Genomic DNA, 55692 nt, shown 5'->3' with positions numbered 1-55692 from the left:
GGCAGGGTGCGTGAGGCCGGCCGCACGGCCGGCATCTCCCTCGGCGCGGGCACCGGCGGCGTGCCGACGGAGCGGACGACTGTGGAGTCGAGCCAGATGTCCCGGTCGATGGCGCCCCGCCGCATCTGCTGTGGCCCGGGCATGCGAGGCAATCATGTGATCGGTGGCCCGACCTCGTCAGGCAGGCTGAGGAGGTACCGGTCGGTTCGGTTGCCATCCGCCTCCAGTAGCTGTTTGTCATAGGTGAAACCCGACCGTCGCGCGACCGCTGCCGGCAGGGAGTTCTCCGGATCGACCCGGATCACTCCTTGAGTCGCTCCTTCGGCTGTGGCGTACTGGCAGATCAGGCGGACAGCACGGGTCACCAGTCCCTGACCTCGCCAGGCCGGGTAGAGCGCGTAGGAGATGTTGACTTGCCCGGGAGCCAAGCCCGCCACATCGGATGTCAGGTCGATGTACCCGGCCAAGGCTAACCGGATACGGATCCCGAACGCACGCAACGGTCCGCATGCGGCCCATTGCTCGATGCAGTGGCTGAAGTACGCCTCGGTGCCGGCCCGGGTCGCCGGTTCGCCGCTGCGCCACCGGACCAGGAGCTCGTCGTCGCCCGCCAGGTGCGCGTCGACATCGTCCAGGCGCAGAGGAGACAGGGCTACAACCCCGTCCGAAAGGTTCACATCATGCATGCCGCGACCATCGGCGCTGTGACAGCGAACCTTCAAGCACGTACGGAACACACACCGGGGCAGTCCGCGACTCGTGCATGATGATCGGAGGCGACACGGGTTCCGGGAGGGTGCGTGGACGAGGGCGACGGTGTGGAGCTGATCCGCCTGATCGACCCGGCCAGCAGTGTCCGGCTGCGCGTGCTGGGGCGGAACAGGCCCGGGGACACGCCGTACAACGACTACCTTGATGCCGAGCTCGTCATCATCAGCGCCTTTGCCGACGGGCGTCTCGGGCTGTGCTTGTCGCCCGAAGCCATGGACGACTGGGCAACGGCATTGGACGAGCTGTGCGACGGGCGGGACATCCGCTGGACCGCCAGGGGCGACACCGAGATCCGGATCGAGATCGACAGGCACTTCTCGGTGCCCCGTCCCATCGTCACCGTGGACGACAGTGGCGAGTCGGGTGTCTCGGTACGCGTCGTCCTGGATCCGGGGGACGGCTGGGACAGCGAGCTTCGTGAGCAGCTCGACCGGGTCCGCCAGGCGTGGCCCAACGAGGTGGTGGCAACGCCGAGGCCGAGGAACTACTGGCAGTGAGTTCAGGCGGCGCCGGCGGTCGGCACCGCGCCCCGGCGCGAGTAGCGGCGGGCTTCTCGGCTGCGGGCTGTTTCCGGGGATCTCCGCCTGTTCCGGCGGCTCACATGTTGATCATGTGCCCGGCCAGGCCGTGGACGGCTTCCTTGACGGCCTCGCCCAGGGTCGGGTGGGCGTGCACGTTGCGGGCGACTTCGTGCACGGTGAGATCCCATTGTTGGGCCAGGGTCAGCTCCGGCAGCAGTTCGGTGACGTCCGGACCGATCAGGTGGCCGCCGATGAGCTCGCCGTGCGTGGCATCGCTGATGAGTTTGACGAAGCCCGTGGTGTCGCCGAGGCCGTGGGACTTGCCGTTCGCGGTGAACGGGAACTTGGCGACCTTGACGTCGTGGCCGAGGTCGCGGGCCTGGGCCTCGGTGTAGCCGAAGCTGGCGATCTGGGGCCGGCAGTAGGTGGCCCGGGGGATCATCGCATAGTCGAGTTCCATGGTCTCGGCGGCGGCGATCGTCTCGGCGGCGACGACGCCCATGGCCTCGGCAGCGTGCGCGAGCATCAGCTTGGCGGTGACGTCGCCGATGGCGTAGAGGTGCGGGACGGAAGTGCGGCAGCGGCTGTCGATGTCGATCGCGCCGCGCCCGGTGAGCGCCACGCCCGTGCTCTCCAGGCCGTAGCCGGTGATGTTGGGGGCGAAGCCGATGGCCTGGAGGACCTTGTCGGTTTCGAGGATCTGTGGTGCACCGTCCTTGCCCGTGACGGTGACCCGGACCCGGGGGCCGGACTCGTCGATGGCGTCGACCCGGGTGGAGGTGAGGACTTCGATGCCCAGCTTGCGGTACTGGCGGGCCAGTTCGGCCGAGACCTCGGCGTCCTCAAGGGGTGCCATGCGATCGAGGAACTCGACGACTGTGACCTCTACGCCGTAGTTGTGCAGCACGTAGGCGAACTCGATGCCGATGGCTCCGGCGCCCGCGATGATGATCGACTGCGGGAGGTCGTCGGCGAGGATCTGTTCCTCGTACGTCACCACGCGCGCGCTGCGTTTCGTACCGGGCAGCAGCTTGGGGGTGGCGCCGGTGGCGATGATGCAGTGCTCGAAGCCGATGGTCCGGGTATTGCCGTCGTAGCCGGTGACCTGGAGGGAATGGGGATCGAGGAAAGTGCCGCGGCCGTCCAGTTCGGTGATCTCGTTCTTCTTCATCAGGTAGTGGACGCCCTTCACCCGGCCGTCGGCGACCTTGCGGCTGCGGCGGAATGCATCGCCGTAGTCGAAGGAGACCTCGCCGTCGACCTTGATGCCGAAGGCCGCAGCCTCCCGGGTGAAGATATGGGCGAGTTCCGCGTTGCGCAGCAGGGCTTTGGTGGGGATGCAGCCCACGTTCAGGCAGACGCCGCCCCAGTATTTCTCCTCGACGACGGCGACGCTCCGGCCCAGCTGGGCGGCGCGAATGGCTGCGACGTAGCCGCCGGGACCGGCGCCGAGTACGACGACATCGAATCGGTCGTCCTGCTCGGTCATGAATTCTTCCTCTTTCATCTCATCTGCCGTTCCGTGAGGCCTTTGGGGTCAGGTGGCGCATTTGGTGATGAAGTCGGCAATGGTGTCATGCATCCGCGTCGGTCCCGGGTCTTCGAGTAGGTGGTGTCCGGCGTTGTTCAGCCTGACGGTCCCGGCCGGGACCGTCGTGGTCCGCCCACCCCGGGGACTTCGAGGATCGGCTGATCACCCCACGTGCCCTGTCACCCCGTTCATGGACCCTGCTGTCCATTTCCGGAGATCGCCTCGTCCGGCACCTGACCCCATACGGACCGCCCCGCTTGTGTGGCCCCCACACATCCCCTCCCCGGTCGCCCCTTCCCTAGCGTGTGCGTCGCATCGGCATCGTGGCCAAGGAGGCAGGAACATGCGGTACAGACGGAGTGCTGGGCGCCGGTGGCGGCTGCTGCCCGCCCTGCTCCTGGCAGTGGTGGCCGGGCTGCCGGCCACCGGCGCAAGCGCCGCGGCCGCCGGACAACCCGCGTATCTCACACTTGAGGCGAGCTACGGAGCGGGCACCGTCACCAACGGCTGGGAGCGTGTCGACCGCTATCTCGACACCACCAGCGGCTTCCGCGCCGAGGGCTATCCCTCGGACGGCCGCGGCGACCAGGACGGCAAGCGAGTCACCTACTTCGGTGGTGTCTCCCGTCCTTCCTCGGACCGCTTCCTCCTCTACTCCGCCCCCGGCTGGGACACCGGAGCCCGCACCACACCCGTCCTCCTCGTCCACGGCGCGAACGACACCGCGGACCGTGCCTGGGCCAACCCCGGCGAATCGGGCGGATACGGCTGCGGAACCCTGTCCTGCCCGTCCACCGGGCTGATGCAGTCCCTGTCCGCGAGCGGCCACCGCGTCTTCGCCGTCGGCTTCGCGCACAAGCAGGGCGACAACCTGATGCAGGCGCAGATCGTCGGCGACGCCATCGCCGTCATCAAGGCGAAGCTGGGCGTGAGCAAGGTCGACCTGGTCGGCTGGAGCAAGGGAGAGATGTCGACCCGCGCGTATGTGTCGTCCGTGAAGCCGAGCTGGGGGCGGGCATACGCCGACGACGTACGGAAGCTGATCACGCTCGGCGGTCCGAACGGCGGCTACGACTACCCTTACGCCCACGGCTGGGCCCACGACTTCTCCATCTGGCCCGAGTGCGGTGGAAAGATCAACGCCCCCTCCCCGCACTCCCGCATGACCTGCTACGGCCAGTACACCGCGCACCCCGAGTTCTCGATGACGCCCTCCGGCGGATACGACAACTATCCCGGCCAGCGCCAGATGCTGGCACGCTGGGACGGCACGTACGGAGTCGACGGCGCCGCACAGGACTGGTACACGACCTACTACGGCGGCCAGGGCTTCTACACCGCGGGCAGCGGCATCCAGGCCGCCATCGACGCCGGATCGCTGATCGCACCGCTGCACAGCGCCGGAGTACCCGCCTCCGTCACCACCTATCTGCTGGCCGGCGGCTCCCCCGACGTGGTCGGCATCTTCAACGAGAACCGCGGCCCCAGCGACGGCGTCGTCTTCGTCTCCAGTGCGCTCGACACCACCGGCATCCCCACGGTCGGCGGCAAAGCCACCATCGCGACCGCCAACCACCTCGAACTGGGCTGGCACAGCGCGGCCACCTCCCAGGTCGCCACCTGGCTCTCCTGAAGGACCTGACATGGCCTCACTCCGCACCCGACGCGTCTCCACCGGCCGGCTGACCGTCCAGATCCTCGATGTCCGGGACGAGGGCGAACCGGTCGTCTTCGTCCACGGCAACGTCTCCTCCTCCGTCTTCTGGCGCACCGCCCTGCTCGCCCTCCCCCAGCGCTACCGCCCCATCGCCGTGGACCTGCGCGGCTTCGGCGGCACGGACCCGCTGCCCATCGACGCGACACGCGGACTGCTCGACCACACCGACGATCTCGCCGCGCTGCTCACCGCCCTCGGAGTCGACCGGGCGCACCTGGTGGGCTGGTCCATGGGCGGAGGGGTGGTCATGCAGTACCTGCGGGACCACCCGGCCGCGGTGCGCTCACTGACCCTGGTCAGCCCCGTCTCCCCGTACGGCTTCGGCGGTACGGGCGGGCCGGAGGGCACCCTCAACTCCCCCGACGGGGCCGGCTCGGGCGGCGGCACGGCCAACCCCGGGTTCGTCCAGCTGCTCGCCAAGGGCGACCGCGGCGAGGACTCGCCGCTCTCGCCGCGCTCCGTCCTGGCGACCTGCTACGTCAAGCCGCCGATGCGACCCGAGCACGAGGACGAGTACGTCGAGTCGATGCTCACCACACGGACCGGTGACGACCACTACCCGGGCGACAGCGCTCCGTCCTCCGCCTGGCCGGGAACCGCACCAGGTACCCGAGGAGTGCTCAACTGCCTTGCACCGACGTACTTCCGCATCGGCGACCTGCACCTGATCGACCCCAAGCCACCGGTGTTGTGGATACGCGGCGAGGACGACGTCATCGTCTCCGACACCTCGATGTTCGACCTGGCACACCTGGGCGCGATCGGCGCGGTGCCGGGCTGGGACGGGACCCCCGCCCAGCCGATGGTGGCGCAGACCCGTCATGTCCTGGACCGGTACGCGGCGGCCGGCGGCTCGGTACGCGAGGTCGCCGTTCCCGGAGCGGGGCATTCGGTGCACCTGGAACGCCCCGAGGAGTTCGGCGCGGCACTGTTGGGGATCCTGTCCGCATAACGGTGCGCACCAGGCGTCCGGGAGCCGTCCGAAGCGGACCGTGGACGGGGCACCGTGGCGGCGTCGAGTGCACACTCGGCACCTGAATCGCACACCCGGCACCCCGGGGATGTCCGGGCCGCCCGGCGCCGTCACCAACCCGGTCACCGCCCTCCCCCGCCTCCCTCCGGGCTGTGCCCGTGCGGGAGGCGGGTTCGCGTAGGTACTGGTGATCATCCCTGCGACAGGGACTGTCAGTCGTCGGCGATCTGCAGGGCCAGCGCGAAGTGTTCACCGTTCGTCCCTGCCAGCAGGCTGTCGAACAGTGGGGTGAGCCCGTTCACGGCGCCGCAGCCGATGTCGTGGTTGGTCCACCAACTGGCCTCCGGTCCCAGCAGGGACACCACCCGGTCCGCCGCACGCCCGGCGGCCTCGGCGGGCAGGTGCCGGTGGCTCGGCCAGACCAGGTCGACAGCCGCGACCCGGGCCAGGAACGAGGCGGCACCATGCGTCTCCACCGGCTCCAGCGCCGCACAGATCTCCGGGACGGACGGCGGGGTGTATCCGGGCAGGAAGCGCCGCCAGGGCTCGTCCACCGCGACCGCGGTCAGCAGCGCACGGATCCGGGCCGCCAGCTCCGGCAAGTCGGGTTCCGGGTCGGTGAACCGCCCGGCCCCCACGTACACCCGCATCGGCGTGGACAGCTCCGCCATGCCCGCTTCCAGCTCCGCCAAGCCCCCCGAAGACGCCACAGCAGGATTCTGTCGTACGCCCCGCCCGGTCCTCGACCCGCCTCCGGGCCGGCCGGTGTCATCTGCCTGGTCCACGCGGTGGGCGTGTCGAAGGCACACCCCACGTAGCCTCTCTTCCGTGCCAGCCTCACGCCTGTATCGCGTCGCCGTCCTTGTGCTCGAAGGCGCGAAGCCGCTCGATGTCGGAATTCCCGCGCAGGTCTTCGCGACCCGCGCGAGCATGCCGTACGAGGTACGGGTGTGCGGACGGGCACCCGGCCTCGTGACCGGCGGCGACGGCCTGTCGTACGGCGTCGCCCACGGCCTCGACGCGCTCGAGTGGGCCGACATCGTCTTCGTCCCGGGCTACCGGTTCCCGGACCGCGACGATCCCCCGCAGGCCGTCCTCGACGCACTGATCGCCGCCCATGCCCGGGGCGCCCGGCTCGCCGCCATCTCGACGGGCGCCTTCGCACTCGCCGCCACGGGACTGCTCGACGGCAGGCGCGCCACGACGCACTGGCACTACACGCGGGCGCTGATGGCACGGCATCCGCTCGTTCAGGTCGACGAGAACGTCCTGTTCGTCGACGAGGGCAGCGTGCTGACGTCGGCGGGCGCCGCCTCGGGCATCGACCTGTGCCTGCACATCCTGCGCGGCGACCTCGGAGTGGCCGCGTCGAACCATGCGGCCCGGCGCCTCGTCGCGGCCCCCTACCGCAGCGGCGGTCAGGCGCAGTACGTGCCACGCAGCGTGCCCGAGCCACTCGGCGAGCGGTTCGCCGCCACGCGCGAGTGGGCGCTCCACCGGCTCGGCGAGCCCCTCACCCTCGAAGCGCTCGCCCGGCACGCCGCGGTGTCACCGCGCACGTTCTCGCGGCGTTTCGCCGAGGACACGGGATACACGCCGATGCAATGGATCATGCGTGCCCGCGTCGACCTGGCCCGCGAACTGCTCGAACGGTCGGAGCGTGGCGTCGAGCAGATCGCCACCGATGTCGGTCTCGGCACCGGTGCCAATCTGCGCCTGCACTTCCAGCGGATCCTCGGCACGACGCCGAGCGAGTACCGGCGCACCTTCACCCGGGGCGAGTAGCCCGCTGCCACGTGGCGAGATCCTTTTGGACCGTGGCGATCATGCCGCTGTCGCGGGCGGGCGCGCCACGCGAGATTGATGGCGAACGAAGGGACACCATTCATGACTCGCATCGCCATCAACGGATTCGGCCGCATCGGACGCAACGTGTTCCGGGCACTGCTCGAGCGCGACACCGACCTCGATGTCGTCGCCGTCAACGACCTCACGGAGCCCGCCACCCTCGCGCGGCTGCTCTCCTACGACACGACGGCCGGCCGGCTCGGTCGCCCGGTGACCGTCGACGGGGACACTCTCGTCGTGGACGGCCGTCGCGTCACGGTGCTCGCCGGGCGCGAGCCGGCGCAGCTGCCGTGGGCCGAGCTCGGCGTGGACATCGTGCTCGAGGCGACCGGCCGCTTCACGTCGGCCGAGGCCGCCCGCGGCCACCTCGACGCGGGCGCGAAGAAGGTGCTCGTCAGTGCTCCGTCGGACGGCGCCGACGTCACCCTCGCGTTCGGGGTCAACACGGACGCGTACGAACCGGACCTGCATACCGTCGTCTCGAACGCCTCGTGCACGACCAACGCCCTGGCTCCGCTCGCCGCGGTCCTCGACGACCTCGCCGGCATCGAGCACGGCTTCATGACGACGGTGCACGCCTACACGCAGGAGCAGAACCTGCAGGACGGTCCGCACCGTGACGCCCGCCGGGCCCGTGCCGCCGCTGTCAACATCGTGCCGACCACGACGGGCGCCGCCAAGGCGATCGGCCTCGTGCTGCCGAACCTCGACGGCAAGCTGTCGGGGGACTCGATCCGCGTGCCGGTTCCGGTGGGCTCGATCGTCGAACTCAACACGACTGTCGCCCGCGACGTGACGCGCGACGAGATCCTGGCCGCATACCGCCTCGCAGCGGAGGGGCCGCTCGCCGGCGTACTCGAGTACTCGGACGATCCGCTCGTGTCGTCCGACATCACGGGCAATCCGGCCTCGTCGATCTTCGACTCGGCCCTGACCCGCGTGGACGGGCGCCACGTCAAGGTGGTCGCCTGGTACGACAACGAGTGGGGCTTCTCGAACCGCGTGATCGATACGCTCAAGCTCCTCGCCACCCGCTGACCCGCCGTCGGGGCGGCACCCCACCTCCTGTGAGCGCTCCAGCCGGCGCTCGGGACGTGCCCGGGTGCCGCCACCGACCCGGCGACGCCGAAAACCGCAAGCCGTTCGGTCACGGCCCAGGCAGGATGCCCTGTGTGAACCATGTCCTGTGCGGGCTGGCTGCCAATGCCGCCCTGCCGTCCGAGCTGGTCGACCGGCTGATCGCGGTCGCGGACGTTGACATCGCCGCGGAACTCTCCGGTCGGGCGGACCTCAGCCGTGCGCAGGCGGTCGCGCTTGCGTCGCGCGTCGAGGAGAGTGCGGCACAGCTTGCGTACCAAGGCCGGCTGACCACTGCCGATGTCGATCCCTCGGCACAGCCGGTGGCGGCCAACCCGGAAGCGGCTCCGGCACTGCTGGAGGCCCTGACCCGGCACGAACCCCCGGCACGGAAAGCGTTCCGCGAGGTCGCCCGGCACCGCCATGCGACAGGACCGGCACTGCGCAACTGCTTGGCCGACAAGCAGGCGCGGCCCCTGGCCGCCCGCCATCCGGCCCTTCCGCCGCACGTCATCACGGAGCTGCTCACCGACCCGGACGGGCAGGTGGCGGAAGCCGCAGCCGCCAACCCGTCGCTGCCGCTCGCCGTGATGTCGGACCTGGTGCCCCGGCCGTGACCGGTCTGCCCGTCGGCTGAAACGCTCGGCCCGGCCGGTCGAAGCACTCGGTCACAGCCAGGCGCCGCCGTGTCCGCTTCCCAGGTGTGTCCGAGTTCGCGATGGTGCGGCGAGCCGGTTCACTGCTCGTCGTCGAGGCCCTGGACGTCGACAGGCTGTGTTCCGTCGAAGGTCACGAGCATTCCGTAGGGGTCCGCCAGCCGGAACCTGCTCTCGGCGAAGCGGAACGCCCAGGTCTGGTCCGCCCACACGGTCGCCTCGGGAACTGCCAGTGGCAACTCCGGAAGGTCCAGCCAGCTCAGTTCCTCGGCGCTGAGTTCGAAGTGTGGTTCGCGGAGCCGGATGCGGCAGTACTCCAGGGCCTGTTCGACGAAGGCGTCGAAACGGCTCACGACGTCGTGGGCGAGTCGGAGGGTGGACTCTTCCGGAGGGGCGGCCGGCTCGATCACCAGACTCACCCCGGCCCGGTCCGTGCCGGCCGGCCTCGGGAAGCAGCCGGACCAGCAGGCCAGCGACGGAGGACTCTCCGTCCGCCTCAACGCAAGCCCGGCGACATGCAAGGTCGCGGGCAGTCCCGCTTCGTCGCCGGGCTCTTCGACACCCGAGCCGTTCGATGGCGCGCCGATTTCGGACATTGACTCAGCCTAGGCCAAACCCGGCCACGAAGTCGGCCGGCAGAGCGGCTCAGCCGGGCAGCGCGACGGTGAGGTCCACCTCGACCAACTGCCCTGTGAAGCCGAGCTGTGCGACACCCAGGAGCGTACTCGCGGATGCGAGGGCCGGCCCGAGGGCCGAGCTGTTGAGCCGGCGCCATGCGGTGGTCAGGACATCCGTGTCGTCGCTCCGTACGTAGATCACCGAACGCACCACGTGCTCCGGCCGGGCATGCACCGCTCCCAGGACCGCGAGCGCGTTCACGACGACCTGATCGACCTGCAGTTCGACGGAGTCCGGGCCGACGAGTGACCCGTCCCGGTCGAGCGGGCACTGACCCGCCAGGTAGGCCGTCCGGCCGGTCTCCACCACGGTGACGTGGTGGTAGCCGGGCGTCTGGTGCAACTGGTCGGGGCTGATGCGGGTGATCCTCGCTGTCATGACCGCAAGTCTGGTCGGCATGACGCCGACGCGCATCGCGCTTTGCCTCTCCTCAGGCCCTGTGGATGCGGTCGACGCGCTCCCGGCCGGTGCCCGGGCCACCGCCTACCCCATCAGCGGGTTCGACGTCCCCTTCGGGAACACCTGCACGAAGGGGACGATCACCTGGTACGCCCGGTCGGTCCGCGTGCAGGGCGAGCACAGGTCGGTCGACTCGGCGAGTTGCCGGGCGACCGGGGCGTACGCTCTCGGCGCCGACGACAAGGAACTGGGAGTCGACCACAGCCCTTACCCCGTATGCGGCCAGAGCGGCAACTTCGGCTTCATCGTGTCGGCGGACGTTCCTGGCAAAGCCTCGGTCGTGCGGGTCTGCCTCGACGGGGGAGCCACGAAGGTCCTGGCGTGCAAGCGCCACGGGCGCCCCTGATCCCCGGCACGCTCCTGGTGCGACGGGAACGTGCCCCTGCCCGCTCGTGCCGCTGGCCCAGCGCTCCGCGTCGTACCTCGTCGGTGTCGACCCGTGGCCGGGAGGCAACCTGGTGCGATTCGCCGTCGTCCTCAACGGCGGGTCGTCTCTAGGAGGTTCTTCGGTGGGTAGGCACGCCGGCATCGTCACAGCACTGCCGGAACTGCTCGGGCACCACGCCCGACGCCTCGGGGACAAGGTCTGTTTCGAGGACCGGCTCAGGCGGGTGACCTACCGGGAGCTGGAACGCAGGACCGCACGGCTGGCCGGTCACCTGGCCGGCCTCGGCGTGGCGCGCGGTGACCGGGTGGCCGTCCTGCTCGGCAACCGGGTCGAGGCGGTCGAGAGCCTGCTCGCCGTCACCCGGGCGAGCGGTGTGGGCGTGCCTCTGGATCCCGGGAACTCGGAGGAGGAACTGACCCGCCTGCTGGACGACAGCGGGGCACGGGTGCTCATCACCGACGACGCCTGCCTGACGCGGCGGCGAACGCTGCCGCTGCGCCCCGGGCTGACCGTGGTGGTGGCCGAGGGCGGCGCCGAGGACGAGGCCGGGGACCGGTCCGCCGGGAGCCCGGGCGAGGCCGCGAACGGGGTCCTGCGGTTCGAGGCGTTGGCGGGTACGGAGCCGCGGACGCCGGCCCGGGACGATCTCGGACTGGACGAAGTGGCCTGGCTGCTCTACACCTCGGGCTCCTCCGGTGCGCCCAAGGGCGTCCTGTCCACCCAGCGCAACCGGCTCTCGCCGGTCGCGGCGGGCCTGGCCGGTGTCCTGGGCCTGTCCGAACGGGACCGTGTGCTGTGGCCGTTGCCGCTCCATCACGCGATGAGCCAGATCGTGTGTTTCCTGGGGGTGACCGCGGTGGGGGCGAGCGCGGTGCTGCTGCCCCGGTTCTCGGTGGCGGGGGTGCTCGGCGAACTGCGCCGCGAGGACGCCTCGTTCACCTTGCTCGGCGGGGTGCCGACCACGTATTCGGCGCTGCTCGACGCGGTCCGGGGCGAGGAGGGCGGTGCGGGTGGCGGTGGTCTCGGCGGTCCCGCGCTGAGGGGTTGTGTCAGTGGTGGCGCGGCGGCCGGGCCCGGGTTCCACGAGTCCTTCGGGGCGATCTGCAAGGTGCCCTATCTGGAGCACTACGGCAGCACGGAGGCGGGCCCGGTCACCATGCCGTCTCCGGGCGGGGCGACGGCGTCGGGGGCGTGCGGCCGGGTGCTGCCCGGCGTCCGGGTCCGGGTCGGCGGTGGGCCCGACGGCCGGGACACGGGCGAGGGCGAGCTGTGGGTCAGCGGGCCCGGGGTGATGGCCGGATACCACGGCAGGCCGGAGGCCACCGCGGAGGTCCTGCGCGACGGCTGGTTCCGCACGGGCGACCTGGCCAGGATCGACGCCTCCGGTGGACTGGCGATCACCGGCCGGGCGAGTGATCTGATCATCCGGGGCGGGGTGAACATCCATCCTTCGGAAGTGGAGGCGGTCCTGCGGCGGTTGCCGGGGGTCGCGGACGCCGCCGTGGCCGGACGCCCGCACCCCGTCTTCGGCGAGGTCCCGGCCGGCTACCTCGTCGCCGAGCCGGGCGCCGTACTGGACAGGGGGCGCATCCTCGCCGCCTGCCGTGCGGAACTGTCCGGCTTCAAGGTGCCCGCTGAACTGTTCGAGGTGGAGGACATTCCCCGTACCGCCTCCGGGAAGACCCTGCGGCGGGAGCTCGCCGGCCTGCCGGCCCGGGCGCTGCGCGCGGAGGCCGCCGGGAAGCCGTCGGAGGACCTGCTGGCCCTGGTGCGGGGCGAGGTGGCGGCCGTGCTCGGCTGTACGGCCGAGGCGGTGGAGCCGAGCACGGCGCTGCGGGACCTGGGCATGGACTCCCTGACGGCGACGGTGCTGCGGGAGCGCTTGTCGGCGGTGACCGGTCTGCCGCTCTCCGAGGCGGTCGCCTTCGACTTCCCCACGGCCGCGGCGCTCGCCGCCCACCTCGGGGAACGGAACGCCGCCGCGCCGGCCGGCGTCCGGCCCGTGGAGCGGAGTGCGGTCCGGCCGGACGACGATCCCGTGGTGATCGTGGGGATGGCCTGCCGCTATCCCGGAGAGGTGACCTCTCCCGAGGAGCTGTGGCGGCTGGTGGCCGACGGGAGGGACGCCATCGGTCCCTTCCCCACCGACCGGGGCTGGGACGTCCAGGCGCTGTACGACCCGGACCCCGGGCGGTCCGGACGGACGTATGTGCGCGAGGGGGGTTTCCTCTCCGGTGCGGACCGTTTCGACCCCGCCTTCTTCGGTATCTCGCCCCGCGAGGCGCTGGCCATGGACCCGCAGCACCGGCTGCTGCTCGAAGTGGCGTGGGAGGCCTGCGAGTACGCCGGTCTCGTCCCCGGCGCTCTGCACGGCTCGGCGACCGGGGTGTACGTCGGGCTGATGTACAGCGACTACGCGCGCGGCCTGGCAAGGACGCCGGAGCATGTCGAGGGGTACCTCGGCCTCGGCAACGCCGGAAGCGTCGCCTCGGGCCGTATCGCGTACGCCTTCGGTCTCGAAGGCCCGGCCCTCACCGTGGACACGGCATGTTCCTCGTCCCTGGTGGCCCTGCATCTGGCGGCCCAGGCGCTGCGCCGGGGCGAGTGTGCCTTCGCGTTGGCCGGTGGCGCCACGGTGATGTCGGGGCCCACGTCGTTCGTGGAGTTCAGCCGCCAGCGGGCGCTGGCGCCGGACGGCCGCTGCAAGGCGTTCGGTGCGTCCGCCGACGGGACGGGGTGGGCCGAGGGTGCCGGCATGCTGCTGCTGAGCCGGTTGTCCGAGGCGCGCCGCGCCGGGCTTCCGGTACTGGCCGTGGTGCGCGGCTCGGCGGTGAACCAGGACGGGGCGAGCAACGGGCTGACCGCACCGCACGGGCCGGCGCAGCAGCGGGTGATCCGGCAGGCGCTCACGGACGCGGGGCTGGCTCCCGGGGACGTCGACGCCGTGGAGGCGCACGGCACCGGTACCCGGCTGGGCGATGTCATCGAGGCGGAGGCGTTCTTCGCGACGTACGGGCGGCAGGAGCGGCAGCGTCCCCTCCGGTTGGGCTCGGTGAAGTCGAACATCGGGCACACCCAGGCCGCTGCCGGAGTGGCCGGTGTGATCAAGATGGTGCAGGCGATGCGGCATGGTGTGCTGCCGCGTACGTTGCACGCCGACGAGCCGACGCCCCGGGTCGACTGGTCTTCGGGGCGGATCGCGTTGCTGACCCGGCCGGAGGGGTGGCCCGCGACAAATCGTCCGCGCCGCGCGGGGGTGTCGTCGTTCGGGATCAGTGGCACCAACGCCCATGTGGTGCTCGAAGAGGCTCCGGCCGACGGGGAGGCCGTACGGCCGGGCTTCCCGGCGGACGGCGGGGCGGCGCAGGGCGCCGTCGGGTCCGGGGTGGAGCCGGAGTGTGCGGCGCGTCCCGGGCGGGCCGCGGTGGCTCTTCCGGTGTCGGCGAGGAGCGTGCCGGGGCTGCGGGCCCAGGCGCAACGACTGTACGACCATGTGGCCGCCGCTCCTGACACGTCCCTGGTGGACATCGGGTACTCGCTCGCCACCACGCGTGCGGCCCTGGAGCACCGGGCCGTGGTGGTGGCCCGCGACCGTGCCGAACTGCTCGGCTCCCTGCGGGCCGTGGCGGAGGGCGGCGGCCGGTCCGGAGTGCACACGGGCACCTCCCGCCACCACGGCTCGCCGGCCTTTCTCTTCACCGGTCAGGGAAGTCAGCGTGTCGGCATGGGCCGTGAGCTGTACGAGTCGCGGGATCTGCATCCGGCCTTCGCCGGTGCGCTGGACGAGTGCTGTGCCCTGCTCGACCCGCTGCTGCCGGTGCCGCTGCGGGACGTCATGTTCGCCGGGCCCGGTACGGAGACGGGCGCGCTGCTGGATACGACCCGGTTCGCGCAGCCGGCGCTCTTCGCCCTGGAGACGGCGTTGTTCCGGCAGTTCGAGGCGTGGGGAGTAGGTCCCGCCCTGGTGGCCGGGCACTCGGTGGGCGAGGTGGCGGCGGCGCATGTCGCCGGGGTGCTGTCCCTCGCGGACGCGTGCACGTTGGTGGCGGCCCGGGGCCGGCTGATGGACGCGCTGCCACCGGGCGGCGCGATGGCGTCCGTGGCCGCCGGTGCGGACGAGGTGGCTGCCCGCCTTTCCGGGACCGGGGGTGCGGTGGAGATCGCCGCGGTCAACGGACCTGCCTCGGTGGTTGTCTCCGGCGACGAGCCGGCGGTGCGGGAGGTGGCCGCTTACTTCCGGGAGCGGGGCCGTTCGGTGACGCCTCTGCGGGTCGGTCATGCCTTCCATTCCGCTCGGATGGAGCCCGCGCTGGCCGAGTTCGCGGACGTGGTCCGGCGGCTTTCCTTCGCCGCGCCGCGGCTGCCTCTGATCACCGCTGTGGCGGGCCGGGCGGCCACCGTCGAGGAGGTCTGCACGCCGGAGTTCTGGGTGGACCATGTCCGCCGTCCGGTCCGCTTCGCCGATTCGGTGGCGTACCTGGGTGAGCAGGGCGCGGCACAGTACGTCGAACTGGGGCCGGACGGGGTGCTCACCGGCCTGGTACGCGATTGCCTCGCCGTGCCCGGGCCGGAGTCGGACGGCCCGGACACGGGTGAGGCGGGCGGTGGCGAGCGGGGCCCGGTCCCGCTGGTTCTGCCGACGCTGCGCGGGAAGCGGCCGGAGGCGGACGCCCTGCTCGACACGCTGGCCACGTTGCACGCCCATGGCGTCCCCGTAGACTGGCGGGCTGTCTTCACCGGGTGCGGCGGGCGGCGCGTCGCTCTGCCCACGTACGCCTTCCAGCGCCGCCGGTACTGGCTGGCGGCAGACCCGGAGCAGCCGCCCGTGTCACCGACGGCCGGGCCCGCCCATCCCTTCCTGCGGTCGGGCACCCGCACGGCCGACGACGACGGGCTGCTGCTGAGCGGGTTGCTCTCGGTGCGGGAACAGCCGTGGCTCGCCGACCATGTGGTGGCCGGGGAGGTCCTGCTGCCGGCCACCGCGTTCGTCGAAATGGCTCTCCACGCGGGCGGGCTGGCGGGTGCGGCCGTCCTGGACGAGCTCGTGCTGACCGCGCCGCTGCCGCTGCCCGTCGCCGGTTCCGTCGCCGTGCAGGTGAGGGTGGCGGGGGCGGACGAGTCGGGGCGGCGGACTGTGCTCTTCCACTCCCGGCCGCACACTCCGGCGGGTGACGGGCCCTGGGTCCGGAACGCCACCGGCACTCTTTCGCCGGCGCAGCCGCCCGCGCACCGGGAAGCGTCCGCGGGCGAGGCCGACGGCGCGCCCCGGCCGGACGGGCCCTGGCCGCCGGAGGCGGCGATGCCCCTGTATGCCGACGGCCCGGGGTCCGGACCGTACGAGCGACTGGCCGCCGACGGGCTGCGTTACGGCCCCGCCTTCCGGGGCATGAGCGCCGTCTGGAGGCACGGGGAAGAGCTGTACGCGGACGTCGCGCTTCCCGAAGCGGCCCGGGCTCCGCGGCGGGAGGCGGACGGCCCGGAGTTCGTCCTGCATCCCGCACTGCTCGACGCGGCGCTGCACGCCCTGGCCCTGGACGGCCTGGTCGCGGCAGCCGGCCCGGCGGACGGCGACCTGTCGCTGCCGTTCGCCTTCAGCGGGGTGCGTGTGCACACCGCTGGGGTGCGGCGCCTGCGGGTTCGGGTGGCCCCCGGCCCGGACGGTCGGGCCGGGGTGGAGCTGGCCGACGAGACGGGCTCACCGGTCGCGACGGTACGTGCGCTGGCGCTCCGGCCTCTTCCGCGTACCGGGGCGACGGCGGACGCCGTCACCGGTGCTCTCCACCGGACGGACTGGGTGGCGTCGGCCGGACCGTCCGCACCCGTGGTGATGCCGCGCTGGGGAGTCCTGGGCGAGACGGGCACACAGCTGGTGGATGCTCTGGCTCCGCCGGGTTCCGGCGTGCCGGTGTACCCCGGCCCGTCGGCGTGCGACGCGTCGTCGGCCGTCGTCGTGGCACCGTGCCCGCCGCCGGACACGACCGGAGGCGAACAGGATGACCAGGCTGCCGGTTTGCTGCGGGCAGCTGACCGGGCGCTGAGGCTCGTACAGGAGTGGCTCGCCGAGCCGCGGCTGTCCCGCTCGCGTCTCGTCCTCGTGACGTCCGGTGCCGTCGCCCCGGCCTATGACGGACTTCCTGGGGATGGTGCCGGTCGCGGGAGTGACGGCCGGTCCGGCGGGACGGCGCCCGTGCCGTCGCACACGCCGGTGTGGGGACTGGTCCGCTCGGCACTGCGGGAGAATCCGGGCCGCTTCGCCCTGATCGACGTGGACGAGCACCCCGACTCCTGGAGTGCCCTGCTCTCCCTGCTGGCCTCTCCGGTGCCGGAGGCGGCCGTACGCCGGGGGACGGTGTACGTGCCGAAGCTGGTGCCGCTGGCCGAGTCGGCGCCGAAGCCACGGAAGAGGCGGACGCTCGACCCGGAGGGCACCGTCCTGGTCACCGGCGGCACCGGCTCCCTGGGGATGCTGGTGGCGCGGCACCTGGTCACCGCGCACGGCGTCCGGCATCTGCTGCTCGCCGGCCGGCGCGGGCCGGATGCTCCGGGGGCGCGGGAACTCGTCGCGGAGTTGCACGAGGCGGGCGCCCGGGCGACCGTTCACGCCTGTGACGTCGCCGACCGGACCGCGCTCGCGGCCCTGCTCGACTCGGTCCCGGCGGCCCACCCGCTGACCGGCGTCGTGCACACCGCGGGGGTGCTGGACGACGGGGTCGTCGCTGCGCTCACCACCGACCGGATGAGGCGGGTGATGCGCCCCAAGGCGGACGCCGCCCTCGCCCTGCACGAACTGACCCGGGGTCACGACCTGGCCGTGTTCGCGCTGTTCTCCTCGGTGGCGGGTACGTTCGGCTCCGCGGGCCAGGCCAATTACGCCGCGGCCAACTGTGTGCTGGATGCCCTGGCGCGGCACCGCGGGCGGCTCGGACTGCCCGGTACGTCGATCGTCTGGGGCCCCTGGCAGCAGAGCGACGGCATGATGGCGCACCTCGGCGACGCGGATCTGCGGCGAATGGCCCGTTCCGGGTTCGCCCCGCTCGGGCCTGAAGAGGGCCTGGCTCTCTTCGACGCGGCCGTGGCCGGTGACGAACCCGTGGTGGTGGCGGCCCGCTTGACCCCGGCCGCTCCCGGCGCCGGTGGGACGGCGGCGAACCGACTCCGTACTCCTGCCGGCGACGCCGTCGATGGCGACGACACGGGCACCCGGGGTGGAGACCGGCGCGGTCGGCCGTCGGCGGCTGCTTCCCCTGCCGAGACGCGCGCGATGCTCCTCGCCGAGGTCCGGAGCCTGGCGGCCCGCGTCCTGGGTCATCGGGAGGAGGCGGACGAGATCGACGAGGACGCCCTGCTGGCGGACCTGGGGCTGGATTCCCTGGCCGCGGTCGATCTGCGCAACGAGCTCGCGTCGTGGACGGGGCTCGCCCTGCCGTCCACGCTGCTGTTCGACTTCCCGACGCCGCGTGCGCTCGCCGCCGAGCTGACGCGGCGATATGCCGCCGGGGCGCCTTCCGCGGGTGCCGCGTCCGACGGCCGGGCACGGCCCGAGGCCGCCGGCTCTCCGGACTCCCCCGGCCGGCCGGCGCACGACGGTCCGGAAAGCGGCTTGGGGGCGGACGGTTCGCCGGACGCCCGGGGGCAGGTCGCCGAGGCACCGCATGCCGGGGAAGCCCCGGACTCCCTGGGCGCGCTCTTCCGTACCGCATGCGCCCGGGGCCGGAGCTGGGACGGCATGGTGCTCCTCACCGTCGCCGCGCGTCTCCGCCCGGTCTTCGACCGGCCCGGGGCGCCCGGTGCGACGCACGAACCCGTCATGCTCGCGGCGGGCGGTACGGGGCCCCGGCTGGTCTGCTTCCCCGCGCTCAGCGCACTGTCCGGACCGCAGGAGTACGCGCGCCTCGGTGCCGGGCTGCGAGGGCTGCGGCCGGTATCGGCGGTGCGGCACCCGGGGTTCGAACCCCAGGAGGCTCTGCCCGGCACGCTGGACGCTCTCGTCACCGCCGAGGCCGCGGCCGTCCGGACAGCCGCGGCCGAGGGCCCCCTGGTACTGCTGGGGCGGTCGGCCGGTGGCTGGGTGGCCCACGCCGTGGCCGAGCGTCTGGAGTCCGAGGGTGCGGACCCGGTGGCCGTCGTCCTGGTGGACACCTATCCCCCCGGTCACGGTGACCAGGAGCAGGCGCTCTCAGCGATGACGTCGGACATGCTGCGCCGGGCGGCGAAGTTCGCCTCTGCCAGCCCGGCCCGGCTCACCGCCATGGCAGGGTACTTCGAGCTCTTCCGTGACTGGAGGCCCGCACCGCTCGCCTGTCCCACCCTCTATGTGAGGGCCCGCGACCCGCTGCCCGACGCCGCCCCGGCCCCGGACTGGAACCGGCCGCACACCGAGATCACCGTGCCGGGGGACCACTTCACCATGCTGGAGGAGCACGCCCGTTCCACCGCACTCGCCGTCCACCAGTGGCTCGGCAGCCGGTTCTGAGGACACCCCTGGGAGAGGTGCGGGCGTGGGCGGCTGCCCCGCGCACCCCGCACCCGCCGTCAAGAGACGCTGCTGATCGAAGCCAAGGCCATGAAGGCGGGCGAGGCCGCCCGCCCAGGCGCGGGCCGGAGTTCGCCCTGGCCAGGCCTGCGACCTGGCCCGAACCGCAGCACATCACCATGTTCCTCGTGCCGGGCGGTACGGACGGCTACCGCGACGTGCTCCGCGTCCATACCGAACACGCGTACCTCGTCCCCGGGAAAGCGCCGCTCACCTTCACCCCTCGGGGTCCGGCGTTCCGGCTGCGCTGACCGTACGTCACGGCATCGCCTCCAATTATCACCTATCTGATGCGTTTTCCTTTGATGTGGCCGGTATGGGGGTCTTGTCGTTTGTAGCGTGAACACCGCATCGCTCGAGCTGCCCGATGGAGTCCCAGGGCTCCTTGACGTGTCGTATCCGGTTGTCGGCCCGACGAAGCAGCGTTCCGTCATGACGCAACACCGCCCAGAGGGCCGGCCCGTGCGCCGGCCTTCGTGTGAAAGGGAATCCGTGATTTCGAAAAGCAAGAGGGTCGTGCGTTCCATGGCCGTGGCGCTCGCCACAGCTGCCGCGCTGACCATCAGCATGCCGAGCGGTAACGCCTTCGCCATCGACCACGTCCAGTGTGTCGGCGGGGAGAACTTCTTGAAGATCTGGTCGCACTCCGACGGCCGTGACAGCGTCGACTGCTACGCGAACGCCGGGAAGACCGACTTCGGCGGGTGGTGGGTCGACCGGATCTCCACCGGCAACAACGACCTGATCTACTACGACGCCAACGGTGACTCGGTGAAGATCGAGCGCTGGCACGACATCACCTTCCCGAACCGCCCGCCGAAGGTCGTCGCCATCCAGATCCTGTGACGAGTTGACATCCGGTTGCGAGGAATGACTGTCCCGGCCACGCTCTTCCGGGCGTGGCCGGGACACGCCTCCCAACCACTTGGGACGGGCAGATCGTCCACCGCGTCCACCGCGCCCCGGCCCGCCCGGTGACACCTGCTCGGCCGCCCGGCATCATGGACGCCGTGGACACGCCGATCGACGACTGGATCACCATCGCCGCCTACGAGAATCTGCCGGGCCGCCTCCGCCCGATGGCGGCTGCCCGCGTTTGACTGCGCGACCGCGGCATCGACTGGATGCCCTTCGAACCGGACGAGATCCAATGGGGTTTGGCCTGTGGCATCGGCCCCGACGGCCACTGGCACGGCTGGTTCGACGTCCGCGCCCACGCCGGAGCTCTGCGGCGGCTCGGGCTCCATCCCGACCAGCCCACCGCCCGAGTCACAGGCACATCTCCGCCTGGCTGGTGGCATGCCGCCGCGGAACGCAACGCCCGTGATCGGTATGCCCGGTCGGAGATGCGGTCGCGGCCCTCACCGCGAAGCCGAGAGCCCGTACGGAGACGCGGACAGGTGGACAGCGTCGAGTCCGGAGAGCTCCGGGCAGCCGGACGTCCGTGCTCTCTCAGCCGGTACGGAGGATCCGGAAGCGATCGGGGTCCGCCGGGTCCCGGTCGACGACCTGGACAGGTGGCCAGACCCATTGCCGTACGCCGATGCCCGGCGCACGGGAGAACCGGATCGGTCCGCGGGTGCCCTCGATCGCCACGCGGGGCCATGAATCGGCGATGCCCGCGCGGTCCGTGCCGCGGGAACGCAGTATCGCGGCGAGGACGGCGACGGTGTCCCAGCCCTCGAACGCGACGAAGGAGGGCGTTTCGCCCAGCCGCGCGCGGAGTTCCCTGCCGACGCGTTCGCCGAGCGGACCGATCCGTTCGGGCAGGTAGCGCAGGAACGGGATCCCGGCACCGTCCTCGCCCAGCGCCGCGGCCCATTCGGCGAATTCCGGTTGTCCGGCCGGAGCGCCGATGAGGATCTCCGCGAGTCGCCCGTCTCCCCGGACGGCCCTGACGACGGTCACCGCCGGCTCCGGATGGCCGACCAGCAGGAGGAGCGCCGTCACGTCGTGCTCGACGAGCGCGTCGCACAGGGCCTCGGGGCTGAGCGCGTTCGTGTCGAGTTCGACGACCGTGCCGCCGCGGGAAACGAGGTGATCCCGCAGGAGGCGGGTCCCGGACGCCCAGTAGACGCTCGGCTGGGTCGCCACGGCGATCCGGCGCCGGCCCGCGCCGAGGAGGAAGTCCGCGTAGACACGCCAGCCGCGGGACTGGGCCGGGGCAAGGCGCGCGACCCACTCCGTCGGCTCGTCGGTGAGCGCGTCGAGCACAGCGGACGAGCAGAGGAACGGTACGCCGAGGGCGTCGGCCCGGGCGGCGGCGGCGCGGGCGACGACACTGTGGTACTCGCCCGCCACTGCGGCCACGCCCAGGCCGGCCAGTTCGTCCACGGCCGCCGCGGCGCGCTCCGGGTCGGCCGCGGTGTCCCGGACCACCAGCTCCAGCGGCCTGCCGCCGATCCCCCCGGTCTCGTTGACCTCGCGGACCGCCAGGTCGAGTCCTGCGAGCAGGTGTCGGCCCGCTCCGACCCAGCCGGGCCGCGTCAGCGGGACAAGAGCGCCCAGGCGGACGGGCGACGCGGCCGCGTGCTCCGCTCCGGAAGGCGACGAGGGCTTGTTCATCGGGTGGCGTCTCCCCTGGCATGGTGCGGTCGTGTTCCGGCCGGATCGTATTCCGGCCGGGGCCGGCGGTTCGCGTAGGTCACGTCTCGCCGCGGCGGGCGCGCCCGGGTGATCATGCCGGTCATTGGATCCACCACCATCGCCCCTGGGCAACCGATTACTCGCTCGCCGGACTTCCGGCCGCACGAGGTTCACAGCCACCGCTCGGCTGCCTCGACGCTGTCACCGCCGCTGGTGTTGAACGCGATCGCGGCTCCTGGAGCATGCTTCCGGACGAGGTTCACGATCTGTTCGAAGAACATCACGAGCGGCTCGGGCTTGCGTATCCCGCCCCCGATGACGACGACGTCCCAGTCCCGTTGGGACAATGCCGCGACCACCGTGGACTCGGCTGATCCGTCCGGCGCGATCAGAGTCATGGAAGCGTCGACGGCATGTTCGCCGAAACGGGCGAGCTCCTCGTCCAGGACAGCACGCATGGCGTCCCCGTCCATACCGGGCACCGCGTGCGGGTCGAAACCAAGAATGAGGGCGGAAGGCATGCCCTGCATGACGATCGGCCGGCCGTACGGGTTCCCGCCGCACGAAGCCGTCCGGGTGGCAGCACCGCCCGGGAGCAACGCGGCCCGTCGGAACGATCGAGGCGACTACCAGGTCACCGGCAGGTGCCGGGGGCTCCGGGTGAGAGCGCTCCTGCGCCACTCGACGGCATCGGCCGGCACGGTCAGGCGCAGATCGGGGAGCCGGGCGGCCAGCCGGTGCAGGGCGAGGCGGAGTTCCGTACGGGCCAGAGAGACACCCAGGCAGTAGTGCTGTCCTCCGCCGAAAGCGAGGGTGGGGTGTTCCAACGGGGCGAACAGGTCGGCGAAGGGGGCACCGGGGAAGGCCGCGGGGTCACGGTTGGCCGCGCCGCGGTCGAGGGTGACGAGGTCTCCGGCCCGGATGGTCACGCCTCCGATCTCCAGGTCTTCGGTGGCGCGCAACGGGTTGAAGTGTTTCGCGGGGTCGTTGAGCGGGATCAGGTGGGTCAGACGGTCGGCCAGTACTCCGGCGGCCGCTTCGTCGGTGCCCAGGCGGGCCCAGTCCTGCGGGCGTCCGTCCAGGAGGTAGAGGAGGGCGTTGCCCAGCATGGTCATGGTGGTGTCGTAGCCGGCCGCCACGAGCGTGCTGACGAAGTTGACGAGTCGGGATTCGGGGATGCCGCCTTCGCGGTCGGCGGTCCGTACGAGGGTGCTGATCAGGTCCGGGCCGGGGGTGCTTCGGCGTTCGGCCATGAGGCAGGTGGCGAGTTCGGTGAACTCCCGTGCGGCTTCCGCGGTTTCGTCCTCGGGAACGGAGGGGTCGGGAAAGGCGAGCTCGGTCCAGCGCAGCAGCCGGGTGTCGTCGATGTCGTGGACCCCGAGCAGCTTGTTCATGACTGCGATGGGCAGGGATCGGCTGTAGTGGTCGACGAGGTCTGTGGGCGGGCCGTGCTCGGCGAGGTCGGCGACGAGCCGGTCGGTGACCTCGGCGACCATGGGCGTCAACCGGCCGACCCCCCGAGGGGTGAGGACCCCTTTGGCGGTGTGGCGCAGTCGCAGGTGCCCGGCGCCGTCCTGCTTGGTCATGGCGTCGGGGGTTTCGATGAGGGGCGAGGTGGCCGTCGCCGGCAGCAGGGCTCGGGTGAACCGGTCCTCGGCCAGCACCTGGCGGACGTCGTCGTAGCGGGTGAAGTGCCACGCAGGGCTGCCGCCGGGCAGCGTTGTGCGCCGGGGCGGGCCCGGGGCGGCGAACGTCAGCCGGTGCAGGGGAAGGGACTTCTCGTCGGCGGTCATGGTCCTCCTGACCCCGGGGTACGCGGACGCGTCATCATCCTGACACCGATCGAACACACAGCGTGCAGATGACTGCTGTCAGTGTGTCGCCGGCGCGGCACACCGTGTCCGTGCGGTGCGGCTCCGGTCCGCTTCTCACAACCATCCGGAGCGCTGTGCCTGCAAGGCCATCTGGAAGCGGTTCGCGGCGCCCAGCCGGGCCATCAGGATCTGCAGGCGACGGAACAGCGTGCGACGGCTGATTCCCAGTTCGCGGGCGATGACGTCGTCGCCCGCGCCGCCCGCGAGGAGCCACAGCAGTCGGCGGTCGGCGGGTTGCAGACCGCCCGGGTGCGTGGTGCGGCCGTGGAACGGCAGGGCGTTCTGCCAGGACTGCTCGAACAGCGCCACGAGGGCGGAGAGCAGGCCGCACGGCTGCACGACCAGCATGGTGTTGTGCACGTCGGCCTCTTTGATGGACAACGACACGAGCGCGTACGCCTCGTCGATGATCACGAGTTTGACCGGGACCGACGGCAGTACCCTGGCCTGTTCACCGGCCTTGACGCACGGTTCGATGACGTCCTTCAGGTGGCCCGGATGCTCCAGCGACTCCCGCGAGTACACGACGCGCTGCGTCACACCGCGGGCGAGCGTGGCCAGCGCGTCGTCCGTGGCTCCGGGCAGGGGGAAGTACGGCGGTGACTCGAACTGCCGGATCTGCTCCCGGGCGCTCGCCCAGGCGTGACGCATCCTGGGGCCGATGGCCTCGCCCGTGACGACCTCGACGAGGTGGTCGTTGTAGGCGGCGAGCCGCTGCCGCCGGAACGACTCGAACGCGCCCCCGACGGTGATGCGGGACTCCTCGATCTCGGCCGCCCGGTGCCGGGCGAGGATCTCCAGGCCCGCGGTGGGCGGAACCGGGGCCACCATGTCCCCGCCTTCCTCGGCGGCACTGGCGAGACCGGCGTCGACCAGCGCACCGTACGCCTCGGCCAGTTCCGCACCGCCCAGACCGGACGCCGCCTCGATCTCGCTCAGCGGAGCCGGCGCCAGTTCGAGCAGCGCCAGATAGACCCGGCTCGCCGAGTGATCGATTCCCAGAAGCCGGAGAGCCTCGCCGAGTTTCACGTTCACCATATGTCTCATTGTCGGTGACTCCGGTCAGGGCTGTGGCCGATCCGTGCCAGTGGCATTTCCGGGCACCGATCGGGGGTGGTGCGGGATACCGTCCGGGGGCCGCCGACGAACGGCGGCAGCGAGGGGTTCCGATCCGCCGCGCCGGGAGCAAGGCCGTCCGGACGGCTCGCGCCACCCCTCGTCACTGAGGAAATCCACCCGGAAGAAGGTGTACGCCGTGGCGAAACGCCGCAAGAACGGTCTCTACTCAGGGATCTCCGAGGAACTGTCCGCTCTGATGCGGACGGGGTGGGCGGACACCGAGCGGCACGACCTGCGGCCCGACGAGCAGGCCCCCTACGCGGACCGTCGCCGCGCCGCGCTCTCCGCGCGCTTTCCCGGCGAGCGCCTCGTCGTTCCCTCGGGGAATCTCAAGGTCCGTTCCAACGACGACACCTACCCGTTCCGGCCGTACTCGGGCTACGTGCACATGACCGGGGACCAGGCCCGGGACGGCGCTCTCGTCCTCGAACCCCGTGCGGACGGCGGCCATGACGCCTACTGCTACCAGTTGCCGCGGGACAGCCGGGACAACGACGAGTTCTGGACCGGTTCCACGGCGGAGCTGTGGATGGGCCGGCGCCGTTCCCTCGCCGAGTCGGAGCTCGTGCTCGGCCTGCCGTGCCGGGACGTCCGTACGGCGGCCGACGACCTGGCCGCCGCCTCCGATGCGCCGACCCGGATCGTCCGCGGTGTCGACCCGGCCCTGGAGGCCGCCGTCACCACCGAGGAGGAGCGCGACGCCGAACTCGAAGAGGCACTCAGCGATCTCCGCCTCGTCAAGGACGACTGGGAGATCGCCGAACTCCGCAAGGCCGTGGACTCCACGGTGCGCGGGTTCACCGATGTGATCGGTGACCTCTCCACGGCGATCGCTTCGACCGAGCGGTGGATCGAGGGCACGTTCTTCCGCCGCGCACGCCTGGAGGGCAACGCAGTCGGTTACGGCTCGATCTGCGCCGCGGGCGAGCACGCCACGATCATGCACTGGACGGACAACGACGGTCCGGTGCGCCCCGGGGAACTGCTCCTGCTCGACGCGGGCGTGGAGACGCACACCCTCTACACCGCCGACGTCACGCGCACGCTTCCGATCAGCGGCACCTTCACACCTCTGCAGCGCAAGGTCTACGACGCGGTGTACGAGGCGCAGGAGGCCGGTATGGCAGCGGTCAAACCGGGTGCCGCGTACCGGGACTTCCACGAGGCGTCCCAGCGTCACCTGGCGGCGCGGCTGGTCGAGTGGGGCTTCATCGAGGGCCCGGCCGACCGTGCGTACGAGCTCGGTCTCCAGCGCCGCTTCACCATGGCGGGCACCGGTCACATGCTCGGTCTGGACGTCCACGACTGCGCGGAGGCCAGGCACGAGGAGTACGTCGACGGCGTGCTGGAGCCGGGCATGGTGCTCACCGTGGAGCCCGGCCTGTACTTCCAGCCGGACGACCTCACCGTGCCCGAGGAGTGGCGCGGCATCGGCGTCCGGATCGAGGACGACCTGGTCGTCACCGAGGACGGTCACGAGAACCTGTCGGCGGGCCTGCCGAGGGCGGCGGACGAGATCGAGGCGTGGATGGCCCGGTTCGCGGGCTGACGAAGTCGCGGCAGGAACCGGACGTACTGACCACGGACACGGTCGACGCGGACTCGTCACCATCGCTTCCGCGTCGGCCCCGTGGGACTCCCCCGCCCGCAGGACACATGGAAACCTCCCAGGAAAAGGCGACATGATCTGTCGCCTTTAACGTGCACGGTGGTGCCATGGACAAGCACAGGAACACCCAGCACAACGGCCAGGACGCCCCGCTCGCCGGCCGGATCGCGCTCGTCGCCGGGGCCACCCGCGGCGCGGGACGTGCCCTCGCCGTCGAGCTCGGCCGGGCCGGCGCCACCGTGTACGTCACCGGGCGCACCACCCGCGAGCACGCCAGTGAGGTCGGCCGGACCACGGAGACCATCGAGGAGACCGCGGAACTGGTCACCGCGGCCGGCGGCACCGGCATCGCCGTGCCCACCGATCACCTGGACGAGGACCGGGTACGCGCCCTCGTCGAGCGGATCGACCGCGAGCAGGGGCGGCTCGACATCCTGGTCAACGACCTCTGGGGCGGTGAGCACCTGCTCGTCGGCTCCGTCTTCGGCAAGAAGAGCTGGGAGACACCGCTCGCCGACGGCCTGCGCATCCTGGAACTCGGGGTGCGCTCGCACGTGATCACCGCAGCGCTCGCCCTCCCGCTCCTGGTCCGCTCCGACGCGCCCCTGCACGTGGAGGTCACCGACGGCACAGCGGTCTCCAATCGCCGTTACCGCGAGAACCTCTACTACGACCTCGCGAAGAACGCCCCGATCCGGATCGCCTTCGGACTGGGCGAGGAACTGGCGGAGTACGGGGGGACGGCGGTCGCCGTCACACCGGGCTTCCTGCGCTCGGAGCAGATGCTCGCCCACTTCGGTGTGAGCGAGGAGAACTGGCGCGACGCCGTCGCCCAGGAACCGGGCTTCGCGATCGCCGAATCGCCGCACTACCTCGCCCGCGCGGTCGCCGCGCTCGCCGCCGACCCGGACCGGGCCGCCCGCTGGAACGGGAAGTCCACCTCCAGCGCAGAGCTCGCCAGGGCCTACGGCGTACGGGACATCGACGGGAGTCGGCCGGACGCCTGGGCGTACTTCGAGGACGTCACCTACGGCGGCAAGGACGGTTCCCCGGACGACTATCGCTGAGCGAGCGTCCGGCACCGCGCCGTACCGGACGGCAACGGCCCGCGGAGGCGGGCGCGCGGGCCCACCGGGACCAGCGCATGCGCGCCCTCGCGAACAGCGCCCGCACCGCACCCGTCGGCGGTCCCGCCGCACCCGGCGCAGTGCCGGATACGGCGGGACCGGGAAGATGAGTACGGCGGCTCAGGCCAGGGCGGCACCCGGCCACCGACGATGAGGACCGACACCGTCGAGATCTGGAGGCCGCTCCGTGCTCAGCCGCATCGCCGACATCCTGGTGCCCGCTTTCGGCCGCCTGTCGGTGACCACCGACCCCGGCTGCGAAATCGCACCGGGCAGCATCATCTGTGCGAACCACACGTCCCTCGCGGACCCCGCCGTCGTGATCGCCGCGCTGCGTCGCCTCGGTGCCGAACCGGTCGTCATGGCGGCCGCAGGCCTGTGGCGCGTCCCCGTACTCGGCCGCTCCCTCGCCCGCGAAGGGCACATTCCCGTACACCGCGGCGACCGGCGGGCCGCGGCCGCGCTCGACCTCGCCGCCCGGGCCCTCGATCGGGGCAGGTGCCTGCTCATCTACGCCGAGGGCGGGCTGCCCCGCCGCAAGGACGCCGCGGAGGCGGCCCCCGGCAGCTTCCGCAGCGGCCTGGCCAGGCTCGTCGAGCGCACCGGCGCCCCCGTCGTTCCGGTCGGCCAGGCCGGCGCGCGACGGATCACCTCCGGTGGTGTGGTGAAGCAGCTCGCCGGTCTGGCGACAGCACCCGCGCGCCGGCCGGATCTGCACGTCCACGTGGCCGCGCCGCTGGCCCTGGTGGGTGACACCGCAGCGTGTACCGCGCGGGCCCGCACCGCGGTGACCACGGCATGGCGCACGGCGGCCGCGCACCTCGGCGAGCCCGCCGCGCTCACCACGCGGTTCGCATAGTCGTCGGCTCGACGGGGACCGCGGCGTGCGTCGGCCTGTGCCGAACTCCTCGGTGACCCGTCCCGTTCCCTGCCCGCGCCGTGGGGGTGCGGCCCGACCACGGGGCAGCCTGTTCGAGTTGTCCGGCAAGGGTCAGCGGTTCGAGGGGCGAGGACTCGACGGGGGATCCGCTCGAGCGGCGCCGCACTGTCGCGTACGGTGCGACTGACGCTGCCGTGGACGGCCAGACCGTTGAAGACCTCGTCGGCGTCGCGGCCCGTGCAGACCCGGCCACGGGTGGGCTTTGGTCCGGATCGGCCGTTGCAGGCGGCGGGGATGCGCAGCGAACCGGCGGCGTCGGTGGCGTGTGCGATCGGGACCGCTCAAGCAGCCCGTCGGCCTTGCCGAACGACCACAGGAACGTGCCCCCGGCCGCACCGCACCCCGCCAGTACCGCCGGCCGTCGGTCGTCGGCTCATGCGGTGACCCTGGCGATGAACGCCGTGAGGTTCACGACGGTCCGCCGGATCTTCTCCTCCAGGCTGAGCGACTCCGTCGGACGGCCGTCCAACTCGGTGACGAGGTAGGCCCGGTCGGGGCCCTGGGGTCCCTCCAGCCGAGGAAGTCCGGACAGGGGCTTCATGAAGGACACGCCAGTTTGCCTAATATCTATAGGCAAATGCATAATGGTTATCGTCGAACAGGAGGAAGATTATGGTTAGAGTGGGGCTGACACCGGAGCGTCTGACTCTGGCGGGGGCGGAACTGGCCGACGAGGTCGGTTTCGATCAGGTGACCGTCTCGGCACTCGCCCGGCGGTTCGATGTCAAGGTCGCGAGTCTGTATTCGCACCTGAAGAACTCCCACGAGCTGAAGACCCGAATCGCACTGTTCGCGCTGGAGGAACTCGCCGACCGGGTCGCCGATGCCGTGGCCGGGCGTGCCGGCAAGGACGCTCTGGCCGCCTTCGCGGATGCCTATCGCGACTATGCGCGGGAGCACCCGGGTCGCTACGCCGCCGCCCGTCTCAGGCTCGATCCCGAGACGGCGGCCGCCAGCGCCGGGGTGCGGCACGCACAGATGACGCGGGCGATCCTGCGCGGCTACGACCTGACGGAGCCGGACCAGACGCACGCGGTGCGGATGCTGGGCAGCGTCTTCCACGGCTACGTCAGCCTGGAGCTGGCCGGCGGCTTCGAGCACAGCGCCCCCGACTCGCAGGAATCCTGGGCCTGGATCGTGGATTCCCTCGACGCCCTGCTGCGGAACCGGGCCACAACACCCTGACCGGTCCTCCGCACCGCCGGAGGCGGACGCCCGCGCCGGGCACCGGCGCATCCGAACACCGAACATTCGGAAATCTCGATCAACAGGCTGAGGAAATGAACACCGAGCACGACACGATCACCACTCCTGTCACCACGGACATCCTGCGCGGCCTCCTCGACGTGGAAGCGACCGCGCACGGTCTGCTGCCCCATCGGCTGCCCGCCCGGGCGCGCAGGCAGATCCCGGACGACCAATTGGCCGTGGCCGAGGCCCAGCCCTCCGGCGTGCGGTTGGTCTTCCGCACCCGGGCCACCACGATCGAACTGGACACACTGCCCACCAAGCGCGTCTACCGGGGATTCCCGGCCCCGGCGGACGGTGTGTACGACCTGCTGGTCGATGGCCGTCTCGCCGCCCAGGCCACGGTGACCGGCGGCAACGTACGCACGATCACCGACATGGTCGCCCAGACCTCCGAGTTGTCACCGGGACCTGCCGGCACCGCCCGGTTCACCGGCCTGCCGACGGGCGACAAGGACATCGAGATCTGGCTCCCGCACACGGAGATCACCGAACTCATCGCCCTGCGCACCGACGCCCCCGTCGAGAAGGCTCCGGACAGCGGGCGCCGGGTGTGGCTGCACCACGGCAGTTCCATCAGCCACGGCTCGAACGCCACGCATCCGACCGCCATCTGGCCGGCCCTGGCAGCCGCCCAGGGCCGGGTGGACCTCGTCAACCTGGGGTTCGGCGGCAGCGCGCTGCTCGACCCGTTCACGGCCCGTGCGATGAGGGACGCTCCCGCGGACCTGATCAGCGTCAAGGTCGGCATCAACATCGTCAACGGCGACGTCATGCGCCTTCGCGCCTTCTCGCCCGCGGTCCACGGCTTCCTCGACACCATCCGCGAGGGGCATCCGACCACGCCGCTGCTGGTCGTGTCCCCCGTCCTGTGCCCGGTGCAGGAGGACACTCCCGGTCCTCTCGCGCCCGACTTCGACGGCGGCGCCCTGCGGTTCAAGGCGACGGGCGATCCGGCCGAACGCGCCGCCGGGCGCCTGACGCTCAACATCATCCGCGACGCACTCGCCCGGATCGTCGAGCAGCGGGCGGCCGACGACCCGAACCTGCACTACCTCGACGGCCGGGACCTCTACGGGGAGAAGGAGTACGCAGAATTCCCGCTGCCCGACGAGGTCCATCCTGATCCGGCAGGACACCGCCGCATTGCCGAGAACTTCGGGCGGCTCGCGTTCGGCGAAGGCGGCCCTTTCGCGACCAGGACCGGCTGACCAGGACCGGCTGCCCGGCCGGTCGCTTCGGAACACTCCCAGTTCGAGCGGGAAAAGGGGACCATCGAACTTCGATTCACCTGATCCCGATCCGGCGCCGTACGGCGACATCGACACTTCCTGCGTCCGCTGCCGGCCCCGGGGCCGGAACCACGCGTACGGGGAGTGAGCACGCTGCCGTCCGCAAACGTGCTGCCACCGTGCGGGACCGCCCGGCCGATCCGCTCACCCTCGTCGGCATCGCGGCCCAAGTGCGCCTGAGCGTCCACCGAGCAGACCGCCGGGCGGTGCGGTTTCACTGGACCCGGCCCCTTCTCGACGGCGTTCCGGCATCGTGGTGGTGAGGCGTTCAAAAACCAGTGGAACAGCGCCGCTGTGCGCCATTACCGTGCTGCCGAACAAGTCGTCTGGGCAAGGACGTTCCGTTGTACACCGTGTGAGACCTCCCGAGTGCTGATCTGTCGCGCGTCGCGCCTGTGCGCCGCGCTCCTTTCTGCTGCGGACTTTCTCACTGAAACCGGTGTACTTCTGTGCTCGAAAACTGGGTGGTCGTTCCCACCTGCCTGCCGCTCGTTCTCCGTCGCTGCCATTCGTGCGCGTCCGAACGCTTCCGCACCAGCGGCAAATTCCGCGTCAACGCAAACCACAAGCTCATCGACGCCTGGCTCCTCGCACTCTGTACCACGTGCGGGGAAACCACAAAGCTCACGGTCCTGGAGCGGATGAACGTGCGCTCCGTACGACCTGAACTGCTGGACCGGCTGCATGACAACGATCCCGGTCTGGCCGCCGAGTTGCTCCAGGATCCGGTCGTACGACGACGCAATCGCATCGCCCTCGACTGGGACAACGCCTGGCGCCTCGACACCGGCGGATCGGATCACCGGGACCGCGAGGCGATCGACGTCTCGGCCCGCTTCGAGGCGCGGATCCCCGTCCGGCCGGTGCGGCTGATCGCTGAAGGCTGCGGTCTTTCGCGGGCCGAGGTCGAGAGACTGCTCACGGAAGGGAAAATCGTCTCGACAGTCCGGCTGAGCGGCAAGCTCTCCGGCGACTTCACCTTCATGCTCAAGCGCTGATCCCTCCTCGGGATCCTGGGCCTGTCCGGCAAGACCCGCCGGACAGGCCCCGGTGCGGCTCGCGGGGGATCGAGCACGCGGTCCGCCCCGGGGCACAACTGAGCATCGGCAACCCGCTGTTCTTCTCGCTGTCGACCTTCACCCTGGGGAACACCCGTCCGAACACCGTGGAGTACAAGCCGGTGCCGATGCCGTCGCCGCGGGCCCGATGCGGGTCATCTCCGAACGCCTCGGCCACAGTCAGTGGCTGGGGCTACTGTGCTGCCTCATGAAGATCGAAACCCTTTTCGAGGACCTGGACAGCGACGACGACGCGCGCGTGGAGGCCGCTGCGGCACGGCTGGCGGAGCAGGCGGACAGTGTGGTGCCGGAACTGCTGCGCGGCGTGGCCCACGTGCGGCGGACCGCTGATCTCCAGCCGGCCATGCGGGCGTTGCGGCACATCGGGCCGCCGGCCTTCGACGGCGTACTGGCGGCCTGGCGGCGCAAGGAGGTGCCGGACTGGCAGGCGGGGCGGTTCCTCGGGGTGTTCGACGAGCGCTCCGCCGACCAGTACGCGGTCCTGGCGGCCGATCCGGAACACAGGAAGTCCAGCAATGGTTTCCAAGGGCTCGTCAGACTGCAGGTGGACTCCGAGGCCGGTCTGAAGGCCCTGGTGGAGTGCTTCGCCCGCGGCAGCCTCGTCCCGTACAAGGCGTCCGACTACGCCCGCCTGCTGCACGATTCCTTCCGGCCACGGCTGCGTTCCCTGCGCCGCGACCCGGCCGTGTCCCCGAGAGTGCGGCGGGGCGCGATGACGGCACTGGTGGCGGGCGGCGGCGCCGACGCACTCGACGAGCGCGACCGGGCGGCGGTCGAGCGGCTGATACGGGTGAAGATCCCGCACGAGACCCCGAGTCTCCCGTCGTCGACGCTCAGCGGCTGGTGGATGGCCGTCCCCGGAACGTCGTACGAGGGGGTCTTCGAGGCCCTGGGCCTGCACGACCGGCGGCCCGTCACGGTCGCCGCGGGCGTCCACGCGACGGAGAGCCGGCGGATCCAGGTGTCCCTGCCGGACGGCACCGACCAGTCCGTGGGGCGGGCCTTCGTCACCCCGGAACTGGACGGCTGGCGCCTGGTCTTCGCTCCCTTCGACCTGCTCATCGGCGACCCCTGGGACGGCATGATCGAGACGGTCGAGCAGGTCAGCGAAGCCTGCGGCCGGGCCCAGATGTTCTTCCTGGACGACGCCGGCGGTTCCGACGTGTGGATCGTCGCCGAGAACGGCCGGGTGATCCGTCAGTACGCCGCCGAGAGCAACCCCGAATGGGAGGGCGACCCTCTGCCGTGGGAGACCCTCGCGGCCGACGACCCCGAGTACGACGACGCCCCGCCCAACGCGGGGACCACGGGCGCCCGGTCCGCCTGCGGGCACCTCTCGGTCGACCCCGGCGAGGTCGGCCCGGACACCGAGGTGCGCGGCCACGGCTGGCTGGCCATCACCGCGCCGGGCATCGGCCACGGCGCGTTCCCCGGGACACTCCGAATCTGAGGCACACCGCCGCAGTCTCCGGCCCCGTCCGCCGCGTCCCTCTGACCGCTCGGCGCGGGCGGTCAGAGTACGTCGTGGTGTGCGCCGCGCCCACCGAGGAGGTGCTCCCTGCCCCAGGCGCCCAGGGGGCCCAGTGCCTCGTTCAGCGTGACACCACGCGGGGTGAGGGCGTAGGTGACGCGACGCACCGCCCCCTCCATCGCCTCCTCCCGGAAGACGATGCCATCGGCCTCCAACTCCCGCAGATGAGAAGCCAGAACCTTCTCGGTCACGCCCGGGACTCCCCGCCTCAGCTCACCGAACCGGCTGGCCCCCTCCTTCAGCGCCCACAGGATGAGCACCTTCCACTTACCACCGACCACGTCGATCGCCGCGTCGATGCCGCACACGTACGCGTCACGCCTGGACATCCACTTACTTTAAGGCAACCACCCACAAAAGAGTGCGTACTTGATCACGGTCCGGGCGTGAACGAGCCTGATCGGCATGGACAACCACAGCACTCCCAAGACCCCCGTCACGCTCCTCGGTCTCGGCGACATGGGCACCGCGCTGGCCCGCGCCTGGCTGGCCTCGGGACACCCTCTGACCATCTGGAACCGCACCCCGGAGAAGGCCGGACCGCTGGCAGGCGAGGGCGCCCGGGCAGTGGCCTCCCCCGCCGAGGCGGTGGCTTCGGCAACCGGTCCCGTCGTCCTGTGTCTGCTGGACGACGCCTCCGTGGGCGAGACCTTGGACGGCATCGACCTGAACGGCAAGGACGTCATCAACCTGACCACGAACACCCCCGCCCAGGCCCGGCAGCGCTCCCGTTGGGCCGTGGAGCGCGGAGCTCGTTTCCTGGACGGCGGGATCATGGCCGTCCCCCCGATGATCGGCCGGCCGGAGACCGGCGGCTACATCTTCTACAGCGGCGACCACGCGGTGTTCGAACGCCACCGCCAGACACTGGAGGGTCCCGCCGGCGCCAAGTTCGTCGGTGAGGACCCCGGCCACGCGGCGCTGCACGACATCGCCCTGCTCAGTGCGATGACCGGCATGTTCGCAGGCATCACCCACGCCTTCGCCCTGATGGGCCCCGAGCAGGACCTCGACCGGGCCCGATTCGCCACCCTGCTCGCGGAATGGCTCGGTGCCATGTCCGGAGCCGTCCACGGCATGGCCGTCCAATTGGAGAGCGGCGACTACACCGAGGGGGTCACCTCCAACCTCGCCATGATGGCGGCGGCCAACGACACACTCGTGGCCACGGCTCGGGACCAGTCCGTCGATCCTCGGCTTCTCACCCCCTACATGGAGCTGATGCGCCACAGAGTGGCGCAGGGCCACGGCGACGAGGGCCTGGCGGGCACCGTCGGCCTGCTCGGCAGCGAATGACGGTCCACTGCGTGCTCGCGGTCCGAAGCCGGTGAGCGGAACCCCCGCCGCGAGGCTCGTCGTGACGAGCACGCCACCGGAGCCGGTACGGCTCACCGGCCTGGACCGGACGTCCGTCACCACCGGACTGCCCGGCGCCGTCGCCGCCGCGCGCAGGCGCGCCGAGGCGGCATCGTCGGAGAGCGGCAGTGACCTCGACGTCGTCCTCATGGGTGGCGGCGCCACAGCCTGACGTCCGCTATTGCGCGTTGCGCAGCTTGAGAATGTACGTCGCGGTGAGCCCGACGACACGGTCTTCGTCATGTGCCAGATCCGCGAGGGCACGTGACGCCAGGATCCCCGGAATGTCCGCGAGCGCCTGCGTCAGCCGTCGCCGTGCGGGCGGTCCCGTGGAGCCGTGGGCCAGGCGGTCGACGAGTCCGGTGGTGATGCGGTCCTCCAACGCGGGATCACTCGCCAGCGTGCTCAGTACATCGGCCGCGTCGACGTCATTGCTCTCCTCGACGACCATGTCGATGAGCGTCGGGACCGCCTCGGCCGCTCCACGTGCCCCGAGCGCCAGAGCCGCGTACCGGCGGACCACGATGTCGGTGCCGGGGTTCGTGAGAGCGTCGTGCAGCAGTGCGGTCGCCTCACCGTTCGGAATCTCGGCAAGGGACTGGACGGCACGCTTCCGTACCTCGGCCTCGGGTGATCCGAGGCCCTTCGCCAGCAGTGCCGCCCCGTCCTCGCCCGATTGCGCCAGAGCCCAGCGAAGTGCTCCGGCCACGTTCGGGTCCCGCTCGCTCAGCACGGCCTCGACCAGTGCTTCCACCGGCACGGGCGCTGCCTCGACCGCGGACAGGGCCGCGCGCTGTCGCGCCGCCGCGTTCTTCGACCCCAATGCCTGGAGGAGCGTGACGGCCTGGAGGACGTCCTCCCAGCCGGCAGGTTCCGCGGCATCGATCCGACGGAGTCGCGTGAGCAGCTCCGTCTCCGCTGCGATGCGGTCTCGCGTCTGGCGGATGAGGTCGTCGACGAGTTCCGCGGGCGCGAAGCCGGGGTCGTCGAGCGCGCGCCCGACATCGCGCAACGACAGACCCAAGGAACGCAGGCTCTCGATGTGGAAGATGCGCCGGATGTCCTCGCCGGAGTACTCCCGGTAGCCGGAGCCGGTACGGCCCGTTGGCCGCACCAGGCCGAGCGATTCGTAATGCCTGAGCATGCGGGCACTGACCCCGGACCGCCGCGCGACGTCACCGATCAGCACTGCCTACCGCCCCTCCTCGCGGGCCCCGCCCAGGGCCACGATGCGTTTCGCCTCCTCGATCGCGAACCCGAATCCGGCATCCGGGTCGCGCCACAGCCGTTCCGTGGCGATCGCGTGCGCCCGCACGCCGGGCTCGGGATCGCTCGTCGCGGCGCCCAGTACCGGCAGCATCACCTCCCCGAGCGCGATCAGCGCCCGGCTGAGACTCAGCTGCGTCTCGTATTCGCCGCGCCCGAGCTGCGTCGCCAACACTAAGGCCAACGCGTACTCCTCACCGTCGGGCACCAGCACGACCGCCGCCCGCCAGGCGCTCCGGGCCACCTCGTCGTCGGCGTCGGACAGCAGCGCCGGTGTGATCGCCGGCCACGCCTGGCGATCCCCGATCTTGGACAGCGTGTGCAGCGCCTGGCTCCGTGCCTGCGCACGCTCGGAGCGGACTTCGTCGAGAAGCACCGGAACCGTCATCGATGCCGTGTGGCGGGTGAGTGCCCACGTCAGCATTTCGCGTACGTAGAACTCGGGCTCGACAGCGCATCGCTCGACGAGCTTGCCGATGAATCCCGGGTCCGGGGTCGTGCCGACCGCGAGTGCTGCCTGCAGCCGGACCGACGAGCTGTTGTTCTCCAGTCCCTGGAGGGCCCGCGTCGTTCTCGTGTCCTCTTTCGGCATGGCCATCAGGACCACCTCCTCGGCCACAGTGAAGCCCTTGTCACTGTGTCAAGGTCAAACGCCCGAGCTCCTGGTGGGGGCCGGCCTCGACGCCCGCCGAAGGTCACGGACGCCTTCCCGGCCGAGCCTGACCACCAGTAACGGCATGAGAACCATGAGTGCGAGCCCGATCAGGACCAGCATGCCGTACCCCACCCTGTTGCTCGTCACGGAGTGGGTGCTCGCCGTCCCGGGACGTCCCGGCTCGTAGTGGACACGGATCGTGTCGCCGATGTCGGCGTCACCGCCCTCCCAGAACTGGTACGAGTTCCCGGAGAGCGTGGTGAAACGGACTTCGATCCTCTTGAATCGGCTTCCCTGGGGGCCCGCCACCATGTCCTTCGCCACGACGACTCCGTCGACCGACCGTCCGTGCGCGGCGGCCGCGGAGGTGTCATTCAGCCCGTCGAGTCCCCCGCGGACGAACCCGTACCCGAGGACGACGAGAAACGCCACCCCGGCCCGTCAGGGCCACACCTGCCACGACCTTCCCGGTGACGCGTGCCCACGCACCGAACCGGTCCAGCCACCGCCGTCCGCTCACCGGCCGTCATCCTTCCCGTCCAGATTCCACGGCCTGCCGGAATTCACTTCTCTGCGCACATCAGCAGATGCCCCCGGCGGAAGCTTTCCACGAGCCCGGGGCCGCGCAATACGTGGTGCCCGGAGGACATCATGACGGGTCTCCCGGGCACCACGGACGGAGCACTGGCGCGGATCAGTCCACGACGTACAGCTTCTTCGGCCAGCCGACGTGGTCCAGGCGCTTGAACAGGTCCTTGATGTCGGTCGGGTTGAGCTTGATGCAGCCGTTGGAGTAGTAGTCGTTGGGGCCGCTGTTGGTCCACCGCTCGGACTCGATGGTGCCCTGCTTGCCGTTCGGCTTCATCTCGCTGTGGATGAACAACTCGGTGCGCTTGGTGCCGTTGTGGCACTTGCGGTCGGAGATCTTGATGACGAAGCCGTTGATGATGCCGTCGAAGTTCTTGCGGTGCCATTGGACGGCGTACGGCTTGCTCGCCCCGGCGTTGGGCAGCCAGCCCTTGCCGACGGCGCAGGTGTTCTTGACCTGGCCCGAGCCCGCCTTGTACGTCTTGACCACCTTGTCCCGGCCGGGCGTGCGCTTGACCAGTTCGAGGCGGGAGTCGGTGACGGAGCCCTTGTCGAAGCGCAGGTAGTAGGCGTCGGTCGTGCGGGCGGACGCCTGAGCCGACACCTGGGCGGACGCCCGGGTCTCGGTGCGTGCCTGCGCCGGGGTTGCCGTGGTGGCGCTCAGGCCACCTACGAAGACGGCGGCGAGCGCGAGGGGGATGATGCGTACTGGCGGTTCGTTCGTGTGCATGGGAACACTCCTGTGTGAGGTGTAGCTGTACGTGACTGTTTCGCCGGCAACACCGACCCTGCTGGCCGGGGGCACCGTCCGGCAAGGGACGCCCGGTGTCCCGGACAGTCCGGAGATGTCCCGGCCGGTCAGCGCCGTTTCCCGGACAGCGGTCCGGGCCTCGGCAGAGCCTTCGCCGCCTGTCGGACGGAGGAGCGAGGACGCCGCCACGGACACCACGGAGGGTGTTGGGCCCGAACGCGCTCACGACGTCGAGCAGTTCGTCGGCGGAGCGGAAGGGAAGCGGCATGGTGAATCGGAGGCGGCTGCCGCCCATTCCAGGAACGTGCCGTACGGAGACCGTGTGCGACGGTCCGTCAGCCGCCGGAGCCCGTCCGGGCCCTGGCCCGGTCGCGGTCGCGGAACCGGGCACTCGTCCCCACGAGCACCGCGCCCCGCCCCGTACTGCGGCAGCCACAGGGTCGTCGTGGCCGCCAGGCAGTCGGCAACGGCCTTACGGGCCTGGCCCTCCTGCCCGAACGCCGGGGCCGCACCATCACGGCCGGCCAGGTTCCCCAGCGCGGCCTCCGCCTGGAGGGCCTTACCTGCCCAGCAGCTCGCAGTCGTCGCGGGTGCCGGGCATCGGGAACAGCCAGGCCTGGCGCTGCAGCAGGGGTGCGAGTGCGATGGCCACGCCCAGGCCGACGAGGCCCGCTCCGCCGAGAACCGCGTCGCGTCGTGCCGCGTCGCATCATGGTGCGTTGTGCCGCGGACCGTCAGGCCTTGAGCTCTCGGAACGCCGGGACGCCTGCCATCAGGCGGATGGCGTCCCAGAGACGGAGGGCTTCCGCCCGCTCGGGAACGGCGTCGAGGACGGGGCCGAAGAACGACCGCTCACGGCCGTCGGGGGCGGTGACGGCCAGGACGGGGGTGCCGATCCGGGCGTCGATGCGGTCGACGCCGGCGTGGTGGGAGGCGCGCAGCGCATCGTCGTAGTCGGTGGTGGTGCCGACCTCGGCGAGCCCGGTGGACAGGCCGCTGCGGTGCAGCGCCTCGCCGATGTCACCGATCCATTCCCGCTCGGTGCCGCCGGGCTCGGTCCACAGTGCGTCGTAGAACGCGCCGAGCGCGGCGTGCCCGTGTTCGGTCCGGACGGCCGCGGCGACACGGGCGGGAATCCACAGGTAGCCGTGCCGGTCGCCCTCCGGGTCGTCGTCGCGATGTTCGTTGAGCACCGACAGGCTCATGACGTGCCGACGCACCCGAAGCGGGATCTCTTCGGCGATCCGCGCGACCCATCGCACGGTGTGGCGGGTGAGCGGGCAGGCGGGGTCGAGCCAGACGTCGATGCTCCAGCCCGTCGCCGCAGTCCCGGTCGCATGCGTGGCCGCCCGGCCGGTCATGGCTGCGTACTCGTCCCGTCGGTCATGACTGCGGTTCCGATCGCGCCCGTTCGCCGGCCTGGGCGGTGATCCCTCGTTCCAGGGTCCGGGCCACGGTCGCGGTGAGGTCGAACTTGGCGAGGGTGCCCTGCTCGACCTGCTCGAAGGCGGTGTAGGACACCGCCCACAGGACCTGCTGGATCCACTCGGCGGTGAGCTGGTCGTCGAACACCGCCTCGGCCTGCCCTCGGCGGATGAGCTCGATCACCGGGTCGTGCGGTGTCGGCAGGGCGGGGTCGGCGGTCGGCACGACATCGCGCAGGAGCGACTGGTCGCCGAAGACGAACATGATCGCCTCGCTCACCGAGGCCAGAGCGGCGACCACACGGCGCATGGCCGCGAGCGGGTGCCCTTGGTGGGGTTCGGCTTCGGCGATCGCGCCACCGATGGACTCCAGGGCGTGCTCGACGGCGGCGCGCACCAGCCCCTCGCGTTCGGGGAAGTAGCGGTGCAACGTCGTACGGCCGACCTCCGCGGCCTCTGCGATCTGCGGCAACGTCGCCGCCCGATCACGCGCCCAGACACTCACCGCGGCGGTCACGATGGCCCGTTCGGTCCGGCTCCTGGCGCTGGACGCCCGCTTCGCACTCATCCCCCAACGGTATCAGCAACACCCATGAAGGGTTTCCTAAAATCCATAATGGAAGTTTACAGTTCCACTCCGGGTGTCCTAGTGTCCAGGACATGGATGGAAAGCAGATGATCCGGGCCGAGGGCCTGAGACGGACCTTCAAGTCGGCCAGGGAGACGATCGAGGCGGTCCGCGACGTCACCTTCGGCGCCGCGGCCGGTGAGCTTCTGGCGCTGCTGGGGCCGAACGGCGCGGGCAAGTCCACCACCTTGCGGATGCTGACCACACTGCTGCCGCCCACGGCGGGCAGGGTGCGCATCGCGGGATTCGACGCGGGACGCGAACCGGGCAGGGTGCGGGAGTTGATCGGCTACGTGGGCCAGAAGAGCGCCGTCGGGGAGAATCACCGCATTCGCGACGAACTCGTCACCCAGGGCCGCTGTTACGGCCTCAGCACCGGGGAGGCCCGGCACCGGGCGGACGAGGTGCTGGACATCATGGGCATCGGCGACCTCGCCGCCCGCACCCCCGGCACGCTCTCGGGCGGGCAACGGCGTCGTGCGGACATCGCTCTCGGCCTCGTCCACCGCCCGGGAGTGCTGTTCCTCGACGAGCCCACCACGGGCCTCGATCCGCGCAGTCGAGCCGCGCTCTGGGAGCAGATCCGACTCCTGCGACGCGAACACGGCATCACCGTCCTGCTGACCACCCATTACCTCGACGAGGCCGACCGTGTGGCCGAGCGGATCGTCATCGTGGACCGGGGGCGGGTCATCGCCGACGGCACCGCGGACGCGCTCAAGGCCGGGCTGGCCGGCGACCGGATGCACCTCACGGCCTCGGACACCGGAGCGGCGCGTGCCGCTGCCGGTCTCGCCGGTCGGATGCCGGGGGTCACGGAGGTCACCACAGAAGGGCGGACGGTGACCGTGCGGGTCACGGACGCCGACGCCGCGTTGCCGGCCTGTCTGCGGTTACTCGACCGGGCCTCGCTCACGGTCACCCGCGCCGACGTGCAACGTCCCTCCCTCGACGACGTCTTCATCAACCTCACCGGGCGTCGGCTCCAGGAATCGGGCGAGGCCCACGCGACCACGACCGCGACCGCTCACGAGCCGATCGGAACCTCCCATGCCTAGGATCGCCCGCGATGTCGCAACGGTCTTCTCGCGCGAGATCGCACCGGAGCTCCGCTCCCCGGTCGGCATCGTCCTCTCGATGGGACAACCCTTGCTGTTCCTCGTCCTGTTCGGGTCGATGCTCGCCGGTACCGGAGCGAACCTCGGTGCCGGCACCGGTGACGTCTGGCAGTGGTTCGTCCCCGGCATCCTCGTGATGATGTGCCTCATGGGGCCGCTCTCCGCCGGCCACGGGCTGCTCAGCGAGCTCAACGGCGGACAGATGGAACGCTTCCTCGTCACCCCCGTCAGCCGTACCTCACTCGTCCTCGGACGCACCGCCAAGGACGCCGTCACCCTGTTGGCCCAGGCGTTCCTCATCACCGTCGTCGCCATACCGCTGGGCATGAGCCTCCACCTGCCCGGCGCTCTCGCCGCCATGGCGCTGCTGATCATCATGGCGGTCGGGCTCAGCGCCCTGTCCTGCGTCCTGGCCATCGCCTCGCGCCCCGACGGCAATCTGTTCTGGATGGTCACCCAGATGCTGATCTTCCCGGTCATGATGCTCTCGGGCATCCTCCTGCCCGTCGACGCCGGACCGGGCTGGCTGAGCGCCGTCGCGGCGATCAACCCCGTCACGTACGTCGTCGACGCCGCCCGCGCCCTGTTCGCCGGAGACTTCCTCGATGCCTCCGTGCTCCACGGCCTCATCGCCGCCACGGCGCTCGCCGCCATCGGGCTGGTCCTTTCCACCCGCGCCATGAAGCGCTGCGGCCGACCGGTGGGATCCGCCTGACCGGCCGGGTGTCCGGGAGACGGGGGAACACCGTGGCAAGGTCGGCGGGCCTGGCCGGGCCGTGGCCCGCCTCAGCCCGGCAGAGCGTCGTCGAGCCGCGTCAGCTCGGCCGGGCTCAGCTTGAGCTCCGTGGCGCGGGCCGAGTCGGTGATGGAGGCCGGGCGGCTGGCCCCCGGTACCGGGATCACTGCCGGGGAGCGGGCCAACAGCCAGGCAAGGGCGATCTGTTGCGGGCTGACGCCGTGCTCGGCCGCGATGCGGTGGAAGGCGGTGCCGGCGGAGGTGGGGCCGGAGGGGCCGTCGAGGGAGCTGCGGGTGATGCCGCCCAGCGGGCTCCAGGGCAGGAAGGCCAGGCCCAGCCGGGTGCTCAGCCGCAGCTCGGGCTCGCTGTCGCGCATGGCGGGCGAGTACCGGTTCTGCACGGAGACGAGTCCGTCGCCGAGGATCTGATGCGCCTGACGGATCTGTGCGGTGCTCACGTTGGAGATCCCGGCGGCGCGGATCGTGCCTGCGTCGAGCAGTTCGCGCAGTGCGCCGACGGAATCCGCCCAGGGCACGGCCGGGTCCGGCTTGTGCAGCTGGTACAGGCCGATCGCGTCGACACCCAGACGTTCGGCGGAGGCCTCAGCGGCCCGCTTGAGGTGGGCGGGGGTCGCGGTGACGGTCCAACTGCCGTCGCCGGGGCGGCCGCGGCCGCCCTTGGTGGCCACCAGGACGCCGGAGGTGTCGCCGCCGTACCGGGCCAGGGCGCGGGCGATCAGCAGCTCGTTGTGGCCCACTTCACCGGCGTGCCAGTGGTAGCTGTCGGCGGTGTCGATGAACGTGACGCCGGCGTCGAGGGCGGCGTGGACGGTGGCGACGGCCCGCGCCTCGTCCGGGCGGTTCTCGATGGACAGCGGCATGGCACCCAGGCCGATGGCGCCGACGGCGGTGTCTGCGATGGTGCGGTACTGCATGGCAGGTTGGTCCCTCAGGCGGTGAGTAACGGTCTTCAGTCGGTGAATGACGGTCATCGGCGGTAAGTGACGTTCTTCAGGCAGTGGGTGACGGCTCGGCGGTGAGGGCTTCGGGGGCGACAGCGACTGTTTGCATGCTCTGATCCTGGACACCTACCGTCGTCAGCAGAAGTGCCGACCTACTGGAAGCGCATTAAGGAAAACTGTTGATCGATGTGCAGCGGCTCCGCGTCCTGCGGGCAGTGGCGGAACACGGCAGCTTCAACCGGGCGGCCGCCGCCCTGCGCCTCACCCCCTCGGCCGTCTCCCAGCACGTGGCCGCCCTGGAGCGCAGCCTCGGTACCCAGGTCGTCGCCCGCAGCACCCGGGGTGTCACCCTCACCCCGGCCGGCCGGATCATGGTCGGAGCCGCCGAATCCGTCGTCGCCGAGCTCGAACACGCGAGACAGCAGGTCGACCGGCTCAGCACCGGGCGTACCCGGCTCACCCTCGCCACCTTCACCAGCGGCGGAAGGCTCCTGCTGCCCGGCGCCCTGACCCGGCTCATGGCAGCCCACCCCCGTACCGTGCTCCACGTCAGGGAGGGCGAGCCCGAGCACACCCTGCCGCTGGTCCGCCGGGGCGCCGTGGACCTCGCGCTCGCCTACCACTTCGACGGCCCGCTCCCCGCGGGGCCGGGCCCCGGCTCCGGCCTGGAGTGGACCCCGCTCCTGGAGGACCCCCTGCACGTCGTCCTGGAGCAGGGGCATCGGCTCGCCGACCGCGACGCGCTCGACCTGGCCGAACTGGCGGCCGAGCCCTGGGTGCTGGGCTGTCTGAAGACCGAGGCGTACCTGCGCCGCTACGCCGAGCGCGCCGGCTTCGACCCGGAAGTGCGCGGCACCACCAGCGACTACTTCTTCGCCCGCTCACTCGTCGCCGCTGGCATGGGCATCTCCCTGATCCCTTCCATCGCACTCGATCCGGAGATCGCCGGACTGCGTGCCGTCCCGATCAGGCCGCCGGGACCGGTCCGGCACATCGGTGTCGCCGCGATCGGCCGCAGGGACCGGCCCCACGTCACGACACTCGTCCAGGCCCTTCGCGAACAGGCGGTGCGGCGGCACGAGGGGCGCTGAAGTCCCCGCCGCCGTCGGCCCGATCTGTGGCAAGTCCCTTCCGGCCGCCCCGCACTCCGGCTCCGGCTCCGGCTCCGGCTCCGGCTCCGGCTCCGGCTCCGGCTCCGGCTCCGGCTCCGGCTCCGGCTCCGGCTCCGGCCAGGTCGTACTCCGCACCGGCGAAGCCGGTCGTCATCCGGCAAGGCCCCACGGCCGCAGCTTCTCCGGGTTGCGGACCACCCAGATCCGGGTGACACGCCCGTCGGAGACGTCGAACGCGGCCACGGTCATGACGACGCCGGCACGCTGGGCCACCAGGCCCGGCACACCGTTGACCGACCGCTCCAGGAGTTCGAGCCCTGGGGCCTTGTCGGCGATGGCGACCATGTACCGGGCGATGCGCCCGCCGCCCTCGACCGGGCGCAGGACGGTGCCGACCATGCCGCCGCCGTCGGCGGTCATCACGGCGGCCGGGTCGAGGAGACCGACGAGGGCGGCGATGTCCTTGGTCTCCCATGCCTCCTTGACGCGCCGCACCACATCGGTCCGGCCGGCCGCCGTCACCGGGGTGCGCGCGGTACCCAGCCGCCGCCGGGCGGAGGCCGCCAGTTGCTTGCAGGCGGCCGGCGTCCGGCCGAGAACCTCGGCAATCTCGGCGAACGGGTACCGGAAGACGTCGTGCAGGACGAACGCCACCCGCTCCGCGGGCGTCATCGACTCCAGGAGGACGAGGAAGGCCATGGCCACCGACTCGTCCAGGACGATCTGGTCGGCGGGGTCCGCGGGGCCGACGGGGTCGGCGCCGCCCGTGCGGTCCCACTCGGTGCGATCGGGCAGCGGCTCGGGCAGCCACGCGCCGACATAGCGTTCACGGCGGGCCCGCGCCGATCCGAGCAGGTCCAGGCAGATGCGGCCCGTCACGGTCGTCAGCCAGGCACCCGGGGACAGTATCTCCTCCTGCCGGCTCCTCGGCAGCCCGTACCAGCGTGCGTAGGCATCCTGTACGGCGTCCTCGGCCTCGGCCACCGAACCGAGCAACCGGTAGGCGACATTGATCAGTTGGCGCCGCTCGCCGGCTATTCCGTCCGTGCTGGTCCCGACAGTCCCCATGCCTCCGGCCGCCCCCTCGCCTTACCTTTCGCAGGCCCGCTTCGTCGGACCGGTGAGACCTTATCGATCCACTGCCCGAGGGCGGAAAAGGGGACTGTGACATGACCACTCAGGTGACGGCGACGGCGGGCGCACGGCGCGGCGCCTCGTTCCTTCGGGTCGCGATCGCCCTGCAGACCCTGACCATCTTCCTCCAGGCGGTCTCCGCCGGGCTGCTGCTGACCGCTTCCTACGGAGAGACGCTGCACAGTGTCGGCGCCCGTGTGATGTACGCGGCGTCGATGCTGTACGTGCTCGCGGCGGTACTGGCGTGGAAGCCGGGCGGCGGCTCGCCCCGGCCTGTCTGGCACGCGACGGGTTTCCTCGTGCTCGCCTCGGTCCAGGTCGTGCTCGGCATCGCGCACGTCCCGTCGGTCCATCTCCCCCTGGGTGTCCTGATGTTCGGTCTGAGCGTGCTCGCGCTGGTCCGGCGCTGAGGTCCGGTACGGGGTACGACTCAGGGTCCGGCACCGGGGCTGCGGAATCAGCCGGGCCGCTTCTCGCACATCGTCCGATCGCCGGTCCGGGGGTGCGGCGTCGGCTGCTGCCCGGCCGCCTCGTTGCCGCCCCCGTCCTCCGGGCGCGACATGTCGTCGGTGCCCGGGTGGCGCCGGGCCGATACGACGAGGCAGACGACAGCACCGAGGAAGACCACGACAGAGGTCCAGTTGTTCAGGCGCAGGCCGAGGAACGTGTGGGACTCGTCGATGCGCAGGTACTCGGTCCAGAACCGGCCGGCCGTGTAGGCGGCCACGTACAGCGCGAAGGTCCTGCCGTGACCGAGCGCGAACCGGCGGGCCGCCCAGAGGACCAGTACGGCGACGCCGATGTCCCAGAGGGATTCGTAGAGGAAGGTGGGATGGTACGTCGCGAGGTCGAGCATGTCGGACGTACGGTGCGCGCGGTCGATCTCCAGGCCCCAGGGAAGCGTGGTGGGGCGGCCGTAGAGTTCCTGGTTGAACCAGTTGCCCCAGCGGCCGACCGCCTGGGCCAGGGCTATGCCGGGGGCGACCGCGTCCGCGTAGGCCGGGAAGGAGATGTCTCGGCGACGGCAGCCGATCCACGCGCCGACCCCGCCCAGGGCGATGGCGCCCCAGATACCGAGCCCTCCCTCCCACACATACAGGGCCCGGATCGGCTCACCGTGTTCGCCGAAGTACGCGTCAGGGCTGGTGATCACGTGGTAGAGCCGTCCACCGGCAAGGCCGAACGGCACTGCCCAGATGGTCACGTCCGCGATGACGCCCTGGTCCCCGCCCCGCGCGACCCAGCGACGGTTGCCGAGCCGGACGGCCACGAACACGCCCAGGATGATGCAGAAGGCGTACGCCCTCAAGGGAACCGGGCCGAGGTGAAGGACCCCGGTCGAAGGACTGGGAAGGTAGGCGAGATCCATGGTCACTCCGTAGAAGCGGAACTGTGTACTCAGGGACAGCGCCTGAGGGCTGCGCCCAGTGCGGCGATCCAGATCAGCAGCAGGGGCAGCGAAATGAACGCCGTCGGGGCAAGGGCGGTGGACAGGAGCAGGTAACCGATGCCGGACACGGTGATCGTGGCGGCGAGGGCCCAGCCGGTGACGAGCTCCCAATGCCGCAGCAGTGTGCCGTGCCGGGAGGCCGCGCAGGCTGCCGCGGCGAGCGCGGCCAGCGCCAACATCTTGACGCCGTCCACACGTTGGACCACTTCGAACAGCGCGCCGGTCCTGTCCGGTGACGCCGGGTCGGCTCCGGTCACTGCGATCAGTTCCAGGACGAGCTGCAGGAATGCGAGCGCCCCCGCGACCACCCCGGCCCAACCGGCCGGGGCAGCCGCGGCGTTGCCGGTACGGCGGGCCCGGTCGAGCAGCCCGGCCCCGACGACCACCAGGCCGACCGCTGCGACGCCGTGGACCAGCAGCGCCTGGGCGACGGCCTGGACCGGCCGGTCGGCGTACGCGGTCGCGATCCCGGCATGTGTGTCGCCGGCTTCGGGTGCGGCTCCCCATCCGACGGCGAGCCCGAGCATCCATGCCGCGGCATGTGCGTACCCGGCGGCGCGGGCGGTGGTTCCGGTGACCGGCTCCCCGGCGATCGTGGTCATACGGCCTCTCCCCCGGTCTTGTTGCGGATTGCCCGGGCGAACGCCTCGCAACCGGCGTGCCATGCGGCGTCCACGTCCGCGTCGGCGGGGAAACGGCCGTCGAGTTCCAGCACGACCATGCCGTGCGCGAATGCCCAGAACGAGCGCGCGATGTCGATGTCGCCGTGCACCGCGCGGGCCAGCGGCATCGCCGCGCGCTCTTCGAGTCCTGCGGGAAGCGCGGTGCGGGTGAGCGGCCGGGTGTGGGTGATGCGGTAGAGGTGCGGGCCGGCGAGAGCGTGCCGCCGGTAGGCGCGGGCGAGCACGGGCAGGGGTGGTTCGGCGCCGATCCCGGTTTCGGCGGCCTCCAGGTCCTCTGCCAACCGGGTCATCCCCTGCACCTGGAGCCCGGCCTCGACGGCGGCCTTGTCAGGAAAGTGCTTGTACAGGGAAGGCGCCCGGACGCCGACACGTTCGGCGATGCGTCGCATCGACAACGCTTCCGGCCCTTCGGCGTCGAGCAGTTCCCGGGCGGCCGCCATGATCTGCTGCGCGCGGTCGGCCACGGCGGGCCGTCCCGAGGCGCTGCCGGCTGGGACGGTGTTCACTGCGGCCCCCTCACGTTGTCACCGACCGACACGGCTAACAGTGTTAGCCGTGGGGCGACACGCTATGGCTAACAGCGTTAGCCGTCAAGGGCGAACGGCACCGGACCCGCAAGGCTGCCGGGCTCTCGGGTCTTCGGCCCGCGGCAGCGCTCATGTCCCGTCTTGGCGTGGCAGCAGTTCCATGGCCGACTCGGCGGTCAGCTCGGCAGTCGGCCTCGCGTCCAGCCCGGCTCCCCACTCGTCCGGTTCGAGCGCGGCGAGCTGCGAGTCGAGCAGTGCCTTCGGCACGAAATGGCCGGTGCGGTTGCCGATCCGCTCCGCCAGCAGCTCCTCGTCGGCCGTCAGATGCAGGAAGAAGACGCCCGGACAGGCCGCTCGCAGGGTGTCCCGGTAGCGGCGCTTCAGTGCGGAGCAGGCCGTCACGCAGCCGGTGCCCGCTGCCTCGCGTTCGTGCAGGCTGCGGCCGATCGACTCCAGCCAGGGCTGACGGTCGGTGTCGTCGAGCGGGACACCGGCCGGCATCTTGGCGATGTCGGCCGGCGGGTGGAGGTCGTCCGCCTCCGTGAAGGGGATGTCCAGTCGCTCCGCGAGCAGTCGGGCCACCGTGGACTTGCCGGTGCCGGAGACCCCCATGACGACGATGCACGGGGAGCTGCGCCCGGTGCCGGAGGCCGTCATGTGGCAGCTTGCTCGCCCCGTACGTCTTCTCGCCGCTGCCCGCCGTCCCCGGACCGCCGGCGCGGGGGCGGGCCCTGCGAGCCGGCCGGGTACTCCTCCAGCGGAACGAGGTCCTTCTCCCAGGCGGAGAGCACGGGCTCGAGGACCCGCCACGCCTCCTCGGCCTCGTCGCCGCGGATGGACAGGGCGGGGTCCCCCGTCAGGACATCCAGCAGGAGCCGGCCGTAGGCGGGCAGTCCCTGGGGTTCCGTCTCCGCGGTCAGCGAGAGCGGAACGAGCTCGTGGGCATGGGCGCCGAGGGCCGTCAGATCCAGGGTCAGTCCTTCCGGTTCGAGCGCGAAACGCAGAACATTGGGCAGGGCCTCTCCGCTGTGGCCGAAGGGCAGGTGCGGCACGGGGCGGAAGCGCACCGCGACCTCCTTGCGGTCCTCCTCGAGCGCCTTTCCGCTGCGGAGCCGGAATGTCGTTCCGGCCCAGCGCCAGCTGTCCAGTTCCAGTTCCACCTCGGCGAAGGTCTCGGTACGGCGCCGCGGGTCCACACCTTCCTCGTCGGCGTACGCGGGAATCTCGCGGTCACCGATCCTGCCGGGCAGATAGCGCGCGCGGCGCGTACGGTGCACGACGTCGTGCTCGGTCAGGAACCGCACCGACCGCAGTACGTCGACCTTCCGGTCCCGCAGGTCCCGTTCGCCGAGGGTGATCGGCGGTTCCATGGCCACCAGGCAGAGCAGCTGCAGGAGGTGGTTCTGGAGCATATCCCTGAGCGCCCCGACGTGGTCGTAGTAGCCGGCCCGTCCTTCCAGCGCGAGGGTCTCGTCCCAGACGATCTCCACCTCGGCGATGTGGGTGCTGTTCCAGATGGGCTCCAGTACGCGGTTGGCCAGGCGGCTGCCGAGCACGTTCTGCACCGTCGTCATGGCCAGGAAGTGATCGACCCGGAACACCGCCTGCTCCGGCACGAGTTCGGCGAGCAGCCGGTTCAGCTCCTGCGCGCCGGCCAGGTCCTCGCCGAACGGCTTCTCCAGCACGATCCGGCTCCCCTTCGGCAGCCCCGCCTCGTGCAGCGCGGTGACCGCGCGGGGGAAGATCGCCGGGGGGAGGGCGAGGTAGACGGCGACGGGTCCGTCGCCCGCGATGGCCGCGGCGACGTCGGCCGGATCGGTGACATCGGCGCGCAGATAGCGGGCCGAGGCCGCGATCGCCTCCCTGGCGTCGGGCGGACCGGATCCGCCGTGGCGGTCGAACTGGTCGGCGATCCACTGCCGGTACCGCTCGGTGTCCCAGTCCTCCCGGCTCGCGCCGGTCAGCTGGAGCCGGTCGGCGAGGTGCCCCGCCTCCTGCAGGGCGGCCAGCGCCGGCAGCAGAAAACGTGCGGTGAGGTCCCCTGTCGCGCCGAAGACGGCGAGCCGGTTGATCATACTTGCGCGCCTGCCTTCGCTCGGGCGAGGTTCACGCCGCTGGCAATGATCCCGATGTGGCTGAACGCCTGGGGGAAGTTGCCCATGAACTCTCCTGTGGACGGGTTGATCTGTTCCGACATCAGCCCCAGCGGGCCGGCCCGGGCACACAACGAGGCATACAGTTCGTCGGCCTCCTCGATCCGGCCCTGACCGATGAGGTTGTCGACGAGCCAGAAACTGCACAGGACGAAGGCGCCCTCGTCGCCGGGCAGGCCGTCGGAGGTCTCCTCGTGCGAGTAGCGGTAGAGCAGCCCGTCGCCTGCTGACAGGCGCTCGGCGATGGCTCTGGTGGTCGCCACCATCCGCGGGTGATCGACCGGCACCACCTGGCGCAACGGGAGCGCGAGCAGGCTCGCGTCCAGGGTGCCGCCGCCGTCCAGGTGCGCGCTGAGGGTCTGTGCCTCCTCGTCCCAGGACTGTTCCAGGACGAGTCGGCGCAGTCGGTCGGCCGAGGAGCGCCAGCGGGCGACTCCTTGGGGCAGGCCGAGCCGCTCGCCGATCCGCGCGGCCCGGTCCAGGGCCACTTGGCACATCCCGGCCGAGTAGGTGAATACCCGGGCCTCGCTGCGTACTTCCCAGATACCCTGGTCCGGTCGGCGCCAGGCCTGTTCGGCGGCGTCGGCCAGCTCGGCCAGGCCGACCCACAGCGCGGGCTGGACCTCACCGCCGGAGAGCAGCCACTGGTCGGCGCAGTCCAGGATCTCACCGTAGACGTCGTGCTGGCGCTGGTCGGTCGCGCCGTTGCCCCAGCGCACCGGGGCGGAGCGCCGGTAGCCCTCCAGTTCGCCGTCCTCGATCTCGTCCGGCACCGGGTTGCCCTGGAGGTCGTACATGATCCGGGGCTGCCGGCTGTACTCGAAGGCGTCGAGGACCCAGCCGAGGAAGGCATCGGCCTCGCCGCGGAAGCCGATGCGGCGCAGGGCGAACACGGCGAAGGCGGCGTCGCGGATCCAGGCGTAGCGGTAGTCCCAGTTGCGGATCCCGCCGATCGGTGCGGGCAGGGAGGAGGTGGGGGCTGCGACCAGCGAGCCGTTGGCCCAGTCGTCGCACAGTTTCAGTGTGATCGCGGCCCGCCTGACCAGGGGTTCCTCGGGGCCCGCGTACGCGAAGTTCTTCATCCAGCGGTGCCACGCGTCGGCGGTTCCCCGCAGCATGGTGTCGGTGTCGAAGCGGTGGTGACGGTGGAAGCGGCCCCAGGACAGCACGAGATCGAGGCGGTCGCCCTGCCGCAGGTCGTAGGTGTTGTGCAGGCCGGTCAGGGGGCGGTTGGACCGCAGGTGGAGCCGCAGGCCCGGCTGCCGGGACGGTCGCACCTCCAGTCCGCTGAACAGTGCCTGCGTCTGCGCGCCGCCGCGGGGCTCCAGCTCCGCCCGCAGGCGGACGTTCCCGTCCAGCACCACCGCCGAGCGTACGAGTTCGGACCGGTCTGCCGGTGCGTCATCGGTGAGGTCGGCGCCGGAACGCAGGGCCAGCGCGTCGGTGACGCGCACCAAACCGGTGGGGCTGCGCAGTTCGGTGGTCAGCACGCCGGTGTCCGGTTCATAGCGCTGTCGCGCCTCCACCAGGTCTTCCGGCGCCAGGGTGAAGTGGCCGCCGCGGGCGTGGTCGAGCAGGCCGCAGAACAGGGGTTCGGCGTCGAACCGGGGAAGGCACATCCACCCGATGGCGCCGTCCAGGCCGACGAGCGCGGCGGTCGCGCCGTCTCCGATGAGGCCCAGATCCTCCAGTGGCAGATAGCCCTCCCGCTTGCGGATCGGCCGGAACGGTTGATCGGACTCGTGCATGTCGCCCTGCTTCCGCAGCGTCGAGGACAACGGTGGTCGGCCGGAACTAGAAGGTGATCAACACCTTCACGACGTCTTCGAGCTTCCTGTCCGAGACCTCGAAGGCTCGTTCCATCTCATCGAAGGGGAACTCGTGGGTCGTCAGGTGCGTCGGGTCGATGCGCTGTGTCTCCAGCACGCGCAGAAGTCGCTCCATGCGCAGTCGCCCTCCGGGGCAGAGTCCCGTCGCGATGGTCTTGTCGGCCATGCCGACACCCCACTCGGCGCGCGGGATGCGCACGAATTCGCCCTCGCCGAAGTATCCGGTGTTGGAGATCGTGCCCCCGGGCTTGGTGATCTTGACCGCGGTCTGGAAGGTCACGTCCGCGCCGAGGGCCTCGATCGCGGTGTCGACCCCCTGCCCCCGGGTCAGCTCAAGGATGCGCTCGACCACGTCCTCCTTCGAGAAGTCGACGATCTCGTCCGCACCGTATGTCCGTGCGAGCTTCTGTCGGCTGGGGACCGATTCGACCCCGATGACAAGGCCCGCGCCGCGGAGTCTGGCCCCCGCCGTCGCCATCAGGCCGACCGGTCCCTGCGCGAGGACGGCCACGGTCCCGCCGATCGGAATCTTTCCGTGCTCCGCGCCCATGAATCCGGTGGAGAGCATGTCGGCGCAGTAGACCGCCGCCGCGTCGGAGATTCCGTCGGGGATTTTCGCAAGGTTGGCGTCGCCGTCATTCACGTGAAAGTACTCGGCGAATACACCGTCCTTGGAATTCGCGAACTTGAATCCTCCGAGCGGTCCGCCGGATTGCGAGGGGAATCCGTTCTGGGAGGCCAGGTCACCCCAGTCCGGAGTGATGGCGCCGACCAGTACACGGTCGCCGGGCCGGAAGTCCTTCACCTCGCTCCCCACGGCGTCCACGACGCCCACCGCTTCATGCCCCAGTGTCAGGTTCTCCCGCGGGCCGATGCCGCCCCGGACGGTGTGGGAGTCGGAGGTACAGATGAGGGCCTTTGTCGTCCGTACGACGGCGTCGCCCGGACCCGGCTGCGGAATGGGCTTCTCCATGAAACCCACGCGACCGATTTCCTTCATGACAAAGGTCTTCATCTGTTCCGTCCATCCTCTCGGCGATCTCGCCTCACGTTCCCAGGCACCGTGCCGGATCGCGATCCAGCCACTCCGGCAGTGGTTCTTTCCAGTGAGGAAAAGATGTGGCTCCGCCGAGAACCGGAAACGGGGTCGGGCCGGCACGGACGGACCGACTCGGAGGGGGCTGTCACCCTGCCGTACCGGCCGCTCGTCCAGGGTTCACTGGTCGCCGTCACGGATCACGACGACGGGACAGTCGGCGTGCTGGGTGCAGTGCTGGGCCACCGATCCCAGCAGCAGCCCCGAGAAGCCCCCGAGGCCGCGGCTCCCGACCACCAGCATGGACGCGCCGCGGGACGCCTCGAGCAGCACACCGGCGGCGGTTCCGTAACGGGCCTGCGTACGCACCTGCACCGGCGGCTGCGATCCCACGGTCTCCTCGATGGCCTCCGCGAGTTCCCTGCGTGCCCGGCCCTCCAGAGCCGCCTCGTCGCTGCTCGACGGAGGCAGCCAGCCGAGCGCGCCGTGGAACTGCGGGAAGTCCCAGGCGGTCACCGCCTCCACCACACCACCGGTCAGCTCCGCCTGACGCACAGCCCAGCGCAGGGCCTGTTTCGACGACTCCGATCCGTCCACCCCGACCACGATGCGGCCGCTCTCCTCGTGCTGGTCAGCCATGGTTCCTCCGCTGCTCGATGGCGGAGGACGACCTCACGGGCCCGCGGTCCGCCACCACCGGGCCCGGCCTCCAGCCTCAGGCCGGCCGTCCCGTCCGCGCAGTCCGAGAGGTCCAGTCGGGGGCCGGGCCACCGGTCACGGGGCTCGCGCGATGCCCCGTGACACAATGCCGCGCATGAACGGTTCGGCCTCGACGGCCATGGCCCGGGAGGTGCGCCGGCGATGGCGCGACCGGGAGGCGCCCGACGGGGACTTCATCGTGTTCGCCGACGGCTCTCTCGCTGTGATGGATCTGCTGCGTATGCAGCCGCCCGACCGGCTCGACGATCCGCGGGCCGAGAGCTGGCACTGGACCGAGGCCCTGCGCGCCACCGAATGGAGTACCGACAGCTGGGTGGAGGTCCACTCCGCGCTCGCCGCGCACACCTGCGAGGGAAGCCGTGCCTGGGCGGGAGAGTCCGCCCATCACGGATCCATCGGCTGGGTCGCGCTGACCCGGGACGACGACGAGAGCACCCTGGAGTGGCTCGCCATCTCCGCCTGGTCCAATCCGTTTCACGAAGTCACCCTGGACGACACCGCGGTGACCGCGGTCAGCACCTCCGGCCGGATCTGGACCTTCCCCCGGAACGCACCCCAGAAAGTAAGGATCACCGACGATCCGGCCTACCCGGGCCGTCGCCGCTGAGCGCACCGCCTCCCCCACGACGGCCGTCCTCGCGATGTGCCGGTGCGGCGCGGGGTTACACGACAGCGCGCGCCCTCCCGCGGATTCGGCGGCAGGGCGCGGCACGGACGCGCCATGACAGAAGCACACATACCCGCCGAATATGATGCAGGTCACACCACCCGTCCGTCGCGGGTCACCGGGCGGCCCGGTCAGCAGTGCGAATCCGCACGACGGCGAGGAGAGCACACCATGGATGCGCGTCTCAACTATTTCGGCAGTGCCCTTGGGGTCAAGGTCATGAAGCACATCAACTCGGCCAACAAGGTGGTTGTGGACTCGACGCTGCCGCGCGCGACACAGGAGCTGGTGAAGATCCGTGCAAGCCAGATCAACGGCTGCGGCTTCTGCACCGACATGCACACCAAGGACGCCACCCATGCGGGCGAGACCGCTCAGCGCCTCAATCTGGTGGCGGCCTGGCGGGAGGCCACGGTCTTCACCGACGCCGAACGCGCCGCGCTGGAGCTGACGGAGCAGGGGAGCCGGATCGCCGACGCCGCCGGCGGGGTCACCGACGAGGCCTGGGCGAACGCCGTCAAGCACTTCGACGAGGACCAACTGGCCGCGCTGGTCGGTCTCATCGCCGTCATCAACGCCTACAACCGCGTCAACGTCATCACCCAGCAGCCCGCCGGGAGCTACCGGCCCGGCCAGTTCGGCTGAGTCGCCGGACACGACGACGGACGTACCACCGGCCGGGGATCATCAGCGGCGCGGCGGGCGGAGCGCGGGCCGGGGCCGTGGAACCGGCGGCCCTGGTGCTCCACCGGTGGTGGGTACGCGGTGCCGCGAAGATCCGGTCGTCGGACGTACGCACGCGGGTACCTCGTGGCGTTCGCGCCGCGCTTCCGGCCCGGGACGGAGCTCCTGCGGACGGAGGCCAACGGGCTGCCGACCGTGCTCGTCGCCTCGGCCGGGAACACCCTAACCCCGAGAGCGTCGGCCCTCGGGCCGCGCGCATCCCAAGAATCTCCCGAGAGGATTCCCCTCATGAAGGTTGCAGTCATCGGCGGTACCGGACTCATCGGCTCGAAGCTGGTCGCCTGGCTCGACGAGCACGGCCACCGGGCGGTTCCGGCCGCGCCCAGCACCGGCGTCAACGCGCTGACCGGTGAGGGTCTCGCCGAAGTCCTCGAGGGCACCCAGGTGGTGGTGGACGTGTCCAACTCCCCCTCGTTCGCGGACGACGCCGTCATCGAGTTCTTCCGAACCTCGACCACCAACCTCCTCAGGGCGGAGGCCGAGGCCGGTGTGACCCACCACGTCGCCCTGTCGGTGGTCGGTACCCAGCGCCTCCAGGAGAGCGGGTACTTCCGTGCGAAGCAGGCGCAGGAGAAACTGATCAAGGCGTCCGGGAT

General features: G+C 71.1%; 52 protein-coding genes and 4 pseudogenes (1 of these 56 cut by a window edge). 28 read left to right on the top strand and 28 right to left on the bottom strand.

Annotated elements, in window-relative coordinates:
* Nucleotides 1-152: 152 nt before the first annotated feature.
* Nucleotides 153-686 (bottom strand): GNAT family N-acetyltransferase, encoded by a 534-nt coding sequence (locus ACWCPY_RS20020; RefSeq protein WP_451266682.1) that lies wholly within the window; start codon nt 684-686, stop codon nt 153-155.
* Between the two features lie 114 nt (nt 687-800).
* Here ACWCPY_RS20020 and ACWCPY_RS20015 point away from each other — a divergent pair, with 114 nt between their 5' ends.
* Complete coding sequence (locus tag ACWCPY_RS20015) at nt 801-1268, top strand: DUF5959 family protein (RefSeq protein ID WP_451266681.1); 468 nt, start codon at nt 801-803, stop codon at nt 1266-1268.
* Between the two features lie 100 nt (nt 1269-1368).
* Here ACWCPY_RS20015 and lpdA read toward each other — a convergent pair whose 3' ends face one another.
* Nucleotides 1369-2781 (bottom strand): dihydrolipoyl dehydrogenase, encoded by a 1413-nt coding sequence (gene lpdA, locus ACWCPY_RS20010; protein ID WP_451266679.1) that lies wholly within the window; start codon nt 2779-2781, stop codon nt 1369-1371.
* 385 nt (nt 2782-3166) lie between these two features.
* Here lpdA and ACWCPY_RS20005 point away from each other — a divergent pair, with 385 nt between their 5' ends.
* Nucleotides 3167-4456, top strand: a complete 1290-nt coding sequence (locus ACWCPY_RS20005; protein WP_451266677.1) for an esterase/lipase family protein — start codon at nt 3167-3169, stop codon at nt 4454-4456.
* A 10-nt stretch (nt 4457-4466) separates the two neighbouring features.
* Nucleotides 4467-5492 carry an alpha/beta fold hydrolase gene (locus ACWCPY_RS20000; protein ID WP_451266675.1) on the top strand — a complete coding sequence of 342 codons (1026 nt, stop codon included), beginning with the start codon at nt 4467-4469 and terminating at the stop codon, nt 5490-5492.
* Nucleotides 5493-5725: 233 nt separating this feature from the next.
* On the opposite strand, the gene ACWCPY_RS19995 is transcribed toward ACWCPY_RS20000, so the two are convergent.
* Nucleotides 5726-6223, bottom strand: a complete 498-nt coding sequence (locus ACWCPY_RS19995; protein ID WP_451266673.1) for a hypothetical protein — start codon at nt 6221-6223, stop codon at nt 5726-5728.
* 118 nt (nt 6224-6341) lie between these two features.
* Between ACWCPY_RS19995 and ACWCPY_RS19990 the strand changes: the two genes are divergently transcribed.
* The 3 genes and pseudogenes from ACWCPY_RS19990 to ACWCPY_RS19980 form a co-directional block, all read left to right on the top strand.
* On the top strand, nt 6342-7298 hold the full coding sequence (locus tag ACWCPY_RS19990; RefSeq protein WP_451266671.1) for a GlxA family transcriptional regulator: 957 nt from the start codon (nt 6342-6344) through the stop codon (nt 7296-7298).
* A 102-nt stretch (nt 7299-7400) separates the two neighbouring features.
* Nucleotides 7401-8399: a type I glyceraldehyde-3-phosphate dehydrogenase gene (gap, locus tag ACWCPY_RS19985; RefSeq protein WP_451266669.1), complete on the top strand. Its 999-nt coding sequence runs from the start codon at nt 7401-7403 to the stop codon at nt 8397-8399.
* Between the two features lie 362 nt (nt 8400-8761).
* Nucleotides 8762-9055: pseudogene (locus ACWCPY_RS19980) on the top strand (hypothetical protein); the annotation flags it as partial.
* A 119-nt stretch (nt 9056-9174) separates the two neighbouring features.
* Here the strand turns inward: ACWCPY_RS19980 and ACWCPY_RS19975 are convergent.
* Together ACWCPY_RS19975 and ACWCPY_RS19970 are read right to left on the bottom strand one after the other, a co-directional pair.
* On the bottom strand, nt 9175-9690 hold the full coding sequence (locus ACWCPY_RS19975; RefSeq protein ID WP_451266667.1) for a hypothetical protein: 516 nt from the start codon (nt 9688-9690) through the stop codon (nt 9175-9177).
* Nucleotides 9691-9739: 49 nt separating this feature from the next.
* The gene (locus ACWCPY_RS19970) at nt 9740-10150 is read right to left on the bottom strand and encodes a RidA family protein (RefSeq protein WP_451266665.1); all 411 of its coding nucleotides are present in this window, start codon (nt 10148-10150) and stop codon (nt 9740-9742) included.
* Here ACWCPY_RS19970 and ACWCPY_RS19965 point away from each other — a divergent pair.
* The 6 genes and pseudogenes from ACWCPY_RS19965 to ACWCPY_RS19940 form a co-directional block, all read left to right on the top strand.
* A complete protein-coding gene (locus ACWCPY_RS19965; protein WP_451266663.1) occupies nt 10149-10577 on the top strand; it encodes a hypothetical protein in 429 nt (142 codons plus the stop codon). The genes ACWCPY_RS19970 and ACWCPY_RS19965 overlap by 2 nt on opposite strands.
* A gap of 163 nt (nt 10578-10740) precedes the next feature.
* On the top strand, nt 10741-19092 hold the full coding sequence (locus ACWCPY_RS19960; protein ID WP_451266661.1) for a type I polyketide synthase: 8352 nt from the start codon (nt 10741-10743) through the stop codon (nt 19090-19092).
* Nucleotides 19093-19271: 179 nt separating this feature from the next.
* The gene (locus ACWCPY_RS19955; protein ID WP_451266719.1) at nt 19272-19403 is read left to right on the top strand and encodes a hypothetical protein; all 132 of its coding nucleotides are present in this window, start codon (nt 19272-19274) and stop codon (nt 19401-19403) included.
* 274 nt (nt 19404-19677) lie between these two features.
* Nucleotides 19678-19998: a beta/gamma crystallin domain-containing protein gene (locus ACWCPY_RS19950; RefSeq protein ID WP_451266715.1), complete on the top strand. Its 321-nt coding sequence runs from the start codon at nt 19678-19680 to the stop codon at nt 19996-19998.
* A 53-nt stretch (nt 19999-20051) separates the two neighbouring features.
* Nucleotides 20052-20252 (top strand): hypothetical protein, encoded by a 201-nt coding sequence (locus tag ACWCPY_RS19945; RefSeq protein ID WP_451266659.1) that lies wholly within the window; start codon nt 20052-20054, stop codon nt 20250-20252.
* A 24-nt stretch (nt 20253-20276) separates the two neighbouring features.
* A pseudogene (locus ACWCPY_RS19940) lies at nt 20277-20474 on the top strand (hypothetical protein); the annotation flags it as partial.
* Nucleotides 20475-20604: 130 nt separating this feature from the next.
* Here ACWCPY_RS19940 and ACWCPY_RS19935 read toward each other — a convergent pair.
* The 4 genes from ACWCPY_RS19935 to ACWCPY_RS19920 all read right to left on the bottom strand — a co-directional run bounded on the left by ACWCPY_RS19935 (nt 20605) and on the right by ACWCPY_RS19920 (nt 24650).
* Complete coding sequence (locus ACWCPY_RS19935; RefSeq protein ID WP_451266657.1) at nt 20605-21717, bottom strand: ABC transporter substrate-binding protein; 1113 nt, start codon at nt 21715-21717, stop codon at nt 20605-20607.
* A 191-nt stretch (nt 21718-21908) separates the two neighbouring features.
* Nucleotides 21909-22259 (bottom strand): hypothetical protein, encoded by a 351-nt coding sequence (locus ACWCPY_RS19930; protein ID WP_451266655.1) that lies wholly within the window; start codon nt 22257-22259, stop codon nt 21909-21911.
* Between the two features lie 105 nt (nt 22260-22364).
* Complete coding sequence (locus ACWCPY_RS19925; protein WP_451266653.1) at nt 22365-23531, bottom strand: cytochrome P450; 1167 nt, start codon at nt 23529-23531, stop codon at nt 22365-22367.
* 135 nt (nt 23532-23666) lie between these two features.
* Nucleotides 23667-24650 (bottom strand): LuxR family transcriptional regulator, encoded by a 984-nt coding sequence (locus tag ACWCPY_RS19920; RefSeq protein WP_451266651.1) that lies wholly within the window; start codon nt 24648-24650, stop codon nt 23667-23669.
* A 217-nt stretch (nt 24651-24867) separates the two neighbouring features.
* Between ACWCPY_RS19920 and ACWCPY_RS19915 the strand changes: the two genes are divergently transcribed.
* The 3 genes from ACWCPY_RS19915 (at nt 24868) to ACWCPY_RS19905 (ending at nt 28326) form a co-directional block, all read left to right on the top strand.
* Nucleotides 24868-26280 (top strand): aminopeptidase P family protein, encoded by a 1413-nt coding sequence (locus tag ACWCPY_RS19915; RefSeq protein WP_451266649.1) that lies wholly within the window; start codon nt 24868-24870, stop codon nt 26278-26280.
* Nucleotides 26281-26447: 167 nt separating this feature from the next.
* Nucleotides 26448-27407 carry an SDR family oxidoreductase gene (locus tag ACWCPY_RS19910; protein WP_451266647.1) on the top strand — a complete coding sequence of 320 codons (960 nt, stop codon included), beginning with the start codon at nt 26448-26450 and terminating at the stop codon, nt 27405-27407.
* 247 nt (nt 27408-27654) lie between these two features.
* Nucleotides 27655-28326: a lysophospholipid acyltransferase family protein gene (locus ACWCPY_RS19905; RefSeq protein ID WP_451266645.1), complete on the top strand. Its 672-nt coding sequence runs from the start codon at nt 27655-27657 to the stop codon at nt 28324-28326.
* 128 nt (nt 28327-28454) lie between these two features.
* Here the strand turns inward: ACWCPY_RS19905 and ACWCPY_RS19900 are convergent.
* Nucleotides 28455-28685 (bottom strand): annotated as a pseudogene (locus ACWCPY_RS19900) (amidase family protein); the annotation flags it as partial.
* Nucleotides 28686-28780: 95 nt separating this feature from the next.
* Nucleotides 28781-28957 carry a hypothetical protein gene (locus ACWCPY_RS19895; protein ID WP_451266643.1) on the bottom strand — a complete coding sequence of 59 codons (177 nt, stop codon included), beginning with the start codon at nt 28955-28957 and terminating at the stop codon, nt 28781-28783.
* 62 nt (nt 28958-29019) lie between these two features.
* Here ACWCPY_RS19895 and ACWCPY_RS19890 point away from each other — a divergent pair, with 62 nt between their 5' ends.
* The 4 genes from ACWCPY_RS19890 (at nt 29020) to ACWCPY_RS19875 (ending at nt 33476) form a co-directional block, all read left to right on the top strand.
* A complete protein-coding gene (locus tag ACWCPY_RS19890) occupies nt 29020-29592 on the top strand; it encodes a TetR/AcrR family transcriptional regulator (protein WP_451266641.1) in 573 nt (190 codons plus the stop codon).
* A gap of 95 nt (nt 29593-29687) precedes the next feature.
* The gene (locus ACWCPY_RS19885; RefSeq protein WP_451266639.1) at nt 29688-30866 is read left to right on the top strand and encodes a GDSL-type esterase/lipase family protein; all 1179 of its coding nucleotides are present in this window, start codon (nt 29688-29690) and stop codon (nt 30864-30866) included.
* A gap of 530 nt (nt 30867-31396) precedes the next feature.
* Nucleotides 31397-31945 carry a DUF1062 domain-containing protein gene (locus ACWCPY_RS19880; RefSeq protein ID WP_451266637.1) on the top strand — a complete coding sequence of 183 codons (549 nt, stop codon included), beginning with the start codon at nt 31397-31399 and terminating at the stop codon, nt 31943-31945.
* 268 nt (nt 31946-32213) lie between these two features.
* Entirely contained in the window at nt 32214-33476 is a 1263-nt protein-coding gene (locus ACWCPY_RS19875) for a hypothetical protein (RefSeq protein ID WP_451266635.1), read from the top strand.
* 62 nt (nt 33477-33538) lie between these two features.
* Here ACWCPY_RS19875 and ACWCPY_RS19870 read toward each other — a convergent pair whose 3' ends face one another.
* Entirely contained in the window at nt 33539-33886 is a 348-nt protein-coding gene (locus ACWCPY_RS19870; protein WP_451266633.1) for a winged helix-turn-helix transcriptional regulator, read from the bottom strand.
* Nucleotides 33887-33962: 76 nt separating this feature from the next.
* On the opposite strand from ACWCPY_RS19870, the gene ACWCPY_RS19865 reads away from it, so the two are divergent.
* Complete coding sequence (locus tag ACWCPY_RS19865; RefSeq protein WP_451266631.1) at nt 33963-34853, top strand: NAD(P)-dependent oxidoreductase; 891 nt, start codon at nt 33963-33965, stop codon at nt 34851-34853.
* A 37-nt stretch (nt 34854-34890) separates the two neighbouring features.
* Nucleotides 34891-35079 (top strand): annotated as a pseudogene (locus ACWCPY_RS19860) (dihydrofolate reductase family protein); the annotation flags it as partial.
* Nucleotides 35080-35091: 12 nt separating this feature from the next.
* Here the strand turns inward: ACWCPY_RS19860 and ACWCPY_RS19855 are convergent.
* The 6 genes from ACWCPY_RS19855 to ACWCPY_RS19830 all read right to left on the bottom strand — a co-directional run bounded on the left by ACWCPY_RS19855 (nt 35092) and on the right by ACWCPY_RS19830 (nt 40165).
* The gene (locus tag ACWCPY_RS19855; RefSeq protein ID WP_451266629.1) at nt 35092-36102 is read right to left on the bottom strand and encodes a HEAT repeat domain-containing protein; all 1011 of its coding nucleotides are present in this window, start codon (nt 36100-36102) and stop codon (nt 35092-35094) included.
* 3 nt (nt 36103-36105) lie between these two features.
* Nucleotides 36106-36777, bottom strand: a complete 672-nt coding sequence (locus ACWCPY_RS19850; protein WP_451266713.1) for a HEAT repeat domain-containing protein — start codon at nt 36775-36777, stop codon at nt 36106-36108.
* 48 nt (nt 36778-36825) lie between these two features.
* Nucleotides 36826-37266 carry a hypothetical protein gene (locus tag ACWCPY_RS19845; RefSeq protein WP_451266627.1) on the bottom strand — a complete coding sequence of 147 codons (441 nt, stop codon included), beginning with the start codon at nt 37264-37266 and terminating at the stop codon, nt 36826-36828.
* Between the two features lie 262 nt (nt 37267-37528).
* Entirely contained in the window at nt 37529-38152 is a 624-nt protein-coding gene (locus tag ACWCPY_RS19840; protein WP_451266625.1) for a L,D-transpeptidase family protein, read from the bottom strand.
* 755 nt (nt 38153-38907) lie between these two features.
* Nucleotides 38908-39534, bottom strand: a complete 627-nt coding sequence (locus tag ACWCPY_RS19835) for a mycothiol-dependent nitroreductase Rv2466c family protein (protein WP_451266623.1) — start codon at nt 39532-39534, stop codon at nt 38908-38910.
* A 22-nt stretch (nt 39535-39556) separates the two neighbouring features.
* Complete coding sequence (locus tag ACWCPY_RS19830; RefSeq protein ID WP_451266621.1) at nt 39557-40165, bottom strand: TetR/AcrR family transcriptional regulator; 609 nt, start codon at nt 40163-40165, stop codon at nt 39557-39559.
* Between the two features lie 92 nt (nt 40166-40257).
* On the opposite strand from ACWCPY_RS19830, the gene ACWCPY_RS19825 reads away from it, so the two are divergent.
* Both ACWCPY_RS19825 and ACWCPY_RS19820 read left to right on the top strand, forming a co-directional pair.
* A complete protein-coding gene (locus tag ACWCPY_RS19825) occupies nt 40258-41283 on the top strand; it encodes an ATP-binding cassette domain-containing protein (protein ID WP_451266619.1) in 1026 nt (341 codons plus the stop codon).
* The gene (locus ACWCPY_RS19820; RefSeq protein ID WP_451266617.1) at nt 41276-42058 is read left to right on the top strand and encodes an ABC transporter permease; all 783 of its coding nucleotides are present in this window, start codon (nt 41276-41278) and stop codon (nt 42056-42058) included. The genes ACWCPY_RS19825 and ACWCPY_RS19820 overlap by 8 nt, the downstream gene beginning before the upstream one ends.
* 71 nt (nt 42059-42129) lie before the next feature.
* Here ACWCPY_RS19820 and ACWCPY_RS19815 read toward each other — a convergent pair whose 3' ends face one another.
* Nucleotides 42130-43014 (bottom strand): aldo/keto reductase, encoded by an 885-nt coding sequence (locus tag ACWCPY_RS19815; RefSeq protein WP_451266615.1) that lies wholly within the window; start codon nt 43012-43014, stop codon nt 42130-42132.
* A gap of 206 nt (nt 43015-43220) precedes the next feature.
* On the opposite strand from ACWCPY_RS19815, the gene ACWCPY_RS19810 reads away from it, so the two are divergent.
* Nucleotides 43221-44132, top strand: a complete 912-nt coding sequence (locus ACWCPY_RS19810; protein ID WP_451266613.1) for a LysR family transcriptional regulator — start codon at nt 43221-43223, stop codon at nt 44130-44132.
* A gap of 171 nt (nt 44133-44303) precedes the next feature.
* On the opposite strand, the gene sigJ is transcribed toward ACWCPY_RS19810, so the two are convergent.
* The gene (gene sigJ, locus ACWCPY_RS19805) at nt 44304-45221 is read right to left on the bottom strand and encodes an RNA polymerase sigma factor SigJ (RefSeq protein WP_451266611.1); all 918 of its coding nucleotides are present in this window, start codon (nt 45219-45221) and stop codon (nt 44304-44306) included.
* A 101-nt stretch (nt 45222-45322) separates the two neighbouring features.
* Between sigJ and ACWCPY_RS19800 the strand changes: the two genes are divergently transcribed.
* Nucleotides 45323-45697, top strand: a complete 375-nt coding sequence (locus ACWCPY_RS19800; RefSeq protein ID WP_451266609.1) for a hypothetical protein — start codon at nt 45323-45325, stop codon at nt 45695-45697.
* Between the two features lie 47 nt (nt 45698-45744).
* Here ACWCPY_RS19800 and lgt read toward each other — a convergent pair whose 3' ends face one another.
* From lgt to ACWCPY_RS19760, 8 genes are all read right to left on the bottom strand, one after another.
* Nucleotides 45745-46656: a prolipoprotein diacylglyceryl transferase gene (gene lgt / locus ACWCPY_RS19795; RefSeq protein WP_451266607.1), complete on the bottom strand. Its 912-nt coding sequence runs from the start codon at nt 46654-46656 to the stop codon at nt 45745-45747.
* Between the two features lie 29 nt (nt 46657-46685).
* Nucleotides 46686-47339, bottom strand: coding sequence for a hypothetical protein (locus ACWCPY_RS19790; protein WP_451266605.1), 654 nt, complete (start codon nt 47337-47339; stop codon nt 46686-46688).
* Nucleotides 47336-47860 (bottom strand): TetR/AcrR family transcriptional regulator, encoded by a 525-nt coding sequence (locus tag ACWCPY_RS19785; RefSeq protein WP_451266711.1) that lies wholly within the window; start codon nt 47858-47860, stop codon nt 47336-47338. The genes ACWCPY_RS19790 and ACWCPY_RS19785 overlap by 4 nt, the downstream gene beginning before the upstream one ends.
* Before the next feature lie 216 nt (nt 47861-48076).
* Nucleotides 48077-48604, bottom strand: a complete 528-nt coding sequence (locus ACWCPY_RS19780; RefSeq protein ID WP_451266603.1) for a gluconokinase — start codon at nt 48602-48604, stop codon at nt 48077-48079.
* Nucleotides 48601-50022 (bottom strand): glucose-6-phosphate dehydrogenase, encoded by a 1422-nt coding sequence (locus tag ACWCPY_RS19775; protein WP_451266601.1) that lies wholly within the window; start codon nt 50020-50022, stop codon nt 48601-48603. The genes ACWCPY_RS19780 and ACWCPY_RS19775 overlap by 4 nt, the downstream gene beginning before the upstream one ends.
* Nucleotides 50019-51848 carry a glycoside hydrolase family 15 protein gene (locus ACWCPY_RS19770; RefSeq protein WP_451266599.1) on the bottom strand — a complete coding sequence of 610 codons (1830 nt, stop codon included), beginning with the start codon at nt 51846-51848 and terminating at the stop codon, nt 50019-50021. The genes ACWCPY_RS19775 and ACWCPY_RS19770 overlap by 4 nt, the downstream gene beginning before the upstream one ends.
* 46 nt (nt 51849-51894) lie before the next feature.
* Nucleotides 51895-52902 (bottom strand): NAD(P)-dependent alcohol dehydrogenase, encoded by a 1008-nt coding sequence (locus ACWCPY_RS19765; RefSeq protein WP_451266597.1) that lies wholly within the window; start codon nt 52900-52902, stop codon nt 51895-51897.
* 243 nt (nt 52903-53145) lie between these two features.
* Nucleotides 53146-53604 (bottom strand): universal stress protein, encoded by a 459-nt coding sequence (locus ACWCPY_RS19760; RefSeq protein ID WP_451266595.1) that lies wholly within the window; start codon nt 53602-53604, stop codon nt 53146-53148.
* 175 nt (nt 53605-53779) lie between these two features.
* On the opposite strand from ACWCPY_RS19760, the gene ACWCPY_RS19755 reads away from it, so the two are divergent.
* The 3 genes from ACWCPY_RS19755 to ACWCPY_RS19745 all read left to right on the top strand — a co-directional run.
* Nucleotides 53780-54292, top strand: coding sequence for a hypothetical protein (locus tag ACWCPY_RS19755; protein WP_451266593.1), 513 nt, complete (start codon nt 53780-53782; stop codon nt 54290-54292).
* Nucleotides 54293-54523: 231 nt separating this feature from the next.
* Entirely contained in the window at nt 54524-54997 is a 474-nt protein-coding gene (locus ACWCPY_RS19750) for a carboxymuconolactone decarboxylase family protein (protein ID WP_451266591.1), read from the top strand.
* Nucleotides 54998-55324: 327 nt separating this feature from the next.
* Nucleotides 55325-55692: the 5' end (the start) of an SDR family oxidoreductase gene (locus tag ACWCPY_RS19745; RefSeq protein WP_451266589.1), read on the top strand. The gene runs 379 nt beyond the window's last position; 368 of the gene's 747 nt are visible here — the first part of the coding sequence; the start codon lies at nt 55325-55327; its stop codon lies beyond the right edge, outside the window.

The organism is Streptomyces sp. NPDC002403, assembly GCF_053593015.1.
Note: the sequence above shows the minus strand (reverse complement) of the source record. Positions and strands in the feature narration are given on the sequence as shown.

Excerpts from the sequence above, each read along its gene's own strand:
- ACWCPY_RS20020 (WP_451266682.1), bottom strand. The coding sequence starts at position 686 with ATGCATGATGTGAACCTTTCGGACGGGGTTGTAGCCCTGTCTCCTCTG.
- lpdA (WP_451266679.1), bottom strand. The coding sequence starts at position 2,781 with ATGACCGAGCAGGACGACCGATTCGATGTCGTCGTACTCGGCGCCGGT.
- ACWCPY_RS20005 (WP_451266677.1), top strand. The coding sequence starts at position 3,167 with ATGCGGTACAGACGGAGTGCTGGGCGCCGGTGGCGGCTGCTGCCCGCC.
- ACWCPY_RS20000 (WP_451266675.1), top strand. The coding sequence starts at position 4,467 with ATGGCCTCACTCCGCACCCGACGCGTCTCCACCGGCCGGCTGACCGTC.
- gap (WP_451266669.1), top strand. The coding sequence starts at position 7,401 with ATGACTCGCATCGCCATCAACGGATTCGGCCGCATCGGACGCAACGTG.
- ACWCPY_RS19975 (WP_451266667.1), bottom strand. The coding sequence starts at position 9,690 with ATGTCCGAAATCGGCGCGCCATCGAACGGCTCGGGTGTCGAAGAGCCC.
- ACWCPY_RS19965 (WP_451266663.1), top strand. The coding sequence starts at position 10,149 with ATGACCGCAAGTCTGGTCGGCATGACGCCGACGCGCATCGCGCTTTGC.
- ACWCPY_RS19970 (WP_451266665.1), bottom strand. The coding sequence starts at position 10,150 with ATGACAGCGAGGATCACCCGCATCAGCCCCGACCAGTTGCACCAGACG.
- ACWCPY_RS19955 (WP_451266719.1), top strand. The coding sequence starts at position 19,272 with ATGTTCCTCGTGCCGGGCGGTACGGACGGCTACCGCGACGTGCTCCGC.
- ACWCPY_RS19950 (WP_451266715.1), top strand. The coding sequence starts at position 19,678 with ATGGCCGTGGCGCTCGCCACAGCTGCCGCGCTGACCATCAGCATGCCG.
- ACWCPY_RS19935 (WP_451266657.1), bottom strand. The coding sequence starts at position 21,717 with ATGAACAAGCCCTCGTCGCCTTCCGGAGCGGAGCACGCGGCCGCGTCG.
- ACWCPY_RS19930 (WP_451266655.1), bottom strand. The coding sequence starts at position 22,259 with ATGCCTTCCGCCCTCATTCTTGGTTTCGACCCGCACGCGGTGCCCGGT.
- ACWCPY_RS19925 (WP_451266653.1), bottom strand. The coding sequence starts at position 23,531 with ATGACCGCCGACGAGAAGTCCCTTCCCCTGCACCGGCTGACGTTCGCC.
- ACWCPY_RS19920 (WP_451266651.1), bottom strand. The coding sequence starts at position 24,650 with ATGGTGAACGTGAAACTCGGCGAGGCTCTCCGGCTTCTGGGAATCGAT.
- ACWCPY_RS19910 (WP_451266647.1), top strand. The coding sequence starts at position 26,448 with ATGGACAAGCACAGGAACACCCAGCACAACGGCCAGGACGCCCCGCTC.
- ACWCPY_RS19890 (WP_451266641.1), top strand. The coding sequence starts at position 29,020 with ATGGTTAGAGTGGGGCTGACACCGGAGCGTCTGACTCTGGCGGGGGCG.
- ACWCPY_RS19885 (WP_451266639.1), top strand. The coding sequence starts at position 29,688 with ATGAACACCGAGCACGACACGATCACCACTCCTGTCACCACGGACATC.
- ACWCPY_RS19875 (WP_451266635.1), top strand. The coding sequence starts at position 32,214 with ATGAAGATCGAAACCCTTTTCGAGGACCTGGACAGCGACGACGACGCG.
- ACWCPY_RS19870 (WP_451266633.1), bottom strand. The coding sequence starts at position 33,886 with ATGTCCAGGCGTGACGCGTACGTGTGCGGCATCGACGCGGCGATCGAC.
- ACWCPY_RS19865 (WP_451266631.1), top strand. The coding sequence starts at position 33,963 with ATGGACAACCACAGCACTCCCAAGACCCCCGTCACGCTCCTCGGTCTC.
- ACWCPY_RS19850 (WP_451266713.1), bottom strand. The coding sequence starts at position 36,777 with ATGGCCATGCCGAAAGAGGACACGAGAACGACGCGGGCCCTCCAGGGA.
- ACWCPY_RS19840 (WP_451266625.1), bottom strand. The coding sequence starts at position 38,152 with ATGCACACGAACGAACCGCCAGTACGCATCATCCCCCTCGCGCTCGCC.
- ACWCPY_RS19835 (WP_451266623.1), bottom strand. The coding sequence starts at position 39,534 with ATGACCGGCCGGGCGGCCACGCATGCGACCGGGACTGCGGCGACGGGC.
- ACWCPY_RS19830 (WP_451266621.1), bottom strand. The coding sequence starts at position 40,165 with ATGAGTGCGAAGCGGGCGTCCAGCGCCAGGAGCCGGACCGAACGGGCC.
- ACWCPY_RS19825 (WP_451266619.1), top strand. The coding sequence starts at position 40,258 with ATGGATGGAAAGCAGATGATCCGGGCCGAGGGCCTGAGACGGACCTTC.
- ACWCPY_RS19820 (WP_451266617.1), top strand. The coding sequence starts at position 41,276 with ATGCCTAGGATCGCCCGCGATGTCGCAACGGTCTTCTCGCGCGAGATC.
- ACWCPY_RS19815 (WP_451266615.1), bottom strand. The coding sequence starts at position 43,014 with ATGCAGTACCGCACCATCGCAGACACCGCCGTCGGCGCCATCGGCCTG.
- sigJ (WP_451266611.1), bottom strand. The coding sequence starts at position 45,221 with ATGGGGACTGTCGGGACCAGCACGGACGGAATAGCCGGCGAGCGGCGC.
- ACWCPY_RS19800 (WP_451266609.1), top strand. The coding sequence starts at position 45,323 with ATGACCACTCAGGTGACGGCGACGGCGGGCGCACGGCGCGGCGCCTCG.
- lgt (WP_451266607.1), bottom strand. The coding sequence starts at position 46,656 with ATGGATCTCGCCTACCTTCCCAGTCCTTCGACCGGGGTCCTTCACCTC.
- ACWCPY_RS19790 (WP_451266605.1), bottom strand. The coding sequence starts at position 47,339 with ATGACCACGATCGCCGGGGAGCCGGTCACCGGAACCACCGCCCGCGCC.
- ACWCPY_RS19785 (WP_451266711.1), bottom strand. The coding sequence starts at position 47,860 with ATGGCGGCCGCCCGGGAACTGCTCGACGCCGAAGGGCCGGAAGCGTTG.
- ACWCPY_RS19780 (WP_451266603.1), bottom strand. The coding sequence starts at position 48,604 with ATGACGGCCTCCGGCACCGGGCGCAGCTCCCCGTGCATCGTCGTCATG.
- ACWCPY_RS19775 (WP_451266601.1), bottom strand. The coding sequence starts at position 50,022 with ATGATCAACCGGCTCGCCGTCTTCGGCGCGACAGGGGACCTCACCGCA.
- ACWCPY_RS19770 (WP_451266599.1), bottom strand. The coding sequence starts at position 51,848 with ATGCACGAGTCCGATCAACCGTTCCGGCCGATCCGCAAGCGGGAGGGC.
- ACWCPY_RS19765 (WP_451266597.1), bottom strand. The coding sequence starts at position 52,902 with ATGGAGAAGCCCATTCCGCAGCCGGGTCCGGGCGACGCCGTCGTACGG.
- ACWCPY_RS19760 (WP_451266595.1), bottom strand. The coding sequence starts at position 53,604 with ATGGCTGACCAGCACGAGGAGAGCGGCCGCATCGTGGTCGGGGTGGAC.
- ACWCPY_RS19755 (WP_451266593.1), top strand. The coding sequence starts at position 53,780 with ATGAACGGTTCGGCCTCGACGGCCATGGCCCGGGAGGTGCGCCGGCGA.
- ACWCPY_RS19750 (WP_451266591.1), top strand. The coding sequence starts at position 54,524 with ATGGATGCGCGTCTCAACTATTTCGGCAGTGCCCTTGGGGTCAAGGTC.